At 68.7% G+C, this 57671-nt stretch carries 45 protein-coding genes and 1 tRNA gene (2 of these 46 cut by a window edge); 21 read left to right on the top strand and 25 right to left on the bottom strand.

The features are described from left to right. Window positions 1–1327 carry the 3' portion of a cytochrome c gene (locus OXG83_10465; protein MCY3965454.1) on the top strand. It extends 254 nt beyond the left edge of the window, so 1327 of the gene's 1581 nt are visible here — the last part of the coding sequence; the start codon falls outside the window, past its left edge; the stop codon is at window positions 1325–1327. A 12-nt stretch (window positions 1328–1339) separates the two neighbouring features. Here the strand turns inward: OXG83_10465 and OXG83_10470 are convergent, their stop codons facing one another. Beyond that, the gene (locus tag OXG83_10470) at window positions 1340–2206 is read right to left on the bottom strand and encodes an ABC transporter six-transmembrane domain-containing protein (protein MCY3965455.1); all 867 of its coding nucleotides are present in this window, start codon (window positions 2204–2206) and stop codon (window positions 1340–1342) included. A gap of 82 nt (window positions 2207–2288) precedes the next feature. Here OXG83_10470 and OXG83_10475 point away from each other — a divergent pair, with 82 nt between their 5' ends. Genes OXG83_10475 through OXG83_10490 form a run of 4 tightly spaced genes read left to right on the top strand, consistent with a single transcriptional unit; the run spans window position 2289 to window position 6997 of the window. Beyond that, the gene (locus OXG83_10475) at window positions 2289–3212 is read left to right on the top strand and encodes a pyridoxal-phosphate dependent enzyme (GenBank protein ID MCY3965456.1); all 924 of its coding nucleotides are present in this window, start codon (window positions 2289–2291) and stop codon (window positions 3210–3212) included. Continuing rightward, window positions 3199–4671, top strand: coding sequence for a serine hydrolase (locus tag OXG83_10480; GenBank protein MCY3965457.1), 1473 nt, complete (start codon window positions 3199–3201; stop codon window positions 4669–4671). The genes OXG83_10475 and OXG83_10480 overlap by 14 nt, the downstream gene beginning before the upstream one ends. Next, entirely contained in the window at window positions 4668–6203 is a 1536-nt protein-coding gene (locus OXG83_10485; GenBank protein ID MCY3965458.1) for a D-aminoacylase, read from the top strand. Before OXG83_10480 ends, OXG83_10485 begins: the two co-directional genes overlap by 4 nt. After that, the gene (locus tag OXG83_10490; GenBank protein MCY3965459.1) at window positions 6200–6997 is read left to right on the top strand and encodes a TIGR03084 family metal-binding protein; all 798 of its coding nucleotides are present in this window, start codon (window positions 6200–6202) and stop codon (window positions 6995–6997) included. Before OXG83_10485 ends, OXG83_10490 begins: the two co-directional genes overlap by 4 nt. 6 nt (window positions 6998–7003) lie before the next feature. Here the strand turns inward: OXG83_10490 and OXG83_10495 are convergent, their stop codons facing one another. From OXG83_10495 to OXG83_10520, 6 genes are all read right to left on the bottom strand, one after another. Continuing rightward, complete coding sequence (locus OXG83_10495; GenBank protein MCY3965460.1) at window positions 7004–8350, bottom strand: aspartate aminotransferase family protein; 1347 nt, start codon at window positions 8348–8350, stop codon at window positions 7004–7006. Window positions 8351–8359: 9 nt separating this feature from the next. Then, complete coding sequence (locus OXG83_10500; protein ID MCY3965461.1) at window positions 8360–9502, bottom strand: aminotransferase class III-fold pyridoxal phosphate-dependent enzyme; 1143 nt, start codon at window positions 9500–9502, stop codon at window positions 8360–8362. 82 nt (window positions 9503–9584) lie between these two features. Further along, window positions 9585–11792, bottom strand: a complete 2208-nt coding sequence (gene katG / locus OXG83_10505) for a catalase/peroxidase HPI (GenBank protein ID MCY3965462.1) — start codon at window positions 11790–11792, stop codon at window positions 9585–9587. Window positions 11793–11928: 136 nt separating this feature from the next. Then, window positions 11929–14469 carry a TonB-dependent receptor gene (locus OXG83_10510; protein ID MCY3965463.1) on the bottom strand — a complete coding sequence of 847 codons (2541 nt, stop codon included), beginning with the start codon at window positions 14467–14469 and terminating at the stop codon, window positions 11929–11931. A 101-nt stretch (window positions 14470–14570) separates the two neighbouring features. Then, window positions 14571–15347, bottom strand: a complete 777-nt coding sequence (locus OXG83_10515) for a VOC family protein (protein ID MCY3965464.1) — start codon at window positions 15345–15347, stop codon at window positions 14571–14573. 40 nt (window positions 15348–15387) lie between these two features. Continuing rightward, window positions 15388–17178, bottom strand: coding sequence for a PQQ-binding-like beta-propeller repeat protein (locus OXG83_10520; protein MCY3965465.1), 1791 nt, complete (start codon window positions 17176–17178; stop codon window positions 15388–15390). A gap of 105 nt (window positions 17179–17283) precedes the next feature. On the opposite strand from OXG83_10520, the gene OXG83_10525 reads away from it, so the two are divergent. Both OXG83_10525 and OXG83_10530 read left to right on the top strand, forming a co-directional pair. After that, window positions 17284–18186, top strand: a complete 903-nt coding sequence (locus OXG83_10525; protein ID MCY3965466.1) for an oxidoreductase — start codon at window positions 17284–17286, stop codon at window positions 18184–18186. A 16-nt stretch (window positions 18187–18202) separates the two neighbouring features. Then, the gene (locus OXG83_10530) at window positions 18203–19819 is read left to right on the top strand and encodes an FAD-dependent monooxygenase (GenBank protein ID MCY3965467.1); all 1617 of its coding nucleotides are present in this window, start codon (window positions 18203–18205) and stop codon (window positions 19817–19819) included. On the opposite strand, the gene OXG83_10535 is transcribed toward OXG83_10530, so the two are convergent. After that, complete coding sequence (locus tag OXG83_10535) at window positions 19776–21293, bottom strand: AMP-binding protein (protein ID MCY3965468.1); 1518 nt, start codon at window positions 21291–21293, stop codon at window positions 19776–19778. The genes OXG83_10530 and OXG83_10535 overlap by 44 nt on opposite strands. 67 nt (window positions 21294–21360) lie before the next feature. Between OXG83_10535 and OXG83_10540 the strand changes: the two genes are divergently transcribed. Together OXG83_10540 and OXG83_10545 are read left to right on the top strand one after the other, a co-directional pair. After that, window positions 21361–22374, top strand: coding sequence for an alpha/beta hydrolase-fold protein (locus OXG83_10540; protein MCY3965469.1), 1014 nt, complete (start codon window positions 21361–21363; stop codon window positions 22372–22374). Next, entirely contained in the window at window positions 22371–23522 is a 1152-nt protein-coding gene (locus OXG83_10545; protein MCY3965470.1) for a mandelate racemase/muconate lactonizing enzyme family protein, read from the top strand. The genes OXG83_10540 and OXG83_10545 overlap by 4 nt, the downstream gene beginning before the upstream one ends. 23 nt (window positions 23523–23545) lie before the next feature. Here the strand turns inward: OXG83_10545 and OXG83_10550 are convergent, their stop codons facing one another. Genes OXG83_10550 through OXG83_10585 form a run of 8 tightly spaced genes read right to left on the bottom strand, consistent with a single transcriptional unit; the run spans window position 23546 to window position 31564 of the window. Then, window positions 23546–25066, bottom strand: coding sequence for a VCBS repeat-containing protein (locus OXG83_10550; protein ID MCY3965471.1), 1521 nt, complete (start codon window positions 25064–25066; stop codon window positions 23546–23548). Next, entirely contained in the window at window positions 25017–26084 is a 1068-nt protein-coding gene (locus OXG83_10555) for a tocopherol cyclase family protein (protein ID MCY3965472.1), read from the bottom strand. Before OXG83_10555 ends, OXG83_10550 begins: the two co-directional genes overlap by 50 nt. 58 nt (window positions 26085–26142) lie before the next feature. After that, a complete protein-coding gene (locus OXG83_10560; GenBank protein MCY3965473.1) occupies window positions 26143–27615 on the bottom strand; it encodes a sulfatase-like hydrolase/transferase in 1473 nt (490 codons plus the stop codon). Further along, the gene (locus tag OXG83_10565; GenBank protein MCY3965474.1) at window positions 27608–28195 is read right to left on the bottom strand and encodes a 2-oxoacid:acceptor oxidoreductase family protein; all 588 of its coding nucleotides are present in this window, start codon (window positions 28193–28195) and stop codon (window positions 27608–27610) included. Before OXG83_10565 ends, OXG83_10560 begins: the two co-directional genes overlap by 8 nt. Beyond that, window positions 28192–29028, bottom strand: a complete 837-nt coding sequence (locus OXG83_10570; protein MCY3965475.1) for a thiamine pyrophosphate-dependent enzyme — start codon at window positions 29026–29028, stop codon at window positions 28192–28194. Before OXG83_10570 ends, OXG83_10565 begins: the two co-directional genes overlap by 4 nt. Continuing rightward, window positions 29021–30283, bottom strand: a complete 1263-nt coding sequence (locus OXG83_10575) for a 3-methyl-2-oxobutanoate dehydrogenase subunit beta (protein ID MCY3965476.1) — start codon at window positions 30281–30283, stop codon at window positions 29021–29023. The genes OXG83_10570 and OXG83_10575 overlap by 8 nt, the downstream gene beginning before the upstream one ends. Beyond that, on the bottom strand, window positions 30280–30588 hold the full coding sequence (locus OXG83_10580; GenBank protein ID MCY3965477.1) for a 4Fe-4S dicluster domain-containing protein: 309 nt from the start codon (window positions 30586–30588) through the stop codon (window positions 30280–30282). The genes OXG83_10575 and OXG83_10580 overlap by 4 nt, the downstream gene beginning before the upstream one ends. Then, a complete protein-coding gene (locus tag OXG83_10585; GenBank protein ID MCY3965478.1) occupies window positions 30578–31564 on the bottom strand; it encodes a phosphoglycerate dehydrogenase in 987 nt (328 codons plus the stop codon). Before OXG83_10585 ends, OXG83_10580 begins: the two co-directional genes overlap by 11 nt. Window positions 31565–31635: 71 nt before the next feature. Between OXG83_10585 and OXG83_10590 the strand changes: the two genes are divergently transcribed. The 5 genes from OXG83_10590 to OXG83_10610 are packed head-to-tail and all read left to right on the top strand — an operon-like array spanning window position 31636 to window position 37844. Beyond that, on the top strand, window positions 31636–33495 hold the full coding sequence (locus OXG83_10590) for a DUF3604 domain-containing protein (protein MCY3965479.1): 1860 nt from the start codon (window positions 31636–31638) through the stop codon (window positions 33493–33495). Continuing rightward, on the top strand, window positions 33492–34970 hold the full coding sequence (locus tag OXG83_10595) for a VCBS repeat-containing protein (GenBank protein ID MCY3965480.1): 1479 nt from the start codon (window positions 33492–33494) through the stop codon (window positions 34968–34970). The genes OXG83_10590 and OXG83_10595 overlap by 4 nt, the downstream gene beginning before the upstream one ends. 44 nt (window positions 34971–35014) lie before the next feature. Continuing rightward, window positions 35015–35968, top strand: a complete 954-nt coding sequence (locus OXG83_10600) for a hypothetical protein (GenBank protein ID MCY3965481.1) — start codon at window positions 35015–35017, stop codon at window positions 35966–35968. Beyond that, on the top strand, window positions 35965–36954 hold the full coding sequence (locus OXG83_10605; GenBank protein ID MCY3965482.1) for a hypothetical protein: 990 nt from the start codon (window positions 35965–35967) through the stop codon (window positions 36952–36954). The genes OXG83_10600 and OXG83_10605 overlap by 4 nt, the downstream gene beginning before the upstream one ends. Further along, complete coding sequence (locus OXG83_10610; protein ID MCY3965483.1) at window positions 36951–37844, top strand: hypothetical protein; 894 nt, start codon at window positions 36951–36953, stop codon at window positions 37842–37844. The genes OXG83_10605 and OXG83_10610 overlap by 4 nt, the downstream gene beginning before the upstream one ends. 37 nt (window positions 37845–37881) lie before the next feature. Here OXG83_10610 and OXG83_10615 read toward each other — a convergent pair whose 3' ends face one another. From OXG83_10615 to OXG83_10630, 4 genes are read right to left on the bottom strand one after another with little or no spacing between them, the layout of a single operon-like run. After that, complete coding sequence (locus OXG83_10615) at window positions 37882–38418, bottom strand: cytochrome c (protein ID MCY3965484.1); 537 nt, start codon at window positions 38416–38418, stop codon at window positions 37882–37884. After that, window positions 38405–39613, bottom strand: coding sequence for a sulfite dehydrogenase (soxC, locus tag OXG83_10620; GenBank protein ID MCY3965485.1), 1209 nt, complete (start codon window positions 39611–39613; stop codon window positions 38405–38407). Before soxC ends, OXG83_10615 begins: the two co-directional genes overlap by 14 nt. Before the next feature lie 28 nt (window positions 39614–39641). Next, window positions 39642–40697, bottom strand: a complete 1056-nt coding sequence (locus OXG83_10625) for a phosphotransferase family protein (protein ID MCY3965486.1) — start codon at window positions 40695–40697, stop codon at window positions 39642–39644. A gap of 56 nt (window positions 40698–40753) precedes the next feature. After that, window positions 40754–42613, bottom strand: coding sequence for a PQQ-binding-like beta-propeller repeat protein (locus OXG83_10630; GenBank protein ID MCY3965487.1), 1860 nt, complete (start codon window positions 42611–42613; stop codon window positions 40754–40756). Between the two features lie 124 nt (window positions 42614–42737). On the opposite strand from OXG83_10630, the gene OXG83_10635 reads away from it, so the two are divergent. After that, a complete protein-coding gene (locus OXG83_10635; GenBank protein ID MCY3965488.1) occupies window positions 42738–43178 on the top strand; it encodes a hypothetical protein in 441 nt (146 codons plus the stop codon). Next, a complete protein-coding gene (locus OXG83_10640) occupies window positions 43175–44464 on the top strand; it encodes a PQQ-dependent sugar dehydrogenase (protein ID MCY3965489.1) in 1290 nt (429 codons plus the stop codon). Before OXG83_10635 ends, OXG83_10640 begins: the two co-directional genes overlap by 4 nt. A gap of 13 nt (window positions 44465–44477) precedes the next feature. Here the strand turns inward: OXG83_10640 and OXG83_10645 are convergent, their stop codons facing one another. Both OXG83_10645 and OXG83_10650 read right to left on the bottom strand, forming a co-directional pair. Then, entirely contained in the window at window positions 44478–46349 is a 1872-nt protein-coding gene (locus tag OXG83_10645) for a DUF3604 domain-containing protein (GenBank protein ID MCY3965490.1), read from the bottom strand. 69 nt (window positions 46350–46418) lie between these two features. Continuing rightward, window positions 46419–47330, bottom strand: a complete 912-nt coding sequence (locus OXG83_10650; GenBank protein MCY3965491.1) for a PP2C family protein-serine/threonine phosphatase — start codon at window positions 47328–47330, stop codon at window positions 46419–46421. A gap of 134 nt (window positions 47331–47464) precedes the next feature. Between OXG83_10650 and OXG83_10655 the strand changes: the two genes are divergently transcribed. Further along, on the top strand, window positions 47465–49840 hold the full coding sequence (locus tag OXG83_10655; GenBank protein MCY3965492.1) for a response regulator: 2376 nt from the start codon (window positions 47465–47467) through the stop codon (window positions 49838–49840). 212 nt (window positions 49841–50052) lie between these two features. Here OXG83_10655 and OXG83_10660 read toward each other — a convergent pair whose 3' ends face one another. From OXG83_10660 to serS, 3 genes are all read right to left on the bottom strand, one after another. Continuing rightward, window positions 50053–50223, bottom strand: a complete 171-nt coding sequence (locus OXG83_10660; GenBank protein ID MCY3965493.1) for a hypothetical protein — start codon at window positions 50221–50223, stop codon at window positions 50053–50055. Window positions 50224–50345: 122 nt separating this feature from the next. After that, window positions 50346–50435: transfer RNA gene (locus tag OXG83_10665), tRNA-Ser, on the bottom strand. Between the two features lie 45 nt (window positions 50436–50480). Beyond that, the gene (gene serS / locus OXG83_10670) at window positions 50481–51773 is read right to left on the bottom strand and encodes a serine--tRNA ligase (protein ID MCY3965494.1); all 1293 of its coding nucleotides are present in this window, start codon (window positions 51771–51773) and stop codon (window positions 50481–50483) included. Window positions 51774–51822: 49 nt separating this feature from the next. On the opposite strand from serS, the gene OXG83_10675 reads away from it, so the two are divergent. The 4 genes in view from OXG83_10675 to OXG83_10690 are tightly spaced (each overlapping or abutting the next) and all read left to right on the top strand, a layout consistent with a single transcriptional unit that may run on beyond the window. Next, window positions 51823–53673: a hypothetical protein gene (locus OXG83_10675; GenBank protein MCY3965495.1), complete on the top strand. Its 1851-nt coding sequence runs from the start codon at window positions 51823–51825 to the stop codon at window positions 53671–53673. Then, the gene (locus OXG83_10680; protein MCY3965496.1) at window positions 53670–54779 is read left to right on the top strand and encodes a glycosyltransferase; all 1110 of its coding nucleotides are present in this window, start codon (window positions 53670–53672) and stop codon (window positions 54777–54779) included. Before OXG83_10675 ends, OXG83_10680 begins: the two co-directional genes overlap by 4 nt. Next, on the top strand, window positions 54776–55681 hold the full coding sequence (locus OXG83_10685) for a glycosyltransferase (protein ID MCY3965497.1): 906 nt from the start codon (window positions 54776–54778) through the stop codon (window positions 55679–55681). Before OXG83_10680 ends, OXG83_10685 begins: the two co-directional genes overlap by 4 nt. Beyond that, window positions 55678–57671, top strand: the 5' portion of a protein-coding gene (locus tag OXG83_10690) for a glycosyltransferase (protein MCY3965498.1). 154 nt of this gene lie beyond the right edge of the window; only the first 1994 of its 2148 coding nucleotides appear in the window; it begins with the start codon at window positions 55678–55680; its stop codon lies off the right edge, out of view. The genes OXG83_10685 and OXG83_10690 overlap by 4 nt, the downstream gene beginning before the upstream one ends.

The following is a 57671-nucleotide window of genomic DNA, read 5'->3' on the forward strand; positions in this document are numbered from 1 at the left end:
GCCGCCGTGGAGCGGCGAGTCCGACAAGCACGTCTGGTCGAACGACCTCTCGCTGACCGACAGCGAGATCGAGACGATCGTGACCTGGGCGAAGTCCGGCGCCCCGCAGGGCGACCCGGCCGACCTGCCCGAAGCGCCGACCTTCCCAAAGGGCTGGAAGCTCGGCGAGCCGGACTACGTGATCACGCTCGACAGCATCGAGGTGCCGGCCGAGGGCGACGACCTCTTCCCGCAGCAGGTCGTCGAGGTCGACCTCGGCGAGCCGCGCTGGATCCGCGCGATCGAGTTCCTGCCGGAAGACTCTCGGGTCACGCATCACTTCCTCACGACGTACGCGACCAGGGTGAGCGAGGACGGCCCGGCCGCCACCGGCGTTGTCGGCATCTGGACGGCCGGCATGCCACCCTACGTCTTCCCTGACGGCGTCGGCCGCCGCTTCGGCTCGAAGGTGCGGGTCGTCGTCGACCAGCACTACCACCCGATCGGCGAAGCGACCCGCGACGCCTCGAAGATCGGGCTCCACTTCGGCCAGGGCGAGCTCGAGAAGGAAGTCATCACGATTCCGGTGACCAACACCGGCTTGCGCATTCCGCCGGGCGCCGGCCACCACGCCGAGAACGCCCACTACCTGTTCGACAAGGACGTTCAAATTCTCGCCTTCAGCCCGCACATGCACGTTCGCGGCAAGGCAATGAGCTACGAGGTCACCTACCCCGATGGCAGCAAGGAGATGCTGCTCGACGTGCCGAAGTACGACTACAACTGGCAGTGGCTGTACTACCCGACGAAGCCGGTCGACATTCCGGCCGGCAGCCGCATCGACGTCACCGCCGTCTGGGACAACTCCGAGGACAACCCGGCCAACCCGGACCCGACGAAGGAGATCATCTATCGCGGAGACACCTTCAGCGAGATGTTCAACGGTTTCCTCGAGGTGGTCCAGAAGGACGGCGTCCTCTTCGAACGGCAGGACCCGGAGCAGCAGATCCGTGACCTTCTCGCCCTGCACCCGGAGGCCGACTCCTACGTCGCGGGGAGCTTCCTGGGCTTCCACGCGCCGCGCGAAGGCGAGGGCTGGCTCTACATGGGCGGCATTTACTCGATCGTCCTCGACGACTTCGAGTGGCAGGGCGACGCGCTGAAGATCACGACGCAGTTCCCCACTCTCAACGCGAGCGCCACAACGACGGTGATCGAGGCCAAGCTCAACGAGAAGGGCCAGCTACAGGGGACGGTCACGATCGGCGCGGATACCGACCAACAGCAACAGATGCCGTTGTTCGCTGCCCCGATCGCCCGCGCGGCCGCGGCCTCCGCGGGTCCCTAGCGGCGCAGCCTCCTAGGTGACTCCCTCGCCCACCTCCGTCGCCCGGTTCAGCCGATCGCGGATCTCTCCAAGCCGCGACCATTCCTGAAGCGCGATCGGCAGCGCGATGCTCGACTCCACGAACTCCCAGGAGTAGCTGAGAATCGCGAAGATCGCGCCCGCCGTGATCATCGGGATCGTGGCTGAGATCCACACGTTGCCGAGGACGAAGGCGAACATGGCGGCGAAGATCCCACCGTAGAGGACGGCCTCCGTGTCCGACAGACGGACTTCGCTCCGGCGCAGCTTCCTCAGGTGTCCCACGAGCGACTCCAGGCGGCGCTGCTCCAGGATGGAGACCTGGAGTTCGGTCTGCGCGTTCAGTTCGCCGTTCAGCCGGTAGAAGCGGCGGTGGAAGAGCGCGTAGACCAGGACGATCACGCCTAGCGCGCCGAGGGCGGCGAGACCCAGGCGGCGGTCGAAGCCGAAGAGGACGGCGATGCTCACCAGCAGTTGCACCACCCCGGTGAGCACCCCGGGTACGTGGCCTTCGAGGAAGTCGACCATCTCCCGACTCATGCCGAGGCGCGCGTTGAGCCGCGACACCGGCGCGTCCTGCGACCGGCGAACGAGCTCTCCTCCGAATCGAACCCGGATCGTTCCGTAGCAACGGGTGTCGTAGAAGCGCCGGACGGTGGCGACCACGATCAACGCCGACAAGATCGCGGCGACCTCCCAGAGAGCGCTCGGACGCCGCTCCAAAAGGGCGTCGATGGCGCGGCCGATGAACAGCGGAACCAGGGCCCAGAGAACGTTCTCGAGCAGGACGAGGAACCAGGTAACGAGAATGCGTCCCCTGAAGTTGCGGAACAGGAGACCAACGCTGAGAGCACCTTCCATCTGTTTTCCCCAGGCCGTGTCGAAATGGTCGAAACCGCTAGTGTCGCGAGGCTACCGGGCTTCCCCGGGGTCCGCGCCGGTCATGAAGCCGCTGCACATCGAGACGCCGCTCTTCGAATCGCGGCCGCTGTCCATCCACGCCGGCCGGAGCGTCTGGCTGAAGCTCGACGCTCTGCAGCCGCCCGGCTCGTTCAAGATCCGCGGCATCGGCCACGCCTGCCAGGAGTACGTCCGGCGAGGCGCCGGGCGCCTGATCTCCTCATCCGGCGGCAACGCGGGGATCGCGGTCGCCTACGCCGGGCGACATCTCTCGGTGCCCGTCCTCATCGTGGTGCCAGAGACCACATCCGAGCTGGCCAGGGGCCTGATCCGGCGCGAAGGCGCCGAAGTCGTCGTCCACGGCGATTCCTGGCAGGAGGCGAATGAACTGGCCGAGTCGACGGTCGAGGAGTCGGACATCCTGGTTCATCCGTTCGACGACCCGCTCGTCTGGCAGGGCCACTCCACACTGATCGACGAGGTCGCGGGAACGGGGGTCAAGCCCGGTGCCCTGGTCGTCTCCGTCGGAGGCGGCGGGTTGCTGTGCGGCCTCGTCGAGGGGATGAGACGGAACGGCTGGTCCGACGTCCCGGTGATTGCCGTCGAAACGGAAGGCGCCGACTCCCTGGCTCAGTCGGTGCAAGCGGGCCACCGGGTCGAGCTTCCCGCCATCACCAGCCTCGCCATCACGCTGGGGGCGAAGAAGATCTGCCAACGGGCCTTCGACTGCACGCGGGACCATCCCCTTCAGAGCGTCGTGGTGTCGGATCGGGCCGCCGTATCCGCCTGTCAGCGATTCCTCGCCGACCACCGGGTCGTCGTCGAGCCGGCGTGCGGCGCATCGCTCGCCGCGGTGTACGACGGCGCTCCGGAGCTTGACGACTTCGAGTCGGTCCTCGTCGTCGTCTGCGGCGGCGCGACGACGACTCTCGAACAGTTGGAAGAATGGGCGGATGGCGGTGCGTAATGTAGCGGGTGGAGTCCTCGTGCTCGCCGTCGCCTGCGCCGACCCCGCGGAGCAGCCTGCCGGCGTGGAGGCGGGCGCCGACAATCCAGCCATCGACACGATCTTCGCCGCGTGGGACAAGCCCGATTCACCGGGATGCGCGCTCGCCGTGGCGCGGGACGGCGAGTTCGTCTACACGCGCGGCTACGGCTACGCCAACCTGGACTACGACATTCCGGTCACACCGCAGACAGTCTTCGACGTCGCCTCGGTGACCAAGCAGTTCGTCGCAGCCGTCGCCAACCTGCTGGCTCTGGACGGAACGGTCTCGCTCGACGACGGGGTCCGCGAGTGGCTTCCAGAGCTGCCCAAGTACGCGTCGCCGGTCACGCTCCGGCACCTGATCCACCACACGGGCGGCCTGCGCGACTATCTGAACCTATTCCCGCTCGCCGGCGCCGGCGACTACTACTCGGTATCCCGCGAGCAGCTCCTGGCGATGATGTCGCGGCAGCGTGCTCCAGTGTTCGCGCCCGGCGAGCGCTACGAGTACAGCAACACCGGCTACATGCTGCTGGCCCACGCGCTCGAGCGCGCCGCCGGCAAGTCGGTGGGCGAACTGGCCCGCGAGCGGATCTTCGAGCCGCTCGGAATGGACGGCAGCCTGATGTACGAGAACCGCGAGCGGATCATCCCCCGGCGCGCCACCGGCTACCACCGCGACGACGATGGCAACCTGCGGATCGTGCACAACTACAACTTCGAGATCGCCGGCGACGGGCAGCTCTACACGACGGTGGAGGACCTGCTGCGCTGGGACGACTACCTGCACGGCGCCGACAAGCCCGCGATCCATGAGTCGATGCTGACCGAGGGGACGCTCAACGACGGAGACGCGATCCGCTACGCCCACGGCATCACTCCAGGCGAGTACCGCGGCCTGCGCACCGTGGGGCACAGCGGACACTCCTGGGGGTTCCTGACGGAGCTCAGGCGTTACGTGGAACCCGGCCTCTCGATCGCCGTCTCCTGCAACGCCGAGTACGGAGATCCCGGGGAGCTGGCGCGGCGGGTCGCCGATCACTACCTGGCGGATCAGCTCGGGCCCGAAGAGAGCGACGACGAGGAGGACGACACCGACAAGGAGGACGAGGACTCGCCTGCCGTTCCATCCCTGTCCCCCGCTGAGTTGGCACGGTTCGCGGGCAGCTTCTTCTCCTCCGAGCTGGACGCCACCTACCGGTTCGCTGTCGCGGACGGCGGCCTCGTGGTGCGCGTCGAGCAGCAACCCGCACTCGAGGTCAAGCCAGTTGCCGAGGACGAGTTCAGGGTCGAGTTCGAGAGCCGGGGGTGGGCGGCGTCACCGGCGCGACTGGAGTTCGAGCGGGCCGCTTCCGGCGCGGTCACCGGGTTCAGCCTGAGTTCGAGCTCGGAGCGGGGCCTAGTGTTCGAGAAGCTGCAAGCGCTGGAGGTTCGGTGAGGACGGGCCGGCGCACCCAGTGTACGGCGCTCCTGCTGGGCGGCAGCCTCGCATTGGCCGCCTGCGCCCCCGGCGACTCGACACCCACCACCGTGGTCATCGTCAACGCCCGCGTCATCGACGGCAGCGGGGATCAGTCCCGGGACGCGAACGTCCGCATCGAAGGCGACCGCATCGTCGCCGTCGGCGACTTCGAGCCGTCCGCCGGGGACACCGTCGTCGACGCGAACGGCCTGGTCCTGGCGCCCGGGTTCATCGACGTCCACAGTCACCACGACTCCAAGCTGTTCGAGTTGCCGGAGGCTCTGGCGGCGGTCAACCAGGGCATTACGACGATCGTGGCAGGGCAGGACGGAGGTCACCAGTACCCTCTCGGCGAGTTCTTCGCCCAACTCGACGGTTCGCCCGTCGCCGTCAACGTCGCGTCCTACGCCGGGTTCGGGACGCTGCGAGAGGAGGTCATGGGCGAGGACTACCAGCGGCACGCGACACCGGAAGAGATCGCCGAGATGACGGATCTGCTGCGCGGCGAACTGGACGCCGGCGCAATGGGACTTTCCTCCGGGCTGGAGTACGACCCCGGGTCCTTTTCGTCGACCGAGGAGGTGGTGGAACTCGCCCGCGTGGCGGCCGCCCACGGTGGCACTTACATCAGCCACATCCGCAGCGAGGACCGCTACTTCTGGGAAGCCATCGAGGAGATCATCCGGATCGGCCGGGAAGCCGACCTGCCCGTCCAGGTGACCCACATGAAGCTCGCCATGAACAACTGGTGGGGTCAGGCCGAGCGGCTCCTCACCAGACTGGACGAGGCCCGCGCCTCAGGCGTCGAGATCACGGCCGACATCTACCCCTACCGGGCCTGGGCCACGTCCTTCACCTGGCTCACGACCGTGTTCCCGGATCGGGATCTCGACCGGCGGGACGGCGCGGAGTACATCCTTCGCGACCTGCTATCGCCCGACGATGTCCTCCTCCCCGACTTCCTGCCGGAACCGGCGTACAGCGGCCTGACGCTGGCCGAGATCGCCGAAGTCCGCGGCACCGACGTGGAGTCGACCCTGATGGACCTGCTCAAGGCCGACACCGAGATGGGCAGCGCATCCCTGATGATTGGTTTCGCCATGGACGAACCCGACATCGAGGCCATCATGGCCTGGCCGCACACCGTCATCTGCAGCGACGGCGGCCTGGACGGTTCCCATCCTCGCGGCTTCGGCGCCTTCACCCGCTTCCTCGGCCATTACGTTCGCGACCGCAACGTGGTCAGCCTCGAGGAGGGCATCCGGAAGATGACCTCCCTCTCCGCCCAACACCTGGGCATCACCGAACGCGGCGCGATCCAGGAGGGGTACTACGCCGACCTGGTGCTGTTCGACCCCGAGACGGTCACTGACCGTTCGACCTACGAGGCTCCGCATGTACGCTCCGTCGGGATCGACAAGGTCTGGGTCAACGGCAAACTCGTGTTCGACGGCGGCGAGACCACGGGCAACCGACCCGGCAGACCGATCCGAAGGGAGACAAGTTGAGTAACTTCCAACAGATCGCCGACTTCCGGGCCGAATGCGACTGCCTCGCCGAGATTCTGGAGCCCCTTGCGGACAGCGACTTCGAACAGCCCACCCTCTTCAAGGAGTGGACCCTGCACGACGTGGTCGCGCACCTTCACATCTTCAACTACGCCGCCGACGCCTCGATTCACGATCACGCCGCCTTCGAGGAGTTCAAGCAGTTCATGGCCGCACGTCGCGGCCGGCTCACGCTCCGCGAGCAGACCGACGAGTGGTTCGAAGGAAAGCGCAACCGCGCCGTCTACGACGTCTGGCGGGCGTACTACCCGGAGATGTGCGATCGGCTCGACGGGGTCGATCCGAGGATGCGCGTGGAGTGGTTTGGACCACCGATGAGCGCGCGCAGCTCGATCACGGCCCGACAGATGGAGACCTGGGCCCACGGCCAGGAGGTCTTCGACGTGCTCGGGCTGGACCGCCGCGAGACGGACAGGATCAGGAACATCGTGTTCCTGGGACTGAACACCTTCGGTTGGACCTACGCGGTGCGCGGGCTCGACCGGCCAGACACCGTTCCTCACCTGCGTCTGACCGCTCCGTCCGGCGCGATCTGGACCTGGAACGAGGACGAGGCCAATCGGATCGCCGGCGAGGCGGTCGAGTTCGCTCAGGTCGTCACCCAGGTCCGCAACATCGCCGATACGTCGCTCCGGGTCATCGGGCCCATCGCCACCGAGTGGATGAGCATGGCGCAGTGTTTCGCCGGGCCGCCCGAAACGCCGCCCGCCCCGGGCACGCGGCACAAGGCCTAGCGCGTTTCAGGCGGCGAGCACGTACTCGGCAGCTCCGTCCGCTGCCTCCAGGAACCGGTCGATCTCCGCGTCTCCCATCGGAGTCGAGAGAGCGCCGAAGAGGCCGCGGGCACCCATCAGAACTCCCCGGTTGAACATCTCCCGGGCGATCCGCTGGAGTTGCGGCGCCGCGGAGCGCGCGGTGAAGACCGCCCGGAAGTCCCTGGGCGGCTCGTCCCCCGGCACGGTGGCGAACAGTGAACCGCGGCCCGTGGCCACGGCTTCGATGCCGTGTCTCCCGAGGACTTCCCCGAGCCCGCTGCGGGCACGGTCGCCGAGCCTCTCGAGCTCGTCAAACACCTCGGGCGTGAGGCGCCTCATCGTTTCGTAGCCTGCCACCATCGTCACCGGGTTGCCGTTGTAGGTGCCGCCGTGGTGGACGAGCTCCCCGTCGCGGTGATCGAAGACCTTCATCACCTCGGCCTTGCCGGCCACCGCGCCGACCGGGAAGCCGCCGCCGATGATCTTTCCGAGCGACACGAGATCCGGCTCCACGCCGAGCCGGTGGCACGCTCCGCGATAGTCGATCCGGAACGACAGCACCTCGTCCGCGATCAGCAGGGCGCCGCACTCCCTCGTCTTCGCGCGCAGTGCCGACACGAACTCGACATCGGGCGGGATCAGCCCGAGAGCGGCGGGCAGGGGATCGAAGAGCACGGCGGCCAGATCGTCGCGGTGCTCGTCGATCAGGGCGCTGCAAACCGCAATGTCGTTGAGCGGCAACGTGACGACTTCCGTCTCGAGGCTCTTCGCCATGCTCGGCTCGAGCGTCGTCGCCGGCCGTTCCGAGTCGCCCCAGTTCCTGGGGCGCGAACTGTCGCTGGCCTGCGCATAGTCGTAGATACCGTGGTAGCAGCCCTCGAACTTCGCGATCTTGCTGCGGCCCGTCGCCGCGCGCGCCGCGCGAACGGCCAGCAACACACCCTCGCTACCGGAGTTCGCGAACCGCACCTGATCGATGTACGGAATCCGATCGATGAGCAGCTCGGCGAGGCGGATATCGGCCTCGGTCGGAAGCGAGAAGGCCGTCCCGTTTCCGATCACCCGTGCGACCGCCTCCGTCACCCCGGGATGGGAATGCCCGAGGATCAGCGACGTGTAGTTGTTGACGAAGTCGATCCGCTCCTCGCCCTCGACGTCGGTGACCATGCAGCCCCGGCCCGAGGCCGCGTAGATCGGGTAAGGGTCCATGACCAGGGTGTGGCGGCTGTTGCCGCCCGGCATGACCTCCAGGGCCCGTTCGTAGAGAAACCGGGAGGCCGAGTCCTCACCGAGGTAGCGGTCGGTGCTGCGGCGGTGAGGCGTGGACTTCACGGGAACCGCTCAGCCGAGCGCCTGAAACGCCCTCGCGGTTCCGGCGAGCGCCTGCTCGATGTCGGATTCCGTGTGTGCGGCGGACAGGAACATGTTGTGCCAGGGGTGCAGGAACACACCGTGGTCGAGGGCGTGGCTGCAGAACGCGAAACCCTTCTCTCTCCTGTCGTCGTCCTCGAAGAGGACGGTCGGCATCTGGGGTGGTCCGGTCTGGCGGATCGCGTGGCCGTAGCGACGAGCCTGTTCGTCCAGGCCGTCCCGAAACTGCTGCCCCAACCGCTCCACGACGGCCGGCGCGTCGACTTCGGCCAGAAGGTCGAGCGTCTCGATCGCCGCCGCGAAGGGCGCTGCCTGGTACCAGAACGAGCCGGTGACGAAGATGCGCGTCGCGGCCTCGCGATACGCCTCGTTGCCGAGAATGGCCGCCACCGGTTCGCCGTTGCCGATCGCCTTGCCCCACGCCGACAGGTCGGGTTGGACGCCCAGTTCGGACCAACTGGCGTCGAGCGAGAGGCGCAGCCCGGCCCGCACGTCGTCCAGGATGAGAGCCGCCCCCTCGGCGTCACAGATCTCGCGGGCGCGGCGCGCGAAGGCGAGGTCGGGCAGCTCCTGGTCCTGGCCGGCGTCGTGCTTGAACGCGGAGACGACGATGCCGGCGAGGTCGCCGGCCACCGCCCGGGCGGCGGCGTTCAGGCTCTCAACCTCGTTGTAGCGGTACGTCGGGAAGTGGACGTGATCCTCCGCGGGTGTGCCCCTCGACATCCGGTTCGCCCAGGGCGCCGCGCCGTGGTACGCGCCCTCGGCCACGAGGATCTTTCGCTTCTTACTCCGAGCGCGAGCCACCATGTTGCAGACGGTCGTCGCGTCGTTGCCGTTCTTCGCGAAGATGGCCCACCCGGCGTGGCTGACTTGCCCCACCAGGCGCTCGGCAAGCTCGATGATGAGGGGCGGAGGCGCATTCGCGATGTCCAGCCGGTCGCGCTGCGCGTCCGCGGCGGCGCGAATGCGCGGATTGCCGTATCCGGCGATCATCGGACCGTATGAGCACATGAAGTCGATGTACTCGTTGCCGTCGACGTCCCAGAGCCGGCAACCTTCGGCCCGCTCGAAGTACTGCGGGTACCGCGGCGGCATGAGCCGGTATGTGGACATGTGCCCGTACATCCCGCCGGGGATCACGCGCTCGCCCCGGAGTTTGAGTGTCTGGTTCCGTTCGAGCTTCAACGGCGCCCCATCAGGCGAGGTCGAACCGATCCAGGTTCATCACCTTGTTCCAGGCAGCCACGAAGTCGCGCACGAACATCTCCTGCGAATCGTCGCAGGCGTAGACCTCCGCGATCGCCCGGAGTTGGGAATTCGAGCCGAAGACGAGGTCGACGGGGGTTCCGGTCCACCTGGCCTCCTTCGTTTCGCGGTCGCGGCCCTCGAAGACGCTCTCGTGCCAGGAGCACTGCTCCCACATGATCCCCATGTCGAGCAGGTTGACGAAGAAGTCGTTCGTCAGCGCCCCGGGCCGCTCGGTGAAGACGCCGTGCTCGGACCGACCGGCGTTCGCGTCCAGGACGCGCAGGCCGCCAACGAGAACCGTCATTTCGGGCGCCGTCAGCGTCAGCATCTGCGCCCGGTCCACGAGCAGCGCCTCCGCCGGGCGCTGGTGACCGTTCGCCATGTAGTTGCGAAAGCCGTCCGCGGTCGGTTCGAGCACCGCGAAGGACTCGACATCCGTCTGCTCCTGCAGCGCGTCCGTTCGACCCGGCGAGAAGGAAACCTCGATCTCGTGCCCGGCGTTCGACGCCGCCTGCTCAATGGCCGCGCACCCGCCCAGGACGATCAGGTCGGCGAGCGAGACCCGCTTGCCGCCGGATTGCGAGTCGTTGAAATCCGCCTGGATCGCCTCCAGCGTCCGCAGGACTTCGCCGAGCTGTTCCGGATCGTTGACTCCCCAGTCCTTCTGGGGCGTCAGTCGAATCCGCGCTCCGTTCGCCCCGCCGCGCTTGTCCGTGCCGCGGAACGTCGCGGCCGACGCCCAGGCGGTCGAGACCAACTGCGAGATGGACAGCCCGGATGCGAGAAGCCTGGCCTTGAGCGCCGCGACGTCCTGGCCATCGATCAGATCATGGTCGACGTCGGGGACGGGGTCCTGCCAGAGCTGGGGCTCCGCCGGAACCCACGAACCAACGCAGCGGCTGCGCGGTCCCATGTCGCGATGGGTCAGCTTGTACCACGCCTTGGCAAAGGCGTCCGCAAACTCGGCGGGGTTCTCGTAGAAGCGTCGCGCGATGGGCTCATAGATCGGGTCGACCTTCAGGGAAAGGTCCGTCGTCAACATCATCGGAGCGTGCCGCTTCGACACATCGTGGGCGTCCGGCACCGTACCGGCCGCCGCATCGTCCTTCGGGGTCCACTGGTACGCGCCGCCCGGGCCCTTCATGAGCTCCCAGTCGTAGCGGAACAGATTCTCGAAGAAGTTGTTGTCCCACTCCGCGGGTGCGGTGGTCCAGGCGCCTTCCAGGCCGCTCGTGATCGTGTCGCCGCCCTTGCCGGAGCCGAAGGTGTTCCTCCAGCCGAGACCCTGCTCCTCGAGGCCGGCGCCCTCGGGTTCGATGCCAACGTACCGGCCCGCATCGGCGGCGCCGTGAGCCTTGCCGAAGGTGTGTCCACCCGCGATCAGGGCCACCGTCTCTTCGTCGTTCATCGCCATGCGGCGGAACGTCTCGCGAATGTCCCGGGCCGCGGCCACCGGATCGGGAGTGGCGTTCGGGCCTTCCGGATTCACGTAGATCAGACCCATCTGCACCGCACCGAGCGGATTCTCGAGTTCCCGGTCGCCCGTGTAGCGCTCGTCACCGAGCCACGTCGTCTCGGATCCCCAGTAGATGTCCTCCTCGGGCTCCCAGACGTCCTCGCGACCGCCGGCGAAACCGAGCGTCCTGAACCCCATCGACTCCAGGGCGCAGTTGCCGGTGAAGATCATCAGGTCGGCCCACGACAGCTTGCGGCCGTACTTCTGCTTGACCGGCCAAAGGAGCCGCCGCGCCTTGTCCAGGCTGACGTTGTCCGGCCAACTGTTGAGCGGCGCGAAGCGGAGTGTCCCGGAGGCGCCGCCACCCCGGCCGTCGCCGATCCGGTACGTCCCGGCGGAATGCCACGCCATGCGGATGAAGAGCGGCCCGTAGTGGCCGTAGTCGGCCGGCCACCACTCCTGCGAGGTCGTCATCACCTCTTCGATGTCCTGCTTCAGTTCGTCCAGGTCGACCTTCGCGAACTCCTCGGCATAGTTGAAGTCCTCGCCCATCGGATCCGAGAGCGAGGAGTTCTGGTGGAGGACCTTCAGGTTCAACTGGTTCGGCCACCAGCGCTTGTTCGCGATCGTTCCCATCGCCGAGTGTCTGTCCGCTCCGGCCAGAACCGGGCACTTGCCTGCGCTCGTTGTGTCGTCCATGCGGTGCTCTCTCCCGTCGTGTTCGTTCCCTCTCGCTCCCCGTCCCCTGCTGTATACAGGGATCGGGAGCCGTTGAAAAGTCCTACGGCGCGAGCAGTCTCCGGGCCGGCAGACAGCGGCCCGGATTCACGCGCCCTCAGAAGGTGAGACGCAGGGTCGCGCCGGCGGTTCGCGGCGGCTCGAGGAACGTGCTGCGGCTGCCGACGCGCAGCGGCGTGTTGAACGTCACGTTCTTCGTCTGCTCATCCGTCACGTTGTTGCTCCACAGCTCCACCGCCCATCGGCCGGAGTAGCCGCCGAGTCCAACTCGCACGTTCGCCTTCATGTTCGCCTCCTGGATGTCGAGAGCGAGGTTGGGCTGAGTGCTGGTCCGCCGGTCGTCCTCCCAACGCCCGTTCACGGACGCGAAGACCAGGAACCGGTCGCCCACCGTGTCATCCCAGTTCGCGCCGAAGGACACGACGTTCTCCGGCGCGTTGGTCAGCCTGGCGCCGCACAGCGACTGGACCGAGGCTGCGGCGAGATCGCCTGCGCAGTCGTCCGGGTACTCCGAGTCCGCGAACGTGTAGCCGAAGTTCAGCGTAACGTGCTGCCCCGCGACCGCCGACAGCTCGAACTCGGCGCCCCGGCTCTGCGCCTTCGGCACGTTGAAGGTTCTGAACTGGACGCCCGTGAACTCGAGTACCTGGAAGTCCTCGATGTCGTAGTCGAACAGCGTGGCGTTCAGGCGCACCCGACGGTTCGCGAACTCCGACTTCACTCCCAGTTCGAGGGCGTCGATCTTCTCCGAGTCGAACCGGGGGTCGGCGCCGCCGACGGCTGCGGTCGAGTCCAGATTGAAGCCGCCGGACTTGAAGCCGTGGGTGTAGCTCGCGTAGCCCTTGACGGTGTCGCTGAACTCGTAGACGGCCTGCGAGGTGTAGACCAGCTCGTCGTCCTGGAACGTGTCCGCGAACGTCGCGGGGAGGATCGGCACGCCGGTATCCGCCGGCGTGGCAAAGGGGAAGCAGTTGAAGGCCGCGTTCAGGTTGCCGATCGTCGTCGCCACCGGCGCGAGCGGCGTTCCCGCGGCGCCTTCAGCCAGGGCCCGCGCGTTCAGCAGGGTCGCGAGGCAGCCGGGGTTGCTCGCGGCCGGCTGCCTGAAGCTGCCGTCCTTCGTCTCGTCGACGTACCGCAGCCCGGCGACCAGCGAGAAGCGATCCGTCAGGCGGAAGGTGTTGTGCGTGAAGATCGACCACGAGTCGCCTTCCTGACGGTAGATGTTGTTCGCGAAGGCCCCGCCGACCGGAACACCGCCGGAGAAGGCGAGCGCCTGGTTGTCGGCCGCCAGAACGTCTCCGAACGTCCCCCCGGTGGCCAGGGGCACTCCGCCGAGCAGTTGCGCCGGGGCGAGCGCCGGAGCGAGGGCGTAGTTCCACAGAACGGCATCGACGAAGGACGAGAAGTCCCCCATGAGGCCGAGGCCGATGTGCTCGAGAATGTCCTCGCCCGAGGCGAAGCCACCGACCAGCCAACTGACCCGCTCGGTGTCGCCGCTGAGCCGGAACTCCTGGGTCCAGGACTCGATGTCGTCGAACGTGCCGAAGCCGTTGGCGGCCTCCGGAGAGACACCGTACACGCCAATGCCGACGAAGTCGTCCTGGATCGACGAGGCGAAGAAGTCGCGCCACGAACCCAGGTAGGTCAAGGAGACGTTGCCGGTCAGGTTGTAGTTGAGCTCGGCCGACAGGCCCTTCTGATCGAAGGGGTTGACGAACGGTCCCGCGTTCGAGCGCCGGGCGTCGAAGGCCGACGGACCGACGACGGAGACGCCGCCGTCTGCCGGAAGTCCGGCCGCCGTGAACGAACCGAGTGCCGTGGCCGGCGTTTCGAGCAGGACGACGGCGTCGCAGCACTCCTCGTCCGCGTCCGAGTAGTCGCCGATGATCCGCAGCAACCCGCGGTCGCCGAGGCTCCAGAGCAACTGCCCGCGAACCAACGCCCGGTCGCGCGTGTAGCTCTCGGCTCCCGAAACGCTCTCGACGAAACCGTCCTGGTTTCGGACAGCAGCCGAGAGCCGGTAGCCGACCCGATCAGAAAGGGGGCCGCCCACCCCCGCCTGGAGATTGAAGGCGTTGAAGTTGCCCGCCGTCAGATTGAGGAAACCTGAGTGATCCGTCAGGCTCGGCTGCCGCGTGCGCAAGTTCAGGGCGCCCGCCGAAACGTTGCGGCCAAAGAGGGTGCCCTGCGGGCCGCGAAGCACCTCGATCGACTCGACATCGAGCTGATCGCCGAGCGCGATCCCCGGCCGACTCAGGTAGATCCCGTCGAGGAACACGCCGACCGAACTCTCGAGTCCGATGTTGTTGCCGGTCGTGCCGACGCCCCGGATGCGCAGGGTCGTTCCCTGCGACTCCGTCTGCGACGAGTTCATGTTGAAGCTCGACGCCAGCGTCGGCAGGTCGCGTATGTCCATCATGCCGGCGCGCTCGATCTGGAGGGGCGTGATCGCCGTCACCGCGATCGGTACGTCCTGCAGCGACTCCTCGCGCTTCGTCGCTGTAACCGTGATCTCCTCGACGAACAGGCCCTCGGCCACCGCCGGATCCTGAGCGGGTTCGTCCTCCTGCGCCCACGCCGAGCCTGCGGCCAGAACGAACGGAACGAACCCGGACAGAAACAGTCTTCTCAGCTTCAAGGTGGAGCCCCTTTGGAGTAGTCCGTTGCGGAGGGGGCGGCCGCAACGAGTGTCTTCCGGCCAACACCCGGCAGGGCACGGCTATTCCATCGAGGAGCCCCTCAGACGAGCCGGAGGCGCATGCCGCAGATCGTCACGAGGTCTTCGCCGGTGCGGCAACCCGCGGCCTCGGCGTTGGCCAGCGCCCTTGCCCGGTCCGTCACACGGATGTCCAGTCCGCCGAGCCCTTCGGGACGGCCGTCGCGCAGGGGGACGAAGCGGATCTCGGCATCCCGCAACGCGATCGTCGGAACGTCGCCGCCGCCGACCGGCTCGTCGAGAACCTCGCCCCAGCGGGCGGCCAGTGCCGCGGGATCGGCGGTCTGGATCTCGGCGGCGCGAATGCCGTCGACGATCTCCGTGTGCTTCGCCCGCTGCCAGTCCTCTCCGGCGGGCCACCAGGAGCCGTCCGGGCGCTCCTCGTCGACGTTCCAGCGCAGTTCCGGGATGGCGCCGGGAACGTCCTTGGGATGGAGCTGCATGCCCATGCCGCGCTCGCTCCGGCCCGGTTCCGAGACCAGACGGATGCCGAGGTCCGCGACCCGCTGCTGGTAACCGGCGTAGCTACCCTGAGGAACCTGCATGATCACCATGTAGCCGCCGTCGCCGCCGCGACGCTTGAGGTACCGGCCGCCGGGCGTGTCGTGCTCGCCCGGTTGCGGCGACACCGTCTCCAGGAACTGGTCGCCGAAGGGGATCAGGAAGTTGTGCAGACCGTACTTCCCCACGCCCGGGTCGCGGTAGCAGACCTCGACGCCGAAGACCGACTCGCACTGCTGCTGGATGCGATCGAGGTCATGGGCGACCAGACAGATCTGGCGCATGCGGATTTCGGACATGGACGGCTCCTTGTGCGGGCTGGGTTTGAGAGGGGCGACTCTACGGCAACGCGAACACGAACAGATTGCTGCCACGGCCGGGGCGGAGTTCGGGTGTCATGCGCGCGTTGGTCAGCCGGCCCGGACCGGTGTTGACGGCCACGTACTGGCGGCCCGAGACGGCGTACGTGACCGGGAAGCCCATGACCGGGGCACCGAGGTTGATCTCCCACAGCGCCTCGCCAGTCTCCTGGTCCAGGGCCCGGAAGCGTCCGCCCTGGTCGCCGCCGAACAGCAGGCCGCCGCCGGTCGCCAGCAGCGAGAAGGTCGCGGCCCGCGTCTCGTAGACCCACAGGGTCTCGCCGGTCTCCGCCGAGATCGCCCGCACCGTGCCCAGCTGGTCGGTGCCGGGCGCCACGACGTGGTTGGCGGCCAGGGCGTAGTGCGCGACGATCTGGTCCAGGGCCTTGACCTCCTCGCTCTTGAAGTCGGTCGTCACGAGCATCTCCGCGCACGCCTGCCGCAGCGGGAAGTACATGGTGCGCGTGACGGGGCTGTAGGCGCCTGCTTCCCAGTCCTTGCCGCCCGCCCACGAGGGGCAGATGAACATCACCTGCTCGAGTTCGCGGAAGATCACCTCTTCGTTGAGGCTCACCTCGCCGGTGGCGCCGTCGATGCCGGTGATCACGTTCTGCCGCACGGTCGGCGTCGCCCAGAGAAACTCGCCCGTGGCGCGGTCGAGGGTGTAGACCAGACCGGTCTTGCCGGGGATACCGGTGACGACCCTGCGCACCTCTCCCGCCTTCAGCCGCGGGTTGATCCACTCGACCGCTTCCGGGTCCGGCGCGACCGCCGTATCGACCAGGATGCGCTCGAAGACGTGGTCGAGGTCCCAGGAGTCGTTCAGGTGCTGGTAGTGCCAGCGGATCTCGCCGGTCGAGACGTCGAGCGCCAGGGTCGAGTTGTGGTACAGGTGCGTGAGATTCGTACCGCCGAGCATGAACCTGGGCGCCGGCGCCGTGACGCCCGTGCCGATGTAGACGAGTTCCAGTTCCGGGTCGTAGCTCGGCGGCATCCAGGTCCCGACGTGGCGGCGGTCCTCGTAGGGCACCGCGCCCCAGGTCTCGTTTCCCGGTTCGCCCGGCGCCGGCAGGGTGCGGCGCCGCCAGAGTTCCCGGCCTGTTTGCGCGTCATGGGCGAGGATGACGCACGCGTCCGGGCCGCCGAGGGGCCTGCAGCTCCGCCCGGAGATCAGCTTGCCGTCGGCGACGATCGGCCCGGCGCTGTGATGGGCCGGGTTGAACTTGTAGTCGAGGATCCGCGTCTCCCAGGCGAGTGCGCCCGTCACGGCATCGAGCGCGTAGGCGTAGTGGTCGGCGCTGGTGCCCAGGATGTACTCGCCCCAGATGGCGATGTTGCGCGTCTTGCGGGCTAGCGGTCCGGTGTAACCCCAGACGTCCTCCGGCAGGTCCCGCCGGTACTCCCAGATCAGCTCGCCGGTTTCGGCCGAGAGAGCCTGGATGACGTCCTCCCTGTTGGCGACGTACAGCACGCCGTCGTACGCCAGCGGCGTGGTCTCGGCGCTTCCATCGGCCATCGACCTCGTCCACTCCATCCGGATCCGCCCGACGTTCTCCCGCGTGATCTGGTCGAGCGGGCTGTAGCCCCAGGCGTCGAGGGTGCGGCGGAAGCTGAGCCAGTCTTCCGGCGCCGGGTTCTGCAGCATGGCGTCGGTGACCGGGACGAACTCGCTGCCCGAAGACTCCTGCGCGCCAGCGGTCGCGCCGGTCAAGGCCGGACACGCGACCAAGAGCGCCGCCGACAGGAGAACGCTGACCACACGTCCGTTCATCGCCTAACGATAGTCCTCCCCTGGGATGGCCGAGAAGTCTGGCGGCGCTTACCGTTGAGGGTCGACGGCCAGTATCGGTAGCCTCCTGGCCCGGAGACCACACTGATGGCACAGGGATTCACGGACCGCGACGTCCCCGACCAGTCGGGGCGGACGTTTCTCGTCACCGGGGCGAACACCGGCATCGGCTTCGAGACCGCGAGGGTGCTGGCGAGGCGCGGTGGGCGCGTACTGCTGGGGTGCCGCTCCGAGGAGCGAGCCGCCGGTGCGATCGCCAGGATCCACGCCGAATCCCCGGAGGCCGACCTCGAGTTCCTGGCCCTCGACCAGGCTGATCTGGCCAGCGTGCGAGCGGCCGCCGAGAGGGCCGCCGCCGAGCCCCGGCTCGACGTACTCGTCAACAACGCCGGCATCATGGGGGTGCCGCGCACCCTGACCGTCGACGGCTTCGAGGCGCAGTTCGGGGTCAATCACCTCGGCACGTTCGCGCTCACCGGGCGGCTCCTGCCGAAGCTGGAACGAACCGAAGGCAGCCGGATCGTGATTACCGCCAGCCTCGCCCATCGCGGCGGCCGGATCCACTGGGAGGACATCGACGGCGCGAAGCTCTATTCGCGCCAGACGCGCTACCGGCAGAGCAAGCTGGCCAATCTGATGTACATGTACGAGCTTCACCGGCGGCTCAAGGCCCGCGGTTCCCGGACGATCGCCGTCGCCTGTCATCCCGGCCTGGCGCAGACCGAGATCGGCCGCGACTTTCCCCTCATCCAGGCGGCTGCGCCCCTGATTCGCATCTTCTTCAATACCCAGGCAATGGGCGCCTGGCCGACTCTCATGGCGGCGACCGCACCCGGACTCACCGGAGGCGACTACTACGGGCCACGGAACTGGGAAGTAAGCGGTCCGGCCGGCGGGGCCTGGTCGTCGCCGGCCAGCCGCGATCCGGAGCTGGGCAGGCGGCTATGGGAACTTTCGGTGGAGATGACCGGAGTGGATCCTGGAATCTGAACGCATCGAGACGCAGGTGCTGATCATCGGCGGCGGTCCGATCGGCCTGATGGGATCGCTGCTCCTGTCCCGGCTGGGCGTCAAGTCGCTGGTCGTCGACCTGCGGGGACGTACGAGCACCCACCCTCGATCCCGGCTGCTGGACGCACCCTCGGTCGAGTTGATGCGCGAGGTCGGCGTGGAGCAGCAGGTGATCGACACCGGCCTCGGCCCCGACTGGACCGAGTACAACCGCTGGTTCGACTCTCTGGCGGGCAAGGAGATCTGCCGGGTCCCCACGCCGTCCTTCCACTCGGTGCGGACCGACCGCAGTTCGTCCATGCCGGTGATGACGGCGCAGGACTACGTCGAGGCGATCCTCTTCGACCAGGCGGCGTCGGACCCGAACGTCGACCTCCGCTTCGACACCACCGCGAACGGACTGACTCAGAACGACACCTGCGTCTCCTGCACGATCCGCGACAACCGCACCGGCCGCGCGACCCCCGTCTCCGCCGGGTTCGCGATCGGCGCCGACGGTCTCCGGAGTTCGACGCGCACCGCCATCGGCACGACGCTGGAGGCGGACTTCATGGACGTCTTCTTCCAGGACGTCATCTTCGAAGCGGACTTCTCTGGACACACCAGCGACCGGCAGGGCGGCCTGCTCTTCATCGCCCACCCGATGGGGGCCGCCGTCTTCCAGCCACTCGACGGCGTGCGGCGCTGGCGCTGCCAGATCGGCGGCTTCGACCGCACGCAGCAGATGACCGCTGAGTTCGCCGAGAACTGGATCCGGTCGGCGCTCGGCGCCGACGACCCGGTCCCGATCGAAGTGCGAACGATGACGGAGTGGCAGTTCCAGCCGGGCCGCGCCGGCCGTCTCGGCAGCGGCCGCATCTTCCTGGCCGGCGACGCCGCGCACGTGTTCATCCCGACCGGGGGCCTCGGCAACAACACGGGGTTCGTCGGCATCCGCAACCTCGCCTGGAAGATCGCCTTCGTGCTTCGCGGCGCCTCGCCCGCTTCCCTGCTAGAGACGTACGACACCGAGCACCAGCCGGTCGCCGAGCAGCGCGTCGCGGCCGGACGGCGCAACGCGCAACTGTCCGGAGGGATCTTCCGGGCGTTCCACGAGGGCGGCGATACGCAAGCGGCCGCCCGGAACTGCCGTCAGTACGGGGAGTACGAGGGGTTGATCTACGGCTACGAGTTGACATCGAGGCTCTGCGCACGCGACGAGGAGCCCGCGCCCGCGGTGGAGAATCCCGTCTGCGACTACGTGCCGGTCGTTCGGTCCGGCCGCCGGGCGCCGAACCTGTGGCTGGACGGGAGTTGGAACCGTTCCCTCCTCGACTGGAACGGCTTGGGCTACACCACCGTTCTGGGCGCGCACGTGGATCCCGAGCCGTGGCGGGCCGCGGCCGGCGCGCTCGCCGAGAGCGGGTTCCCCATCCGGACCGCACGGCTGCCGGAAGTCGAGGCCGAATCGCCGTACGACAACGGGGAGATCGTCCTCATGCGCCCCGACGGCATCGTCGCCGACCATTGGGACGCCGCCAGCGTGGACTCCGGCGACGAGCCGGCGCGCCTGACGCGCATCCTGCCCATCAAGGGTCGCGGCGCAGGCTCTCCGCCACCTCCCTCTTCATGATCTTCCCCACTGCGTTCTTCGGCAGTTCTGCCTGAACCACGAAGCGGCTCGGGATCTTGAACCGGGTCACGAAGCCCGCGGTGTGGGCGCGGAGTTCCTCCTCGCTGGCGTCGGCGCCGGGCTTGAAGACCACGGCGGCCCAGATGTCGTCGCCCCAGGTCTTGTGCGGCACGGGGACGACGGCGACTTCGGAGATCGCCGGGTGCTCGTAGAGCGCCTCCTCGATCTCGCGCGGTGAGATGTTCTCGCCGCCCTTGATGATCAGGTCCTTCTTGCGATCTGTGATCCGCAGGAAGCCATCCGCGTCCAACACGCCAATGTCGCCGGAGTGCAGCCAGCCGTCGCAGACGGCTTCGGCGGTGGCCTCCGGCTTGCCCCAGTAGCCCTTCATCACGTTGCGACCGCAGATGCAGACCTCGCCCGGCGTCCCGGCCGGCATCCGGTTGTGGTCGTCGTCCATCACCGCGACCTCCACGCCGTCGACGGCACGGCCGCAGGAACCCGCGCGGTAGTCGTCGCTGTCCGAGTAGGCGGTGGCGACCGCGGTCGACTCGGTCAGGCCGTAGCCGTCGCGAACGGTGCAGTCGAACTCCCGCTCGAAGTCGACGCGGACCTCGTTGGCGAGCGCGGCGCCGCCCGACCACACCCAGTTCAGAGAACCGATGTCGAAGCGTTCCCGCTCCGGGAAATCGAGCAGGTAGGTGAGCATCGTCGGCACCATGCCCATGCGCTCGATCCGGTCCCGCTCGATGTTCTCGAACACCTGCCGGGTGTCCCAGCGCACCATGACCGTCGCCCTGAAGCCCTTGACGAAGCCGACGCACATCATCAGGACGCCGAAGGAGTGGGCCATCGGCATCACGTGCAGGATCGGCATCCCCTCCGGCATCTCGGCCATGCCGCCGATCTGCTGAGACGACCACAAGATGTTGTCGTGGGTGAGCATCACTCCCTTCGGCCGGCCGGTGGTGCCCGACGTATAGAGCAGCAAGGCCAGATCGTCGCCGGCCCGGTCGACCAGGTAGTCGACGGGCTCCGCCGCCGCGATCTCGTGCGTAATGTCGGTTGCGCCGGCGACTTCGGTTGGACCGAGGCTGAGGAGCGCCTCGCAGTTCGAGGCTGCGCCCCGGGCCGCGTCGACGACAGGCGCGAGTACCGGCGCCACCAAGGCGACCTTTGCCCCCGAGTCCTCGAGCAGGTAGCCGACTTCGCGCGGACCGAGCTGCGGCATCACGGGGAGGATCACGGCGCCGATCTTCCACACCGCCTGGAAGGCGCAGAAGATCTCAGGGCAGTTCGGCATCATGACGACGACGCGGTCGCCGGGGCCGACGCCGCGCGCCCGGAGCACGGCGGCCAGTTTGCGGGCCAGGAGTTCCTGCTCCTCGTTCGTCCTGGTGCTGCCCTCGAAGCGCACGGCGTCATAGACGCCGAAACGCGCGAGACTGTCGATGGCGAGTTGTGCTGCGTTCATCCGGGACGGGCCTTCTCGTGGAATCGAGGCGTAGACTGGAGAGCCTACGTCCAAAGGAGGTCTGGTCATGCACCGAGTTCCGGGAGCCACAGCTCTTCCCCTGCTCGCCGTCTTCCTGCTTGCCACGGCGAGCCACGCCCAGGAATCCAGCCTGACGAACCACCCGCTCGCCAGCGAGCTGGTGCCAGGCGAGCCGCGGTTCGACCTCCTGCTACCGCCGGCCTATGACCCGGAGCGCTCCGAGCCCTACCCGCTCCTGCTCTGGCTTCACGGCGGCTCCAGCGGCGAGGGCAACCTGGAACGTCGTCTTCGCCCCCATCTCGAACGTGCCTGGGACGAGGGAACGATCGAGCACATCGTGGTCGTCACTCCGATCACGGGCGGCTCCTACTACATCGACTGGAAGGGCGGAGGGAAGAGCTGGGAGACCTTCATCCTCCAGGAGCTGCTGCCCCATGTCCGAAGCCACTACAACGTGGCGCAGGACCGGGCCGGCACCGTGCTCGGCGGCGGCTCCGCGGGAGGTCAGGGCACGCTCCGGATCGGCCTCCGGAACCCCGAGATGTTCGCGGCCGCGGCGGCCCTCGAACCGGGATTCCCACCCGTGGCCTCCTTCGCCGACCTCGACCTCACGCCCTACGGTCCCGGCGCGATGCGGTTCCTGAACGAGCGTTTCGGCGATCCCTTCGACGTCGAGTATTGGCGAGCCCGTCACCCGCCGACGATCGTCATCGACAACGCCGACCGGCTCCGCGCCTCCGGACTGAAGCTCCTGGTCGAGGCCGGCGACGAGGACGCGAACCTGACGTACCTCAGCGCCGAACTCGTCCACCGGCTGCTCTTCGACGCAGCGATTCCGCACGAGTACCACCTGATCCAGGGGGCCGCCCACACCGGGCGCTCGGTCCCACGGCGGATCACGAACGTGCTCGCGTTCTTCCAGCGCGCGCTGCGTCCCCAGGGGCCCGACCCGCAGGCCGAACGGCACTTGGCCAACGCCAAGCAGAGCGGCCGCTACGCGCCGCGGGTTCCCAACCAGCTCGACTTCGAGACCGTCGACTTCCGCAGCCCGCCGCCGTGAGGATCGATCGCCTCGAGCTGTACCACGTCAGGTCGCCGCTGCCGGCGCCGCTCCACGTTGCCGCGCAGCCCGGCCACGGGCAGACGCACAACGAGCTGACGTTCGTCCGCATGACGACGGACGAAGGCGTCGTCGGCGAGTCGGCGGGAATGACCCTGGGCCGCTTTCACGCCGGCCTCGGCGACGCTCTGGGGCCCTTCATTCTCGGCCGCGACCCCCTCGACATCGAGGGCTTCGGCAGCGTGCTCGACGCCGGCGAGGCCCTCGGCATCCGCCTGGCCTGGCTCGAACCGGCGCTGTGGGACATCGCCGGCAAGGTCAAGGGAAAGCCCGTGTACGAGCTGCTGGGCGGCGGCAGGGACAGGCTCAGGGCCTACGCATCGACCTCCGAGCTTCGATCGCCCGAGGAGCGCACCGAGAACCTGCTCGAACTGAAGGAGATGGGCTTTGCCGCCGTCAAACTCCGCGCCCACTACCCGGACTGGCGCGACGACGTCGCGGTCATTGAGCGGGCCCGCGAGGCGGTCGGGACCGACCTGGCGCTGATGGTCGACGCGAACCAGGGCTTCCACTTCTCGCTCCTGCCCGGCGCGCCGCCTAAATGGGATGTCGACATCGCGGCCGCGTTCGCGAGCGCCATCGAGCCCTGCGACATGACCTGGATCGAGGAGCCGCTCGACCGCAACGACTACGCGGCGCTCGCCGAACTCCGCCAGCGGACCTCGATCCCCCTCGCCGGCGGCGAGTTGAACTGGCGGCTCAACGAGTACGGACTCCTGGTCGAGAAGCAGTGCCTCGACATCCTCCAGGCCGATGCCATGTTCTTCGGCGGCATCGCGGGATGCCGGAAGGTGGCCGCTCTCGCCGGCGCGAACGGCCTGGCCTTCGTCGCTCACACCTGGAACAACGGCTTCGCCCTGCTCGCCAACCTGCATCTCATGGCCGCCAGCCCCAACTGCGAGTGGTGCGAGTTCCCCTACGAACCGCCGGGCTGGACCACCGAGGGCCGCGACGCGCTGCTGGCCGAGACGACGGAGATCGACGACGACGGCTATGTCCACCTGCCCCACCGCCCCGGCCTCGGCATCGTCATCGACGAGGACAAGCTGGAGAGCTTCGGAGAACGGTTCTACGACGGGCGGGCGTAAGCCGGCGCGAGGCGAAGCCGGAGTCAGTCGCCAGGCGGCAGCGACAGGTGCCGGCTCTCGGAGTCGCGGGCCGGAAAGAAGGCGCGCCGCGGCTCGGCGGTGCGGACCTGCTCGAGCCAGAAGACGCCGTCGTAGCGGCCGCTGTTGCCGCGCGTCGCGACCAGGTCTTCGTCTCCGTCCTGGTCCATGTCGAGCACGACGAACTCGTCGAACATGCCGCGCACGCGGCGGGAAACGTCGTGCCGGGTCCACTTGGCGGCCGGGTCGCCGGGGTTCTCGAACCAGCCCAGGCGGCCCGCGACGCTGGCGGCGGTCTTGTCCTCGCCGTCGCGGTCGCGCGGGCGGGAGCTGTAGCCGCCGCTCCAGAGGTCGAGGTCGCCGTCGTCGTCGATGTCGAACAGCGCGAGGCCGGTTGGATTGTCCGGCGCCGTGTCGCCGATCGGATGAATCGTCCACGGTTGTGCGACCGGATCCGCCGGCTGCTCGAGCCACACGTTCAGCACCGGCGTCTCCTGGAGGACCATGTCGAGCCGGCCGTCCCGGTACAGGTCGGCGAACTCGACGTTCATGCCGGTAAGCCGGCGCGGGCCGCGCTCCCACGGCGCCGTCCTGCCCGTGACCTCGATCGGATGTTCCTCGAACGCCAGTTCCGAGCCGGCTTCGAGCAGGTTCTCCAGCCAGAAGATCCTCGCTTCCGACCGGCTGCCGGCGAGGATGTCCAGGTCGCCGTCGCCGTCCAGGTCGACCGGCCGTGAGTTCATCGGCACCGTGACGGTGGTCAGAACCGTCTCGGTCCAGTTCGAATCGACCAGCGGATCCCCTTCGATCTCGAACACGGAGACCTCCTCGAGCGGGAAGGTGTCCGGCACCGGCTCGCCTTCCGGCTGCTGCGCACCCTTGTTCGGCGCGACCGCCTCGAGCCGGCCATCCTGGTCGAGATCGGCCAGGTAGACGCGGATCCATGATCCCCGCCCCGCCGTCACCGACGGGATGAGCCGCGGCCAACGACCGTCCCGAACCTCGGAGCCCGGATTCTGGAAGTAGGTCAGGTGGTCGAGTTCGCACGCGACCAGCACGTCGAGCAGGCCGTCGCCGTTCACGTCGCCGATGGCTATGTCCTCGGCCGCGGCAGCCTCCCTGCCTTCCGCCAGGGTGACGCTGGTCCAGCGGTTCGGATCGCCGCTACCGAAGTGGAGCCGGACGTGGTCGCTGTCCTCGTGGACGGTCACGATGTCCAGGTGACCATCGCCGTCGAGGTCGGCCAGCTTCAGGCCGTCGGCGCCGCGCATCGGGACGCCGCCGGAGAGTTCCTCGTCGTCGATCCGGTGCTCGCGCCAGGAGATGAACTCGCCGCCTGCGGACTGCGCCGAAGAGGGGGTCTCGGCGACCGTGAGCGGCATGTCGGTCGCGGCCGGGTCCGCGGGCGTGCAGGCGACGAGAACCGCCAGTGCCGGCGCCAGGGCGCCGGCGGCGAGTCGCGCGACCGGCTTGCGCTCAACCCGGCCCGACACGCTCGATCCGTCCGTCGACCTCGGGATGCTCATGCCAGTCTCCCCACTCCACGTGGCACCAACCCTCGCTGCTCAGTTCGCCGGCATTCTCCCACTCCGGCTCGGAGTCGTCGCCGCTACGCCCCACCCGTTCCAGCAGCCGCAGCCGGCAACTCGCCAGATCGCTGTGCAGGCAGAAGCAACTCGATCCGTCCGGGTCGATGTAGGGCGCTTCGAGGATCAGCTTCAGGGGACAGTTCACCTCCAGCTCGACCCGTTCGCGTTCCGATTCGGCCGCGAAGGACCACCGTCCGGGAACCGATCCGCTCGTTGCCGCGGAACCGTCAAGCGGCGCGATCAACCGCACCTCACGGCCACGGACGCGCGCGATCAGCATGTGGACCGGCGGCGGCCCGTCCGCGGAGGCCGGGATGCAGGAAACCTCCAGGTAGCCGTCCGGATCGTCGTCGAACCGGTTGCAATGAGCCCAGAGCCAGTGCGGCGGGTGCTTCCGGCCCCAGATGTGGCTTTGCTCGCCCGGCGCGCCCTCGATCACGAGTCGGCGGTCCCCGATCTCGATCGTCCCGGCGAACTCCGTCCCTGGGTACGGGTAGATCATCGCTCCGGGGAGATCACCCGAGCTGTAGAGCCCTTCGGGGAACGGCAGGATGAGTTCCGACTCCGCCGGCCACTCAAGATGCCACCGGACTCGCCGGCCGCCTTGACCGATCCCGCCCCGGGCCAGTCCGTTGCCCAACTCCGCCGGCGCGAAGTTGTGTCCGTCGAGGGGGCCGCCGCCAAAGCCAAGACGAAACGGGGTCGCCTGGGACTCGAGCGTCGCCAGGGGACGGCGCTCGAACACCCCGAAACTGCGCTCGGGATTCCGGCGATCGAAGAACGCGAACCAGAGTCCCAGCTCGGCGCAGCGCTCTGTAGTCTCGGGCGCCTGGAGGACGTATCGAATCCAGTAGCCCGTCTCGCTCGCCAGGTCGTTGAGGGTCAGGTAGTAGACCTCGTAACTGCCGCGGGCGGCGGCAGTCCACCGGAGGGCGTTGGCCTGGTCGAGGTTCATGCGCGGTCCGTAGGGCCGTGTCGACTACACGAACCCCTTCGGCCTGGTCGCCGTCCGTTCAGAAGATGAGTTCGATCACCTCGTCGTCGACCGTGCCGGCGGTGCCCCGGTTGCTCCACCACCGCGGCTCGACGAGTTCGCTCTCCCAGGCGTCGAGGGCGCGCTTGAGTTCTTCGAGTACCGCCTGCTCGTCGTCGGCTAGCGGGGACCGCTCGCCGAGGTCGTTCTCCAGGTCGTGCAGCCGGTTCAACTGGCCGAGCGGCGACCCGTGGGGCGCTTCCCAGTCCGGGAAGAGAGCGCCGAGGAGCGGAAGCGAGGCGACCTGCTCCTCGGAGGCGCGGTTGACCTGCCACAGCTTCCAGTCGCCGCGGCGGACGGCGCGGTTCGGGCCGGCCCGCCAGAACAGGGTCTCGTGGGGAACGCCGTCGACCTCGCCACGGAGGTAGGGAAGGAGATCGACGCCGTCGAGCGGCTTCTCGGGAAGTGAAGCGCCTGCGGCCGCCGCCAGCGTGGGCAACAGGTCGAGCGACGACACGGCCGGCCGGTAGACCAGGCCCGGCTCCACCCTGGCCGGCCAGTTCAGCAGGAAGGGCACGCGGATGCCGCCTTCGAAGAACCAGCGCTTGCCACCGCTGAGCGGACCGTTGGTGCACCCGCCCTGGAGGTAGAAGGCGCAACCGTTGTCGGAGAGGAAGACGATCAGGGTGTCGTCCTCGACGCCGTGCTCCCGCAGCCGGGCCCTGACCTCGCCGACGCTGTCGTCGACCGCCGAGACCATGGCGGCGAAGATGCGCACCCTCGGATCCTCGATGTGCCGGTACCGGTCCAGGTACTTCGCGGTCGCCTGCAGCGGGGTGTGCGGCGCGTAGTGGGCGAGGTAGAGAAAGAAGGGCCGGTCGTGGTGACGGTCGATGAAATCGAGCGCCTCGCGGGTGAGGACCTCCGTGAGGTACTCGGTCTCCTCGACGACCTCCCGGCCCCGGAAGATGGGTCGCTCCCGCACCTCGGCGAGCGGCAGCGGGCTCCAGTTCTCGACCCCTTCGGCGGACGGCTCGATGTAGATCGTGCCGCTCTGCATGCCGAAGAACTCGTCGAAGCCGCGGTCGAGGGGGTGTTTGCCGTCGCCCCAGCCAAGCTGCCACTTGCCGACGGCGCCGGTCGCGTAACCGGCGGAGCTCATGACCTCGGCCAGCGTCGGGTCGTCCGGGTTCAGACCGTAGTCCCGGCCCGACGGGTTGAACTCGTAGCCCTGCCGCTGCGGGTAGCGGCCGGTCATCAGACCGGCGCGCGACGGGCTGCAGACGGCCGCGGTGACGTAGCCGGCCTCGAAGCGGACGCCGCCGCGGGCCAGTTCGTCGATGTTCGGGGTGTCGATGATCTCGCTGCCGTAGATGCCGACGTCGCCGTAGCCGAGGTCGTCGGCCAGGATGAAGACGACGTTGGGCGGGCGGCTTGCCTGTTCGGTGGCCTGCTCCGCGGCGCATCCGAGTGCGGCGACGAGGGCGACCGTCAACACGATCTGTTCACGCAACACGGTATTCCTCCGGATCGATCTGCGAAACGGCCTCGAGCACCGCCCGGTTGCCCGGCAGCAGCTTGTGGCGCCACACCGGCAGGTAGTCCTCCATGCCGGCGAGCAGTTCGTCGATCGTGAAGTGGCCGGCGATCAGGTTGTAGACGCCGAGCATGCCCATGTTGGCGAGGCCCGGCGCGCCGCCGTCGCGGGCCAGCTGGAACACCGGCACGCCGTAGGAACGGACGCCTTCCAGGGCCGGCGGGTTTCTCACCCGCGAGCTGTCCCACAGAATGAGCCCGTCGGGCTCGACGCCCGGGCCGTACGACAGGTAGCCGGCGTGGTCGAAGGCAAGGACGGCCGTGTACGACTCGATCACCGGGTTGTCGATCGGCTCATGGCTCGACAGGACGACCGTGCCCTCGACCAGACCGCCCCGGGTCTCAGGGTTGTAGTCGGAGGTGTAGGCCATGTGCCAGCCCTTGGCGGCCGCCGCGTAGCCGAGCGTCTTGAGGCAGGTGAGGAGCCCGGCGCCGCCCGTGCCGGCACCGCCGACCCGCTCGACCACATTGCCGTTCACGCCAGCGCCCGCGCTCATCGCACCCGGATCGGCGGGTAGCCCTCGGGCACCGTCGCCTCGCCCATCTCGAAGTACTTCATGATCTGGTCTTCGATGAACTGGTTCGAGCTCTCCGGCGTGAACGTGACGCCGCCGCCCTTCCAGTTCACGTTGCAGTTGCCGAGGCAGTCGATGACCTTCATCCCCTTGATCCCGGCGAGGTGGATCTCGAACGCGCGCCGGATCATCCGGCTCGCCTCGCGGTAGCGCACACCCGAGGTCAGGGCGCAGCGCCCCGCGTAGACGACGCCGGGGAAGTGGGCCAGCGTCTTGATGATGTCCATGGGATAGCCCATGACCTCCTCGTCGCGGCCGCCCTGGAAGGTGGTCGTCGGCACTTCCTTCGTCGTCGTCGGGCCCATCTGGCCGCCGGTCATGCCGTAGGCGTTGTTGTTGTAGATGACGACGATGAAGTTCTCGCGCCGGTTGCAGGCGTGCATCAGGCCGGCCAGGCCGATGCCGCAGGCGTCGCCGTCGCCGGAGTACTGGACGACGATCTGCTCGGGCGCCATGCGGGAAACGCCGGTCGCCGTGTCGCTGGCGCGGCCGTGCGGCGAGAGCACGGTGTTCACCTCCATCTGCGCCGCGATCGTCGAGCCGCAGCCCACGCCCAGGGCGAGGATCGTCTTCTCCGCCAGGTCGAGTTCGGTGACCAGGTCGCAGAGGATCTGGCTTACCGAGCCATGCCCGCAACCGGGACACCAGGACGAAGGCAGTCCGGTGTGGACATCGAGCTGAGGCGAGATCTTGCGCGCTTCGACGCCCTCGGGAGGCGTGTAGCGCGCCGGCGCGCGGGCGGCTGGTTCAGTCACGTCCGACCTCCGGGATCACTGTGTTCTTGCGGATGCCGAGCAGGTTGTCGAGCATGGCCTGGGCCCCCTCCTGTCCCCGCCGGGCGGCGAGCTGGTCGAGCATCTGTTTTCGCGCCGGCGGATGGGTGTCGGCGAGGTGGAAGGCTGTGGGATGGACATCGTGGAAGCCGCGTGGCTCCACCGGCTGCCCGGCGGCCATCTGGCGGATCGCTTCGAGCACGGCCCGCGCCGGGATCGCGAGGGCCGGCTGTCCGAAGAACTGGACGGGGCAGCGGCCCCCGACCGCCAGGCGCACGTCGGTCAGGGCCTGGCCGAAGTTGATCTCGACCGTCAGCACCTCACGGGCGCTCGAGGCAAGCTCCCCGAGCGGCGCCTCCGGGAACGGGAAGAGGGTGATCGGCCGGAACAGCCCGACCTTGATCCCCTCCTCGCGCGCGTTCCTGACCGCCTCCTTCGCGATCCGGGCCATGATCCCGTACGCGACAACGACGAACTCCGCGTCGTCGCACAGGAAGCTGTCCCAGCGGGTCTCATCCGCGCGCATGCGCTCCAGCTTGTGCTGGATCTCGTAGCAGACCATCGTGTCTAGTTCGGGCGTGCGGGCGGCGCCGACCACCCGGCGTTTCTCGCGCAGCGAGCGGTCGAGCGCCCAGGTCTTGTCCGGCAGATCGCGTTCCGGCACCTCGAAGGGCTGCAGCGTCTCGATCATGTTCGCCATCTTGCCGTCGATGCAGACGACGGCAGGGATGCTGTAGAGGTCGGCGACGTCGAAGGCCTCGGCGGTGAGCTGGACCGTCTCGGTGATCGTCGACGGCGCGAACAGCGGCAACTGGTAGTCGCCGTTGCCGAGGCCGCGGAGCATGCGGATGTCCGACTGCGCCGGATAGAGACCGCCCGAGACGCCGACGTGGGCGCGGGTGAGCGCCCCCAGCACCATCGGCGTCTCGGCGCCGGCGGCGTTGGTCAAGCCGTCGATCATCAGGGTCAGCCCCGGGCCGACCGACGCGGTCATCGCCCGCTTGCCGCACGCCGCGGCCCCGAACACCGCCATGACGCTCGAGATCTCGTCGCCGAGCTGCTGGAAAACGCCTCCATGCTCGGGCAGGGCCTCGGCGACGTACTCGAGCAGCTCGGTCTGCGGGGTGATCGGATAGCCGGCGAAATAGTCGAGGCCAGCGACCATCGCGCCGATTCCCATTGCGTGGGCGCCCATCGTCGGCTTGCCGACCGGCGGCACGAAGGGCTGCTCGCTCATGGCAGCTCCTCGTGCGGGACCGGCTCGTCAAAGCGGAAGACCTCGATCGCCTGGTCGGGACAGACCATCGCGCAGAGGTTGCAGCCGATGCAGTACTTCATCAGGTCCGCCTCGACGACGACCGGCCGCCAGCCCATCATGTTGGCGCCCCGTCCCGGTTCGATGATGCGCACCGGGCACGCCGGGATGCAGAGATCGCAGCCCTTGCAGAGCTGCTCGAAGATCTCGATGTAGCCGCGTTGGACGTCCGGGCGCGGGACCTCCTTCGCCTCGATCAGGTGGCCCGATGCGCCGTCAGCAGACACGATGGTGCGGCTCCTCTCCGCGCAGGACGCGGTCGACGTTGGCGATGCTCTCCCTGATGGCGTCTATCACGCATTCGTTCGTGCTGCCGCCGCTGTGGGGAGAGAGAAAGGCGTTCGGCGCGCCGAGCAGCGGGTTGTCGGCCCGGATCGGCTCGACGCTGAACACGTCGATGGCGGCGCCCGCGATCCGGCCCTTTGCCAGCGCGTCTGCGAGATCGTCTTCCTTCACGATGCCACCGCGCGAGGTGTTGACCAGGAACGCCGACGGCTTCAACAGACCGAGTTCCCGAGCCGCGATCAGATCCCGCGTCGTCCCGGTGAGCGGCACATGCAGGCTGACCACGTCGGACTCCCGCAGCAACTGTTCGAAGGGGAGCCGCACGACACCGAGTTCGCGTTCGGCGGCGCTCGGCACCAGTCCGCGCTCGCGTTCGCGCTCCGGCGTGCTTGCCGAAAGAAGCTCCATCTCCATGCCCTGAGCCCGCTTCGCCACTTCGTGGGCAATCGCCCCGTAGCCGACCAGCCCGAGCTTCTTTCCACGTACCTCGTGGCTGCCCCTGGCGAACAGCGCCGGATACGGGTTCTCCAGCCGGCGCAGCGCCGCCGTCGCATCCTCCATCCGGCGCAGCAGGAAGATGCACGCCATGATCACGTACTCGGCGACCGACACGGCGTTGGCCTGCGGCACGTTGCACACCGGGACCCCGAGTTCCCGGGCCGCGCCCACGTCGATGTTGTCGACGCCGACCCCGACCTGCTGCACGAGTTCCACGCCGTTCAGGAGTTCCAGTTCGGCCCGTCCCACCAGGTACGGGTGGGTGGTCAGCAGGGCGCGCGCGCCCTCTGTCAGTTCGGCGGTCAGGTCCTCGTTGCGGTGGACGAAGCAGGCCTCCCAGTGCGCCGGGAAACGGGCGATCCGGTCGCGCGGACCCGGCGGCACCAGACAGATCACCTTGCTGCTTCGCGTATCGCTCACTCTCCTACCGACCAGCTTCGCTATCGCTACACTCAACATCCTACTCCCAACCACGTTCGAGGGATCACTCAATGAGATGGAAAGGTCTTGCGGCTAGCGCGCTTCTCGCTCCGGCCCTGGTCGCTGGCTGCGGGTCGCCGGCCGGCGACCCCGGCGACGACCCGGGCGCGCCCGACCAGGCGACCGCGCCGCAGCCGAATCCGCTGCGCAACGCCTACTACGGCGACCTGCACGTCCACACCCGCTTCTCGATGGACGCCTACATCTTCGACGTCCGGGCCACGCCGGACGACGCCTACCGCTTCGCCCGCGGCGCGCCGCTCGTTCACCCCGCCGGCCACACGATGCAGCTCCGGCGGCCTCTCGATTTCCAGGCGGTCACCGACCACGGCATCCTGCTCGGCGTCCTGCCGGCGATGGACGACCCGGAGGATCCGCTGTATCAGGTCCCGCTCGCCAGGGAACTGCGCGAGCTGGGGCCCTCCGAGGGCTTCCAGCGCGGGCTCCAAGCCTACCGAGCCGGCGAGTTCCACAAGATCGACGGCAGCGAGGCCAACCGCGACGCCTGGCAGCGCATCGTCGAGTCCGCCGAGCGCCACAACGACCCGGGCGCCTTCACCACCTTCATCGGCTACGAGTACACGACCACCGCCGCCGACACCGGCAACCTCCACCGCAACGTGATCTTCCGCGGCAGCGAGGCACCGGAGGTGCCCTTCACGGCAATGGACTCGGACAATCCCGAGGACCTGTGGGCCTGGCTCGATGGGCTCCGCGACAACGGCGTCGAGGCGCTCGCCATCCCCCACAACTCGAACGGCAGCAACGGCAACATGTTCAGTCCGTTGACCTTCGGCGGCGATCCGCTGGACGCCGAGTACGCCGAGACGCGGATGCGCAACGAGCCGATCGTCGAAGTGACCCAGGTCAAGGGCACGTCGGAGGTCCATCCGCTGCTGTCGCCGAACGACGAGTGGGCCGACTTCGAGATCATGCCCTACCGGGTCAGCAGCACCCTGCCGAGCGAACCCCAGGGAAGCTACGTGCGCACCGCCTATCTTGACGGCCTGCTGCTCGAAGAGACCCAGGGCTTCAATCCCTTCCGTTTCGGTCTCGTCGCCGCCACCGACACTCACAACGCCGGCGGCACCCCGGACGAGGACGACTACCACAGCAAGGTCGGCAGGCGCGACGGGACGCCCCAGCTTCGCGGCTCCGTGCCGCTGGACGAACCGAGTCCGGACGGCTCCCCCGCCTACGCACAGACGTACTTCCAGATGTGGGGCGCTTCCGGCCTGACCGGCGTCTGGGCCGAGGAGAACACGCGCGACTCGATCTACGACGCGTTCCGGCGCAAGGAGACGTTCGCCACGACCGGGCCGCGGATCCAGGTCCGGTTCTTCGGCGGTTACGACTTCGACGCGAATCTCGCGGACGACCCCGAGATGATCGCGAAGGCCTACGAGCAGGGCGTGGCCATGGGCGGCGACCTGCTCGCGGACGGCGAGCGCGCGCCGAAACTGCTGCTCTGGGCGTCGGGCGACCCGGAGAGCGCGGGTCTGCAGCGACTCCAGGTCATCAAGGGCTGGGTCGACGGCGACGAGGCGCACGAGGCCGTCATCGACGTCGCCTGCTCCGACGGCGGCACGCCCGCGGGCGACCCGCCGCGCTGCCCCGACAACGGCGCGACGGTCGACCTGTCGGACTGCAGTATCTCCGAGGACCTGGGCGCGGCTGAACTCCGCGCCGTGTTCGAGGACCCCGGGTTCGACCCGGGCCAGAGGGCGGTCTACTACCTGCGGGTGCTCGAGAACCCGACCTGCCGCTGGTCGACCTGGGACGCGATCCGCGCCGGCGTCGACCCGCGACCCGGCGTGCCGACGACGATCCAGGAACGCGCCTGGTCGTCGCCGATCTGGTACCGGCCGTGAGAGCGGCCTTTCTCGCCGCCGTTGCCGTGGCACTCCCGGCCTGCCAGACCACCGAGACTCCCGCCTCGAACCTCGTCGCCGACATGCCCACCCGCGCCCAGTCCCAGGACGGCCAGTGGATCTCCTGGCGCGAGCACATCATCGATGACGTCGCCACCTCTGGGGTGGCGATCCGCGGCGGCGACGGACTCGAAATGGCCGACCTCGACGGCGATGGCTACCTCGATGTCGTCTCGGTCCACGAATCGGACACCGAGTACGGCAACGTCGGCCAGGGCCACGTCCGGCTCGCCTTCGGCGGCCCCGATCCCACGGTGTGGCACCTGGCCACTCTCGCCGAAGGGAACGAGGCCGCTGCCGCCGAGGACGTCGCCATCTCCGACTTCGACGGCGACGGCGATCTCGACGTCGTGGCCGCCTGCGAACTGGCCCATCTCATCTACTTCGAGAACCCCGGCACCGGCACCGAAGAGGCGGCCGCCGCGTTGCGCAGCGGCGCGTGGCCGCGCGTGATTCCGTCCGTCACGAAGGACCGCGGCTCCTACATCCGGGTGTTCGCCGGCGACCTCGACGGCGACGGCCGGCCCGAGGTCGTCGCCCCGAACAAGGGCGCGCAGAACCCGGATCGCCAGACCACCGAGAAGCACGCGATCTCCTGGTTCGACACGACGGCCGATCCGCTCTCCGGCGACTGGGCCGAACACGAGATCGTCCGTGTGATCTGGCCGATCAACTCCCAGACCGTCGACCTCGACGGCGACGGCGACACCGACGTCGTCGGCGGCTCAACAGGCGAGGGACGCATCTTCTGGTTCGAGAACCGGAGCGCGGACGACGGAGACGTGGCGCTCGTGGAGCACCTGATCAGCATCGAAGGCACGACGACCACCGCCGACACCGTCCGGCCGCCGAACGCCCCGCCGACCGGCGCGCTGCTCAACGGCTTCAACATGGCTTTCGTCGACCTCTCGGGCGACGGCCGGCTGGACCTCGCAACGGTCGAGTTCGGCGGCGTCCTGGTGTGGCTGGAACAGCCGGCCGATCCGGCGGGCACGTGGCAGTTGCGGCCGATCGGCCGCCTGACCCCGGACAACCTGGTCGGCTTCGCCTTCGCCGACATCGACGGCGACGGGGATCTCGACGCCATGTCGGGCGCCTACAGCCGCAGCGGACGGGCCGCCGACCAGGAAGTCCAGCCCCATACGCCGCTCGGCCGCCTCGCCTGGTTCGAGAACCCCGGGGACATCGACGGCGAGTGGACCCGGCACGACATCTCGCGCCGCAAGCGCGGCATGTTCGACAGCTTCGTCGCCCGCGACATGGACGGCGACGGCAACGTCGACTTCGTCGGCACCCGCGGCAACAGCGCCGAGTTCGACGGCGTCTTCTGGCTCGAACAGGTACGCACCGACGAACCGGTCACCGCCTTCGACCAGGCCCGCGAGGTCGAAAGCGAGCAGATGCCGCTGCCGTGACGACTGCTGACCGACGGCGCGCGCTCGAGTCCGTCATTCGGTCGATGGCACGGGACCTTGCGATCGACCTCGTCGGATTCGCCTCGACTGCCGACCTGGAACAGCGCCTCGGCGAGCGCCACCGCCCCTCCACCCTCAGCGCCGAGTCCCGCACACTCATCGTGCTCGGCAAGCGCACGCTGCGCGGGGTGCTGTGGGCAAGACACCTGCCCAGCAAGCAGCTGGCCGGCGGGCGGACCCTGCGGGCCCTCGAGTTCGCCGCCGAACGGATTGCGTTCGACCTCGAACGCCGTGGCGCGCTCGCACTGCCCGTGTCCCCGGCATCGCTCGACTTCGAGAAGAGGACGCCGGGTGACCTGCTTCCAGCCGGCCAGGGCTCGCCGCTGCTACGCGAGGGTGCCGCACTCGCCGGCCTCGGCACGCTCGGCCTGAACCGGATGGTGCTGACGCCGGAGTACGGGCCGCGCGTCTTCCTCGCCGGCGTTCTGACCTCGGCGGAGATCGAGCCGGGCACCGAGCTTCCGGAAGAGCTCTGCCTCGGCCTCGAGGAGTGCGGCCGCTGCGCCGCGATCTGCCCGGCCGACGCGATCCCGCGGCGAGCGCACCGGGGCGCCCGGCTCCCGGCGATCCGCGGTCTCGACGAGCGGGCCTGCGCCCGGAGCTGCCAGCCCTTCGGTTTCGAGGCCTTCAGCGACCACCTCGCCTCGATCTTCGAGGCACGCACCGGCGACGACATGTGGCAACGGATGCGCGGCCGCAAGTCCGGCGAGATCTGGTCCGAGATGGCGATGATGAAGGAGGCGGCGCTCACCGGCTGCAGCGAGTGCGTCCAGGTGTGTCCCGTGGGACGCGACTACGAGCGGCTCCGCTCGTCCGTCCATCGCCGCCACGACCTGCCCGACCGGCTGCCGCGCAGCGAGGCGGACGGTTTCGTCGAGATCGAGAACCTCGGGCCGCAGATCCGCCGCCGCACCACCTGGGAGCAGGAGCGCCGGTGAGCCTGAAGCAGGATCTCGCCCGGTACGCCTTCGAGCGGGGGGCCGACTCGGTCGGCGTCGCCGACGTCGCGGCCTACACCGCCGTCACCGAGAGCGGCCAGGTGCCCAACTACCTGTGCGAGGGAATGAAGAGCATCGTCGTCGTCACCAAGCACCTGCTGACCGGCGCGATGGCGCTCCAGGACGTGGCGACCCAGTCGACGAACTCGCACCTGGCGCTCGATTCGGCCGAAGAGACGACCTGGGAGATCGCCGAGTGGCTCGAGGCCCGCGGCCACTGCGCGCTGCCGGTCTCCGGCGAGTACGCCGACCTGGACCTCAAGTGGACCGGGGCGGGATTGCTAGACCTCAAGTGGACGGCCGAGTTCGCCGGCCTCGGCCACGTCGGCCTCAACCTGAACTTCCTGACCCCCGAGTACGGCTCGCGCGTCTACCTCGGGGCGCTGATCACCGACGCCGAACTCGAGCCGGACGAACCGCTCGACCGCGACCTCTGCCCGGGGCTTCGCTGCGGCCGCTGCGCCGTGATCTGCCCGCCGAAGGCGATTCCCCTCAAGGCGTCGAAGGAAGAGAGCGTCAATGACATCCGCGACCTCGACCAGCGGGGCTGCTCGCAGGCGGCGATGCGGATCAGTATCCGCTCGCTCTACGTCGTGCTGCGCAAGCTGCTGAACGCCGAGGTCGACCTCGACGTCTCGCAGGTACTCGACAACCGCTACTGGCGCGACTTCTTCCTGGCCACGAACAGCAAGCGCGGCGCGTTCGCCGCCTGCTTCGAGTGCATGTACATCTGCCCGGTCGGGTCGCAGGACATCCGCAAGATCATGCGCATCCCCTACCGCCGACAGGACCTGCCGCCTGGCAGCGTCGTGCACATCCGCGGCGAGCAGGAACACGAACTCGTCTTCCGCGGCCCGCCGGGCGAGCGCGACCCGGAGTACATCCGCGACCGCGACTTCGACCATCTCGTCCACATCGGCGGATGAGCGCGCCGGCGAGCGGCAACGGCGCTGGCCCGGCGATCGACGCCGAGGCGATCAGAGGGCAGGCCAAGACCCTGGGGATCGACCTGGTCGGCTTCTGCTCCTGGCAGGACCTCGAGGCGGAAGCCCCGGACTACGACAAGCCGTCGCAGCTCTCGACCTACCTGACGCGCCTGATCGTTCTCGCCAAACGCTATCCCACCGGCGTCGCCCGCTCGCCCGACGCCGCGTTCCGCCAGTACGCCAACGGTCGCGTGGCGCGCCATCTCGAGGAGGCCGCGGGCGGACTCGCATACTGGCTGGAGCAGCGCGACGCGATCGCCTGTATCCTCTCGGCGGCGATCCCCGACCTGCGGCGCCAGCCGATGGCCTATGCCGGGCCGGGCGGGCAGGGCTCGCTGCTCCTGAGACAGGCAGCGGCCGCGTCAGGACTGGGCACGCTCGGCCTCAATGAGATGATCCTGACGCCCGAGTACGGCCCGCGGGTCTTTCTCGCCGGCGTCCTGACCGACGCGGAGGTCGAGTGTGGACGGCCGCTAGCCGAGGAACTCTGCCCCGGCCTCGAGGACTGCGGCCGTTGCGCCGAAGTCTGCCCCGTCGCGGCGATCCCGAACGCCGCGCCACCGGGCGCCCGACTGGCCGAGGTCCGCGGCCTCGACGCCGAGGCGTGCGCCCGGGCCTGCCAACCGTTCGGACCCGATCGCATGGTCGACCACCTCGCCGACCTGTTCGCCTCGAAGTCCGCCGCCGAGGCGGTCGAGATTGCCCGTAGCTCGGCCACGCAGCAGATCTTCTACAACCTGACCGTGCAACGGCAGGGCGCCTACACCGGCTGCCAGAGCTGCCAGTTGGTGTGCCCGGTCGGCGAGGACTACGCAACCATCGACTGCTAGACCACTGGTTGCCGGCCCACCCAGTGTGGAGCCTCGTCTAGCGCGTGTCCGGCCGGTCGTCCGGGACGAAGCCGCCCCGGTTCGGCATCTCGACCTTGGGCAGGCTTTCCCGGTCGAGCACCGCGTCCTCAGTGACGAGTCCCATCAGGTTCAGCAGATGGGCGACGACAGCGTAGATCTCGTCGTTGGTGAGTGAACCCGGCGCCTCGTATGGCATGGAGCGCCGGACATAGTCCCAGAGCGTGGTCGCATAGGGCCAGTAGCTCTCGACCGTCTTCCGCGGACGCTCCGAAGTCAGGCTGTCGCGCCCACCGACAAGCGCCGCGGCGTCCTCTCCCTGGGCGTTTCGACCGTGGCAGGCGGCACAGAACTGCTGGTAAACGGCCCTGCCTTCCCCGGCGGTTCCGCGGCCTCCGGGCAGGCCCTTGCCGTCGGGGAACACGGTGTAGCCGGCGGCGCTCAGTTCCTCGGCGGTGACTTCGTGGCCGAGGCCGGTGCGCTCCGACTCGGCAGCGAGCGCAGCGCCCGCGACGACGCTGAGGGCGGCAGCCAGCAAGCCGCTACGCCTCGACATTCGTGACCTCCCCCGACTCATGGACTTCCCACGCCTTGATCCGGTTGTTGTGGTAGATCGTCGACCGCCCCCGCGCCTCGAGAAGGGCCGCCAGGGTCGGCTGAACGTATCCCGTGTCATCGGTCGCCCGCGACATCAGGACGTGGCGGCCGCCGTCCCATCGCCACGGAGACCGGAACCGCGTGAAGGACTTCGTGTAGCTGGGTCCCTCGATCTCGGCGTTGGCCCACGAAGCACCCGCGTCCGTGGAGACCTCGACGCGGCGAATCGCGCCCCGCCCCGACCAGGCCAGACCACGGATCTCGCAGAAGCCGGGCCGATCCAGCTTCTGCTCGCCCGAGGGCCGGGTGATCACCGACTTCGCGTCCATGACCAGCGTGAACTGGCGCGCCTTGCCGTCCGGCAGCAGATCCGTGTACTTCGAGGTTTCGTCCCGGGCCATCGACGGCATGTGCGCGACTTCCAGCCGGCGCAACCACTTGACGCTGATGCTCCCCTCGCAACCGGGTACCAGCAGCCGCAGCGGATAGCCCTGCTCGGGCCGGACGGCCTCGCCGTTCTGGCCGTAGGCGATCATCACGTCGTCGAGCGCCCGTTCGAGCGGCACGCTGCGGCTCATCAGCCCGGCGTCGGCGCCTTCCGCGACGACCCAGCTCGCCTCCAGCTTCACGCCGACTTCGTCCAGCAGGTCGGCGAGGAGCACTCCCGTCCACTCGCTGCAGCTTGCGAGCCCGTGGCTGAGCTGCACGTTCGCCGCACCGGCTGGCGACCACTCCCGGGCGCTGTTGCCCGAGCACTCGATGAAGTGGAATCGGGAGACGGACGGCATACGGACCAGGTCGTCCATCGAGAAAACGAGCGGTCTGTCGACCATCCCGTGGATCGTCAGCCGGTGGGTCTCCGGGTCGATGGCCGGCACGCCCGTGTGATGGCGCTCGAAGTGGAGCCCGGACGGGGTGACAATGCCCTCCAGATCCGCGAGCGGCGTGTTCGAGGACGACGCCGTCGCGTCGGGAGCGCGGCTCCATCGCCTGGAGTTCTCGAACGACGACGGCCGCCCGTACTCGCTCGGGGTCTCGCCGAGATCCCGGATAGGGCCGGTCGTTTGCGCCCCGGCTGCGGGATGGAGCGAGCTCGCGGCGGCGGCGCCGGCGAGTCCGAGGAAGGCGCGGCGGCTTGGTCTTCGCTTGCTCATGCCACTCTCCTCCTGAGGTTGAGTTCGGTCAGAGGCGGCTCACCGCCTCCTCGGCCAGATCAAGGGTCCGCACGATGCGCTCCCGCATCTCGTCCATGTCGACGCCCTTCGTGCTCTTCTTGCCTTCCATGTAGCGGGCGTACACGCCGTGCACGATCGCCGCCGACTTCCAGCGGTTGAAACCGACGTAGTAGTCGAGATGGGACAGGTCACGGCCGGTGCGCTCCGCATAGCGTTCGAGCAACTCCTCGCGGGCCGGGAAGCCCGGCGCCGAGGTGGCACCCCCGGAGCCGGTCGGCATCGTGTCCGCCGCCGGTCGCCACTGGTTCATCGCATAGGCCAGATCGGCCAGGGGATCGCCGAGGGTCGAGATCTCCCAGTCGACCACCGCGGCGATGGTCGAGTCCCGCCCCACGAGGCAGTTGTGCAGTCCGTAGTCGCCGTGGACGACGCGCGCCGGACCCTGGTCCGGCAGGTGATCCAGGAAGTAGCGCTGCAGTTCGTGCGCCCGCGGGTCGTCGAGCTGCGCCGGTTCGACGGACGCGGTCCAGGACCGGTACCAGGTCCGGAGCTGCCGTCCGACGTAGCTGTCCCGTTTGCCGAGCGTGCCCAGCCCCACCTCGTCCGGGTCGACGGCGTGGAGGTTGGCAAGCACGTCGATGAACGAGTGAGCCAGCTTCACACGCCGGCCTTCGGGGACCCACTCCTCCGTATGGGCGGAGCTGTAGAGCGGGCGACCGTCGACCAGACCCATGACATAGAACCATGCGCCGGTGATGTCCGGGCTCTCGCAGAAAGCGATCGCCTGAGGAACCGGCACCGCCGTCGGCCCAAGCGCCGAGATCAGCGCCCACTCCCGACTCATGTCGTGGGCCTTCGGCAGCAGCTTGCCCTGGGGCGGACGCCGGATGACCGCCGTGCGGCCTTCCCTGTCGTCGAGCCGGTAGGTCAGGTTCGAGTGGCCGCCCTCGAGCCGCGTCCACGTGAGCGGTGGCGTCAGGCAATCGACGTGCTCAGCGATCCAGGCTTCTACGGCGGGCTGATCGTAGCCCTCGGGGCCCTTGCTCTCGTCGTGCGTCGACATCGGTTGTCCCAGCGGTACCGGCGAACTGTAGCAATCAGCGCCGCCCGGCGTCCCGACTACGGCAGGCCGAAGGCGACGACCTCCTCCGTCGCCACGATCGCCACGTACTGGCGGCCGTCAGCACCCAGGTAGGTCATCGGATTCGCGTTGCCCTGGCCCGGCAACTCGGCGGACCACAGTTCTGCGCCGGTCGCCACATCGAGCGCCCGGAAGCGGTGGTCGTCGGTGGCGGCGATGAAGGCGAGGCCGCCGGCGGTGACGATCGCCGAAGCGCGGCCCGGGCGGCCGGTCTCCTGCTTCCCGGGCGGCAGTCCCTCGGTGACGCCGACCGGCCGCTGCCACGCGATCTCGCCGGTGTCCGCATCCACCGCGGTCAGGCGACCCCAGGGCGGCTTCTGGCACGGCCAGGACTGCCCGTCGATGCGGACCGCGAAGGAGAACGGCCGGGCCACCCGCAGAACGTAGGTACCGGCTTCCACCTCCGGATCCTCCTCCAGCCAGCCCATCGTGCCGACATCCTGGCTGAAGGCGAGCAGTCGCCGGGTCGCCGGATCGAACGCCACACCGCCCCAGTTCGGGCCGCCGGCCAGGCCCGGAAACAGAAGGGTCGCTCCACTCTCGCCCTCGCCCCTGTGCATCCAGGGCGTGTACGGACCCTGGTTGTCAAGCGGTCCCACGCTCTCGACCAGCTCCGCGCACGCCGCCGCATGCTCCGGGGTCGTGTCCTCGGCGGTCACCAGGTCGCTTGGCTCGAAGCCGACCCGCCCCAGCGCCGGCGTCGTCGGAATCGGCTGGGTCGCATGGGTCTGCTCACCGGGCACTTCACTCGGCGGCATCGGCCGCTCCTCGACGCCGAAGACGGGTTCGCCGGTCTCCCGGTTCAGGATGAAGAGATAGCCCGACTTCGTCGTCACGGCGAGCGCGTCGATCGTCTCGCCGCCGCGTTCGACCTCGAACAGAACCGGCGGCGCCGGCGGATCGTGGTCCCAGATGTCGTGGTGGATCGTCTGGAAGTGCCACCGGTACTCGCCCGTCCGGAGTTCGACGGCGACGACGGAGTTGGCGAAGAGGTTCGAGCCGTGCCGGTCACCGCCGTAGGCGAAGGGGATCGGCGACGCGAGCGGCAGGAAGACGAGTTCCCGTTCCTCGTCGACCGTGAAGTAGAACGGCCAGGCGTTCGCTCCCAGGCGGCCGCGCCAACTGTCGCCCGCCCAGGTGTCGTGGCCGACGTGGCCCGGCTGCGGCACCGAGCTGAACTCCCACAGCTTCTCGCCCGTGACCACGCTGAAGGCCCGAGCGTTGCCGATGCCGCCCGGCGCGCCGGGCGGCGTGTTCGCGCCGACGACGATGATGTCCTCCCAGACCAGAGGCACGGAGTTGTAGGGAACGCCGATGTCGACGATGCCGCCGTTGCCGAACTCCATGACCAGGGCGCCGGTGGCGGCGTCCAGCGCGATCAGTCGAGCGCCAGCGGTGAACAGGATGCGCGGACTCCGACCCTCCGTGCCGCCCCCCGCCCAGTAGGCGACGCCGCGGCGCGAGGGCGGAGCCCCCGGGAGAGCAGAACTCCAGCGCGGGTTTCCGATGGCGGAATCGAGCGCCATCACCGAGTCGCCCGTGGGCAGGTACATCAAGCCGTCGACCACGATCGGCGTCGCCTGCGAACGAGCCGGCCGAGTCTCAACAGCGCCTCCGTCGACGGATCCCGTAAGCGATGCCAGCGAGTAGCTCCAGGCCGGCTCGAGGCGCCCCACGTTGGCGGTCGTGATCTCGGCCAGCGGCGAGTAGCCGGTACCGGCCGGGTCACCGCGGTACATCGGCCAGTCGCCGACTCCCGCCCCGTTCGGCGTCGCTGCGCAGGCAAGTAGAACCGCTCCGGCTACCGCCACCGTCGCGATCCCTGCCTGCTGCTTCATCGCTTCATGCTCCGCGCTGAGCCACCGCCCAGAAAACGGCTACACTGTAGCCGAGACCCGCTGCGAGCAGTCGAACCGCTGACCCGCCGCGGGTCTCATGGCTTGGAGGGGAAGAGGAAGGGGTATGCAAGCGCGCCGTCCGCTCACCATTCCGTTGGCGCTGCTGGTCGTCGGCTCGATCGGAACCCCACCGGCAAACAGCCAGGACGACGACAAGGTCGACTACCTCTCCCAGGTGAAGCCGATCCTCGAGATCTTCTGCTACGAGTGCCACGGCGAGGACCGTTCGCGCCGGGAGGCCGACCTGCGGCTCGACATCAAGGAAGACGCCTTTGCCGACCTCGGCGGCTACCCCAACATCGCGCCGGGCGACCCCGACGACAGCGAGCTATACATCCGCGTCAGTTCCGAGTTCGCCGAAATGCGGATGCCGCCGTATGAGGCCGGCACGCAGTTGACCGAAGAGCAGATCGAGACGATCCGGCTGTGGATCGAGCAGGGGGCGGAGTGGCCTGAAGACGAAGCGGAAACGGGCGGAGAACAACCAGACGGAGACTCACGATGAAGCGAAACACCGAAACCCGGATGACGCGGATCGCCCTGTTCCTCCTCGCCGCCTTCATCGCCGGCCAGGCCGTCGCGCAGACCGGATACGGCCGTGGCCGCAGCGGCATCCCCCGGGTCGAACTGCCGGACGAGCCGTGGATCATGAACACCCACCTGATCCCCGAGGTGAAGGTCTCCGTCGTCACCCGCGGCATCAACCGCCCGTGGTCCCTCGCCTTCCTGCCGAAGGGCGACATGCTGATCACCGAGCGCGGAGGCGCCCTGCGCCTGGTCCGCGACGGCGTGCTGGTCGACGAGCCGATCGCCGGCGTGCCCGAGGACGTGCTCGCCCGCAGCCTCGCCGGCATGATGGAGGTCGCGGTTCATCCGCACTTCGCCGAGAACGGGTACGTCTATCTCACCTACACCCGGCAGGTCTCCGGTCGCGAGGGAACCGTCGCCCTGGTTCGCGGCCGGCTCGACGGCACCTCGCTCGTCGACGTCGAGGATGTGTTCGTCGCCGAGCCCTGGGGCGGCTCGATCGCTGCCGCGCGGCTCGCCTTCGTACCCGGCGAGGACGTCATGTTCATGACGATGGGCGGGGCCTTCGGCGCCGACCTCATCGACGGCACGCAGAGCTTCTTCGGCCACGCGAAGCTGGCCCAGGACCCGAACAGCCACGCCGGCAAGACGCTGCGGCTGCGGCTCGACGGCAGCGTGCCGGACGACAATCCCTTCGTCGGCATGGAGGGGCACAAGCCCGAGATCTACTCGATGGGCCACCGCAACCAGATGGGGCTGGCGCTCCACCCAGAGACGAACCAGCCCTGGACCACGGAGCACGCTCCGCAGGGCGGCGACGAGCTGAACGCTCTCGAAGCAGGCAAGAACTACGGCTGGCCGGTCGTCTCCTACGGCCGCCACTACAACGGGGTCCGCATCTCCGAGCGCTTCTGGGCCGAAGGGATGGAGGAACCGGCCATCTTCTGGTTGCCGTCCATCGCCCCCTCCGGCCTCGCGTTCTACACCGGCGACGCCTTCCCCGAGTGGAAAGGCAACCTGTTCGCGGGCGCGCTGATGACCGGCCGCATGCCGAACACCGGGCACCTCGAACGGCTCATCTTCAGCCCGCAGGGCCATGAACTCGGCCGCGAGTGGCTGCTCAAGGAGATCGGAAAGCGCATCCGCGACGTCCGCCAGGGCCCCGACGACTTCATCTACGTCATCACCGACGAAACCGACGGCGCACTGCTGAAGCTGGAGCCGGTCGAGAAGGCGGCAGAAGAAGAGACGACCGCGGGATAAGGAGCGTGGCTGGCTACGGCGTGTACCAGATGGGCGAGCTCCACGCCCGTTCCTGGTGGGTCGCGTGGAGGTCGGGATTCGGCTCGATGCCGAGGCTGAGGGCGTCCCACGTCGACCAGCGGCAGGTCGGGTTCTCGAGCACGCGGACGTAGTAGAACGAACGGGCGCCCCGGTCGAAGTCGGGATCGGTCCAGGTGGTCCGGAGTTCGACGGCGCCCTTGTCCCGGCTGATCGAGCAGTCGTCCAGGTTCACCTGCGCGCCGTTGTCGGCGCAACGGTGAGTTTCAGGGTCCGGCTCCAGGCCGTCCGAGCAGACGACGTCGTAGACCTGCTCCCTCGTTTCGCCATCCTCCAGCCAGCCCTTGATGACCTGGGCCCGTTGCAGCCAGGCGTTCTCCGGGTCGCGGAGGGCCCAGACGAGGAAGCTGGGGGCACCAGCGCCGCCTTCCAGGTCTCCGCCCATCGGCACGCCGTGCTCGTACGCGGCGGCGACTGGGTTCGCGGCACCGCCGATCGCCTCATCGAGCCCGAAGCCCCCGAAGAAGCGCACGCGGATGCGGGTGCCCGACGTCGCGAACGACTCGCGACGCTTCAGCGCGTCGAAGATCGCGGCGCGGGTGTTCGACTCCGCCCACACCCCGGCCAGGCCGCCCGTGCCGTGGGTGGCCTGGCGCGGCGTCCAGAAGTTCTCCCAGCCGCCGTCCTCCTCGCGGTAGGCGGAGCCGCGGGCCTGGGGCGTGTTCGTCCTCGACGTGAAGCGGTTGTCCTCCTCGTAGGAGCCGGCGGAGACGTGGCTGTCGCTCGAGCCGACCGCGCCGAGCGCGTAGGGGTTCACGCCCAGGCGCTCCTCCATCTGGAGCCCCGTCAGCAGCGCGTCCCGCCAGTAGCCGCCCTTGAAGACCGAGATCGGGTCCGTGTTGTTCACCCGGTCCAGGTAGTACTGGACGATCTGGAAGTCGGCCCACTCGTCGTTCGGCGACAGTGACGGATGCACCTCCGACGTGCCCTTCTGCTGGCTGATCTCCGCCACCGGCTCATTCCGAATCCGCTTGGCCGCGAACTCCGCGTCGATCTCCGCCCCCTTCCAGGTCTCCCGGTCGGGAAAGGCCAGGCCGTCGCTCTGGTTCATGTTGTGCGGCATCGCCAGCGCCTCGATGCCCTCCTCGCGCAGGCCGTCGAGCCAGTTCCAGAGGTCCTCGGGATCGCCGTCGAGCGAACTGAAGGGCAGCTCCGGCGCCTCGCTGCCGCGGAAGATGACGTTCCGGTGCACGTGACGGCCGCCCACCCCCATCGTGTACTCGTAGCCGATCAGGGCGGTGAACCGGCCCGGATCGTTGTGCCTCTCGGCGGCCTCGATGACCCGCTGCCAGGCGCTCCCCCGCACCTCCGGGCCGTTGATCGGATCGCCGGCGCGGCCCAGTTCCCGCAACCGGCTCAGCGCTCCCAGCCGCGCCCGGGCGTCCCGGCCCTCGCCGCTGAACAGATCCTCGGTCAACGGATGCCCGTAGGTCGGGCTCGAGGGGTCGATCAGCGCCGCCAGGGCGCCAAGGTACTCCGCGTGGTCCGTCACCGCGAGGAAGTCGAGCGGGGCACCCGAGAGGCGGATCGACTCACCCGAAGGATGAGGGATCGCCTCCCCCCTGGCGTACCGGTAGGCGTCGTCCGGCGTCGTGCGCACCGTGCCCATGAACGCGTCGTGCGAGTACATCGTGTGGATGTGCATGTCGCCGAACAGGGCGACGCGGTAGGCGGGGGACGCCGGTGGAACGTCTGCGCTGCCAGGGTACGGAACGCCACCGGTGTCCCGGGCCGACGGGGCCGCACAGGAAAGGGAACTCACGGCGAAGGCCAGCAAAGCGAACCGCGCGGGGTTGGGCAGGAGCATTGGGCGTCCTCCAAGCGTAGGTGCAGGGCTCCTACGATAGCGGGGCGACACGTTCGATGCGCCGGCGTGCTACTGGGTCTTCTTGATCACGACGAAGCTGACGTCGTCCTCGGGCGGAGCGAAGGCGACCAGGTCATCCCGCAGGCGCTTGCAGATCTCACTCGCGCGCAAGCCGCGCACGGCTTCCAGGAGCGACTCGGCCCGCTCCGCGACGTAGCGTTCCTCGCCGTGCTCGGCGAAGCCGTCGGTGTAGAGGAGGAGCAGGTCCCCCGCCTCGAGCAGGTCGACCTCGCTGACCTCGTACGGACGCTTGTAGCCGAGCGGGCCCGGGTCGACGAGTTCGTCCATGTAGGCGTTCGAGGCGAACATGCCCACCGGCGGGAAGCGAACCAGTTGATCCTCGCGGAGATGCTCGATGCGGCCCGGGCGGCCGGCAAAGAGCAACGGCGCGGGGTGACCCGCCGAGAAGAAGCGGAACCTGCCTTGCTCCGAGACTTCGCCGTAGAGCATGGTCAGGTACTTGTTCAGCGTGGTCGACTTGTAGAAGCGCTGGTTGATGTGCTCGAAGAGACGGGTCGTGATCTCGCCGAACAGGTCGAGTTCGTAGTACGCGCCGAGCAGGAACGCCTGATGCAGCATCGCCGCCACCAGGGCGTCCGTCGCCTTGTGGCCGGACACGTCGGCAACCAGGACGCCGGCGCGCTGCTGCGATTGGCGCAGTCCGGCTACGACCCGTTCATTGCCGGCCGCTTCCGCCTCCCGGATGCGGCGCTCCAGGTCGTACCGCTGCTTGAAGTCGAGGTAGATCAGGTGGTCGCCGCCGATCGCCTGCCGCAGTGGCATCGAGATGCCGTCGATGTCCACGCCACGCAAATCGGGAAGATCGCCGGACGCGGGCTTGGTCGCCAGGGCGATCTCCTCCAGGTTGGCGAACTCCGCCCGGATCTCCGCCTGCCATGAATCGGACGCTTCTTGGTTCACGGCTGCACCTGCTCCCAAGCGTAGCGCTCCTCGGAGCCACAGGCGACCCTGATCAAGTGCCCTTCCTCGTCTGGACTTGACATGGACTACGATCGTTCTGCGACAAGATGAGTCCGACACGAGACAAGTGAGCGATGCCCCAGTCGAACGAGAATCACGCCGAGCTACGCCACCGAGTCGCGGTTCTGGAGGACCGCATCTCTGGGCTGTGCGCGTCCGTCCTGCGCGTCAGCGCCAGCCTCGACCTCGACACCGTCCTGCAGGAGGTCGTCGACAACGCCCGCGCGCTGACCGGCGCACGCTACGGCGTGATCGGAACCGAGGGTGACGCCGGGATGATTCAGGACTTCGTCACGTCCGGCTTTACGCCCGAGGAGCGAGAGGAGATGGCCGCGTGGTCCGACGGGCCGCGGCTGTTCGCCCACTTCCGGGATCTTCAGGCCCCGTTGAGACTGGCCAACCTTCCGGAGTACGTCCGGAAACTCGGCTTCTCTACGTCCCTGATGCGGTCGCAGACGCTGCAATGCACGCCGCTGCGTCACCGAAACGAGTACGTCGGCAACTTCTTTCTTGCCGAGAAGGAGGGTGGACGGGAGTTCACGGACGGCGACGAGGAGGTGCTGGTGCTGTTCGCCTCCCAGGCGGCGTCGGCCATTGCCAATGCACGCGCCCACCGGGACGAGAGGCGCGCAAGGGCGGATCTGGAGGCCCTGGTGGAAACGTCGCCGGTAGGTGTCGTCGTGTTCGAGGGAGGAACCGGCAAGCCTGTGTCGTTGAACCAGGAGGCGCGGCGGATCGCCGAGGGCCTGGGCCTGCCGGGGCAATCGCTGGAGGAGCTGCTGGCCGTCGTCACCTGCCGGTGGGCCGACGGGAGGGAGGTCACGCTGGCGGAGTTTCCGATGGCGCAGCAGGTGAAGAACGCTTCAGAGGCCGTCCGGACCGAAGAACTCACGCTCTCGGTCCCGGACGGCCGGAGCGTCACGGTGCTGGTCAACGCGACGCCGATCCGTTCCGAGAGTGGTGCGGTCGAGTCGATGGTGGTCACCCTTCAGGATCTGGCGCCCCTGGAGGAACTCGAGCGGCTGCGAGCCGAGTTCCTGAGCATGGTGAGCCACGAGCTGAGGATGCCGCTGATCTCGATCAAGGGCTCCACCGCCACGGTCCTCGGTACCTCACCGGCCCCGGACCCTGCCGAGATGCTGCAGTTCTTCCGGGTCATCGACCAGCAGGCCGATCAGATGCGCGGCCTGATCGCCGATTTGCTGGACCAGGGACGAATCGAAGCAGGCAGGTTGTCGGTTTCAACCGAGCCGGCGGATGTGGCTGGTCTGGTCGATCTGGCCAGGCGTACGTTCCTGACCTCGCACACGAGGCACACTCTGGAAATCGACCTGCCGGAGAACCTGCCGCGGGTGATGGCCGACCGCGAGCGCATCGTCCAGGTCCTGAACAACCTCTTCGCGAACGCGGCGCGGCACTCCCCTGAGTCGTCTCCGATACGGGTCGGCGCCACGCGGGACGGCGTGCACGTTGCGATCTCCGTTTCCGACCAGGGCCCCGGCGTGGCGCCGGAGCGGCTGCCGCACCTGTTCAGCAAGCACGCGGGCGCGGCCGGAGGCGATCGGGAGCGTGGCGTGGAGTACGGGCTCGGTCTCGCTATCTGCAAGGGGCTGGTCGAGGCTCACGGCGGGCGCATCTGGGCGGAAAGCGGCGGAGTCGGCCGCGGCACGCGGTTCACGTTCACGGTGCCCATAGACGAGGAACGCGTGGATGCCGCCCCCGAAGCCGCGCCGAGCCCCACTGGCCCGCGTCGGCAAGGCAGGGCCCGGCAACCGATCCTCGTCGTCGACGACGACCCGCAGACACTGCGGTACGTCCGGGACGCGCTCACCCAGGCAGGCTACGCCCCGCTCCTTACGGGCGACCCCGACGAGCTGCCCCGCCTCATCAGAACCCACAGGCCTCGGCTGGTCCTGCTGGACCTCCTGCTGCCGGACGCCGACGGCATCGAACTGATGCAGAGAACTCCTGAACTGGAGGACATGCCGGTCATCTTCATCTCCGTGTACGGCCGGGACGAGACGATCGTCAGGGCTCTGGATGCGGGCGCAGCCGACTACATCGTCAAACCGTTCTCGCCGTCGGAACTCACGGCGCGAGTGCGGGCGGCCCTGCGCCAGCGGGCGGAGCCGGAGCCCTTTGCGCTGGGGGAACTCTCCATCCTCTACGAGGAACGCCGGGTCATGGTGGGCGACCGTCCCGTGGCCTTGACGGCCACCGAGTTCGAAGTGCTCCGCGTGCTGTCGAGCAACGCCGGGCGCGTCGTGACCTATGAGTCGCTACTTCGCCAGGCCTGGAAGAGGCGGGATCGGACCACCGACGACCCAAAGCTCGTGCGCGCCATGGTGAAGAGTCTCCGTCGCAAGCTGGGCGACGACGCGGTCAATCCGGCCTACGTACTCAACGAGCGCGGCGTCGGCTACCGCATGCCTCGCCCGAACGGCCCATAGGGCCGCCGGACGCCGGAAGCCTCAGGCCAAGTGACAGCACTGGGAAGATTCGGGCCGGTGGACACCGGAACAACAAAGGTCGGCTGTTGCTGGCAAGTTGCCAGGCGACGACGTCCATAGCCGTCACTCCCTCCCGTCCACCGGCCCGAACCAGGTAAGGGAGGGCAAGGTCCCCTCAATCACCTGACCACGGAACCTGTCCCCGTTCCGCACTACATACCCTCCAATCCCCGTAGCACCTCGGCGAAGCTGCCGACGGCCACCGAGCACATCCAGACGAACAGGGTGGAGCACACCACGAGACACACGGCCAGAATGCCGGTGAACAGGGCAATCCACCGCAGCAGCCGCACGACCTGCTCCTCAGGAGTGAGGTATCTCATCGCCGTCGGCGAAGAATCATAGGCACGGCCGATAGCGGAAGCGTGATCTCTCGGACCTGAATTGTGATTTCTGCGCGAAACTCGCCGGGAATTCCGGCGGAGGGGGTGGGAATCGAGAGCGCTGGCGGAGGGGGTGGGATTCGAACCCACGGTGGACTCTCATCCACGCCGGTTTTCAAGACCGGTGCTTTCGACCACTCAGCCACCCCTCCGAACGAACCGGTTACCATCGCGCACCGAAGCGACGATGTCAGAGGCTATCCGGCCGGGATCTCCTCGACGCCTCCGACATAAGGCCGGAGCGCCTCGGGAATGCGCACGGAGCCCGACGCCGTCTGGTAGTTCTCCAGCAACGCGACCAGCGTGCGGCCGACCGCCAGGCCGGAGCCGTTCAGCGTATGGACGTGGCGCAGGCCGCCCCCACCCAGGGGTCGGTAGCGCGTGTGCACCCGCCGCGCCTGGAACGCCTCGGCGTTGCTGCACGACGAGATCTCCCGGTATGTCGCCTGGCCCGGCAGCCAGACCTCCAGGTCGTAAGTCTTGGCCATGGCGAAGCCCATATCCCCAGTGCTCAGGCAGACGACCCGGTAGGGCAGTTCGAGCCGCTGGAGCACTTTCTCGGCTTGAGCCGTCAGTTGCTCCAACGCCTCGTAGCTGGCCTCGGGCGTCGTCAACTGAACGAGTTCCACCTTCTGGAACTGGTGCAGGCGGATGAGCCCGCGGACATCACGGCCGTACGAGCCTGCCTCGGCCCGGAAGCAGGGCGTGAGCGCGGCGTACCTGAGGGGCAACTCGTCCTCCTCGAGCACTTCGCCGGCGTGCAGGTTGACCAGGGGCACCTCGCCCGTCGGGATGAGGTAGCGCGCGTCCGGCTGCACGTGGAAGAGGTCTTCCTCGAACTTGGGGAGCTGACCGCTGCCAAGGAGGCAGTCCCGTTTCACCAGGAACGGCGGTAGCACCTCGGTGTAGCCGTGCTCCTCGGTATGAAGGTCGAGCATGAAGGCAGCGAGCGCACGTTCCAGGCGGGCGCCCAATCCCACATACGTCACGAAACGGGCGCCGGCCAGTTTGGCGCCGCGCTCGAAGTCGAGAATCCCGAGTTCGGGCCCGATGTCCCAGTGGTTCCTGGGCTCGAAGTCGAACCGCGGCGGTTCGCCGACCAACCGCTCGACGCGGTTCGCCGTTTCGTCGCTGCCGACCGGTACCGTGTCGTGGGCGATGTTCGGCACCTTGAGTTCCGTTTCCCGGAGTTGCTCCTCCGCCTGCGCCACGACGTCTTCCAGGCCCTCGATGCGGGCCTTGAGCTCCGTCATCTCTAGAATGCGTCCGGCGGCATCTTCTTCCTTCGCCTTGCCCTGAGCCTTGAGCTTGCCAATCTCGCGACCAGCCAACCGACGACGGTGACGGAGTTCCTCGAGTTCCGTCAGTGCTTCACGGCGGCGTCGATCGCTGGCCGTCCACTGGTCGACCAGCGCAGCGTCCACGCCGCGCGCTTCGATGGCGGCGGCAACTCGCCGAGGCTCGCTTCTGAGCAGTTCCCGGGGCAACATGGCGGTGGCAGTCTTCCAACGTTTGCCCTCGACGGCAAGGACGCCACTCTTGACGACTGAATCCGCTTTCGCGCCGGCCCGTCCCGGGTCGCCGTCACCGCCCTGGCTCGCCGCACTGCCGCCTCTGCTGGCCGGGCTGGCCATGAATTCCCTGGCGTCGCTCGAGCGCGATGCGCAGGTGGCGGCCGAAGGACGCTACATCGCCTTCGCCGCGACCGCGGTCCTGCTCGCCGCCGCGGGCGCCGCCCGTCGGCCGCTGAGCGCTGCGGCCTTGGCGTTGCCCGTGCTGACCGTGGTGACCTTCGCGGCCGTACCGCCGGGCGGTCCGGGCCGCGCGGCCGCGGCGGGGGCCCTGCTCTGTCTCGGGCCCGCGGTGCTTCTCGTGGACAGTCTGCTCGCCCACCGAGTCGATCTGCTATCGCCGCCCGGTTCCCTGGAACCGGCACGTCTCCTGCGCCTGGGCGGCACCCTGCTGTCGGCGCTGATCGGACTCAACCTGCTCCTGCGGCAGGGGGAAATGCTGGACGGTGGGACGCTCCGACTGCTGGTCGTGCTCGTCGGCATTCCGGCCGTAGCGGCAGTCGTTCTGACGGCCCTGTTCGCCCGCTTGGGCGCCCCGGCTCTCGCGGGAACTGCCGCCCTCATCCTGGCCGCGGGCGGCCTCCGTTCGAATGTCGTCCTCGTGCTTGCCGCAGCAGCGCTGGCCGACGCGGCCGCGCGCGCGCTCAAGGAGCGATGGTCCGTCGCGGCAGCAGCGCTCGGGCTCGGCCTGACACTGGTTCTGGGACTCGTTCTCTTCCGTGAACCCGCCTTCGGAGTCCTGCTGGCAGCCATGGCGGCCGCTGTCGTCTGGCGCCGGTTCGCCTTCGCCATCGTCCTCGTGCTCGCCGGCGCCCTGGCCCTCGCCCTGCCGCCCACCGCAGTGGAGCCCTGGCCACTGGCGCTCGCCGGAGTGCCCTTGATCCTTCTCGCGGCGCCCAACCTGGTCGGTCGGGGCGACCTGCACACCGTGGCCACCGCCGCACTGCTGACGGTCGCCGGCCTGCGCTTCCTGCCGCCCCAGCAGTCCCTCCTGGCAGCTATCGCGCTATGGACCATGTTGAGCGCGGCGCGACCGCGCGGCGCATCCGCCGACGATCCTCCCCCTACGGGACCCTGGCAAGGTATCGGCCTGCGCGGCGACGCGGCTGTGTTCGGGTTCTGCTGGCAGGGCAGCCTGCTCGTGTTCGCCACGCTCTCGGCTACCTATCCGTGGCTCAGGGACGGGCATATCGACGATCGACTCAGTGCGCTTGGCCTCGATACCGCGTTCGATCGCTGGCTCGGATTGGCCGTTCTGATCCTGATCGGGCGCGGCATCGGCGCGATCGTCAAGAGAGCACCGACGCCCCGGCCCCTCGTGCTGGCAGTAGGCGCCGTGGTGCTGACGTCGGCAGCGCTTGGCTCCTGGAGCGCATTCCTGCCCCGGCAGACGCTGCTCAGTTCGCCGAGGCAGGTGCTGACCGCGGATCAGCCGCTATGGGCGGCAGACGCGGGCGGCTGCGACACCCTCGTGCTCGATACGGCCGTGGCCCACGGCGGCGGCGTGGCTGTGGGTCAAACGGTTGCCCGCATCGGCGCGGAAGGGACCCGGCACACCCTCGACCTCAACCACGGCGATCACACGGGCGAGTGGTCGGCCCGCCAAAGCGGCACGGCGGCTGGAACCGGACCCTGGCTCCATTGGGTCACGACCGGCCCCGACGGGCCTTTCTTCGGGACCCGCTACCGCACGGAGGTCGACATCGCTCCACTCTGCGGACTCGGCAATCTGGTCCTCGTCCGCGATTCCGACCTCCCGACGGAGGTCGAGGTGATCCTCTTCCACGCACTGCACGTCGGCCGGGCCACCGGACCTTGACCGCCGGCTCGCCGGAGACAGCGGTACTCTCCTACGTCGTTCCGACGGTGGGCGGGCCGCCCCACCTCGCGGAGTGTCTCGAGTCGATCTACCGCGACGCGTCGGAGACAGCCGTCCCGGCCGAACTGATCGTCGTCTGGCAGCAGCCGGCCGCGCCCGCCACCGGCGCGGTGAACGACCCGTTTCGCGACCTCGCAGGGCGGCTCGCCGCCGATCACACCGCCGCCTTCCGGCAAGCGCCGCGGATTGTGCAGTTCCCTCGACCGGCGGGATTCGCCCGGGCGGCCAATGCCGGCATCGCGGCCAGTCGGGGCCTCTGGATCGCGCTGGTGAACGACGACGCCGTGCTCGAAACCGGTTGGACGAGAGCGCTACTGGAGGCACTCGGGGCCTCCGCCGGGGCCGACCCGAAGGCCTCCTCCCACTTCCGGGTCGCGGCGGCCCAGGGGATCAATCTGTTTCCGGCCGAGTCCAGCGATGTAGCGCGGATCGACGGTGCCGGCCTGGCCTGGAACAGCCGCTGGCAGGCGGTCCAGGTCGACCGCGGCGCATCCGCGCCGCCGCCCGGCGGGGCACCGACACCCGTGTACGGCGTGTCCGCGACCGCTACTCTCTATCGCCGCGACGCTCTCGCCGCCGTCAGCCCGGGAAGCGGACAGCTCCGGCCCTTCAACGAGCGGCTCGACAGCTACTACGAGGACGTCGAACTCGCCGATCGGCTGCGCCGGGCTTCGTATGGCGCGATGCTGGTGCCGGCGGCCCGCACTGAACACGCCGGCGCGTTGTCGAGCCGAGGGCGCCGCGCCGCCCGGCGGCGCGTTCGCCGCATCTACTGCAACCGGCTCCTGGTGCTGGCAGCCCGGCTCGGCAGGAGCTTCTGGCTTCGGCTGCCCCTGTTTCTCCTCCGGGACGCGGTCGACGTCTTCGGGGGACGGAAGGGCGAGCTGCCGGGCGATCCCCGACGGCCCGGCCCCCTCGACCTTCTGTTCGCGTGGTGCCGCGCGGTCCGGCTCCTGCCCCGCTTCGCGGGTTTCGGGCGCCCCCAGTCGACCTGGGCTCCCGCAGTCGACCCGGGTCCCGGAAACGACGGCGGAACCCTGCAATGAGCTGCTCTCCCATCCTGACCGCGGTGGCCCCGCACTGGCACGACGAGGACAACGTCGCGCTCCTCGCCCAGAGCTGGCCTCGCGACGAACGGTTCGAGCTGATCGTGATCGACAACGGATCGGCTGAGAACCTGAGCGTTGTTCAGGCCGATCGGACAAACGTCAAAGTCCTCGATGTTGACCGGAACCTGGGCTTCGCCGCCGCGGTCAATCTCGGTGCGGCCAAGTCCGCGGGACCTCTTCTGCTGATTCTGAACACGGACGCCCGACCCGAGTTCGGGGCACTCGAGTCCCTGGTTCGGGGCATGGAGGAGCACCGGGAAGCAGCCGGCCTGGCGCCCCGGCTAGTGGACCAAGACGGTGTTTCGCAGGCCGGCTGGCAGTTGCGCAGGCTCCCCGACCTGGGCATGCTGCTCGGCTATTGCTGCTTCGTGGAAGCCAGGGCGTTGCCCGAGCCTCCAGCCGGAACGCCGGTCGAGCAGCCCGCGGCCTGCGCCCTGCTGCTTCGACGCAACGCCTTCGACGCCGCCGGGCGGATGGATGAGGCGTTCTGGCCCGCCTGGTTCGAGGACGTCGACCTCGCACGGCGCCTCCAAGCAAGGGGCGCGACGATCCGCTACTGGCCCGACGCTCTCTTCCGGCATGGCCTCGGCGCCTCCGTACCGCGTCTCGGTTACGGCCCCTTCCTGCTCGCCTACTACGGCAACCTGGACCGGTACGCCCGCAAGCACCACGGCCGGGGCGCCGCTCTGCTGCTGCGCGCCGTGCTGGCTGGTGCGGCGCTGCTCCGCGTTCTGCTGCTGCCGCTTCGCTGTCCGCGGCGAGCCCGCAACCGCCGGGACGCCTGCGCCGGACTCGGTCACCTCGCGGTCGCGGCCGCTTCGGGTTGGAGAAGCCGGTGAGCAGCCGAGCGACTCACACCCACGCGGTTCTTGCGATCTGCACCGTCACCTGGAACGACGCAGAAAACCTGCCGCGGTTCTTCGAGGCGCTCGCAGGGCTCCAGGGGCCCCCGTTCCGGCTGGTCGCCGTTGACAACGCGAGCACGGACAGCACGGTGGAGTCGCTGCGCGAGCACGCCGCAACGGCCAGCTTCCCGGTAGAGATGATCGTTCTCGACGAGAACACCGGCTTCGCCGGCGGCCTGAACCGGGCGCTCGACAGCGCCTTCGAGAGCGACCCCCGCCCCGACTGGGTGCTCAGCCTGAACGCGGACGCCTGGCCCGCGCCCGACTACGCGATGCGCCTGATCGAGAGTCTCCACCGGTTCACGAACGAGAAGCGCCCCGTCGGTGCAGCAACAGGACGGCTGTTGAGGGCAGATACGGAGGAGACGATCGACGCCTGCGGCATGGCGATCACACGAAGCTGGCGCCACGTCGATCGCGGCTCGGACCAGATCGACCGCGGCCAGTATCCGGCGACGGAGCGGGTGTTCGGGGGCACCGGCGCCGCCACCCTGTTCCTGAGCGCCGCGCTGCGCGACGCCGCTGTCGCGGGCCGGATCCTCGACGACGACTTCCACTCCTATCGGGAGGACGCGGAACTCTGCTTCCGACTACGGGAACGGGGCTGGGAGGTGCTCTACGAACCCCGGGCCCGCGCTCTCCACGGTCGCGTCAACCTCCCCCATCGGCGCCGTCAGATGTCGAGAGAGGTCAACTTCCACTCACTGAAGAACCGGTACCTGCTGCAGCTCTACCATCGGGGCCTGGCCGATCTCCCACGCACGCTTCTTGCGACTTCGGTCCGGGAACTCGGCATCCTCGCCTACGTGCTGCTGCGCGAGCCCTCGTCATTGGCCGCCTATCCCTGGCTCTGGCGCAACCGTCGTCGCCTCCTCGAGCGGCGCCGCATGATCCGCTCCCGCCGCCGGGTGCCGCCACGCACGACGGCGCGCTGGTTCGGACGGACCTCCCTTCCGATGGCCCCGGAGCGGCCACGAATCCTGATCATCGGCAGCCGCGGCATTCCCGCTGCCTACAGCGGCTACGAGACGATGATCGAGGCATTGGCGCCCCGTCTGGCGGAGCGCGGCTGGCCGGTCACCGTCTACTGTCGGAGCCACTATGTCGACCGCCGGCTCCGCTCGCATCGCGGCGTCGATCTGGTCGTGCTGCCGACGCTGCGCACGAAGTACGGAGACACTCCCGTCCACACCCTGTTGTCCTGCCTCCACGCCGCCCTGTGGGCCCGCGGCGCTCGCGCCGCGCTGGTCGTCAACGGCGCGAACGCGATCTTTCTGCCTCTGCTCTGGCCAAGGCGCCTCAGAACCGCCCTGCACGTAGACGGAATCGAGAAGCGCAGGGCCAAGTGGGGCTGGCCGGGACGCCTCGTGTACTCCGTCTCCGAACGTCTGGCCTGCCTGCTGCCGGGCACGACGGTCAGTGACGCGGAAGTCATCGCCGATCACTACCGCGAACTCTACGGCCGCGAGACGACAATGATCCGCTACGGCGTCGAGCCGCGACCCATCGTCTCTCACCCTGTCCTGAAGGAGCTGGGACTCGAACCCCGGCGCTACTTTCTCTACGTCAGCCGCTTCGAACCGGAGAACAACCCGCATCGCGTCGTCGCGGCCTACGCCCGGGCAGGCGGCCACCTGCCCCTGGTCATGGTCGGCGACGCGCCCTACGCGTCGACCTTCATCGCGAAGATGAAGAGGAACGCCGACCCGCGCGTGCGCTTTCCCGGCGCCGTGTACGGCGACCGCTACCGAGGGCTCCTGTCCTCCGCGCTAGCGACCGTGCACGCCACCGAAGTCGGTGGCACCCATCCCGCCCTGGTCGAGGCGATGGGCTACGGCAACTGCGTGCTGGTCAACGACGAGCCGGCCAACCGGGAAACCGCCGGCGAGGCCGCCATCTACTTCGATGTGCGGGATCAGCCCTC

The sequence above is a fragment of the Acidobacteriota bacterium genome (assembly GCA_026707545.1).
Lineage (GTDB): Bacteria > Acidobacteriota > Thermoanaerobaculia > Multivoradales > Multivoraceae > Multivorans.

What these genes read in the sequence shown, in the direction of transcription:
- OXG83_10470 (MCY3965455.1), bottom strand. Translation starts at nt 2,206, where the DNA reads ATGGAAGGTGCTCTCAGCGTTGGTCTCCTGTTCCGCAACTTCAGGGGA.
- OXG83_10475 (MCY3965456.1), top strand. Translation starts at nt 2,289, where the DNA reads ATGAAGCCGCTGCACATCGAGACGCCGCTCTTCGAATCGCGGCCGCTG.
- OXG83_10480 (MCY3965457.1), top strand. Translation starts at nt 3,199, where the DNA reads ATGGCGGTGCGTAATGTAGCGGGTGGAGTCCTCGTGCTCGCCGTCGCC.
- OXG83_10500 (MCY3965461.1), bottom strand. Translation starts at nt 9,502, where the DNA reads ATGTCCACATACCGGCTCATGCCGCCGCGGTACCCGCAGTACTTCGAG.
- katG (MCY3965462.1), bottom strand. Translation starts at nt 11,792, where the DNA reads ATGGACGACACAACGAGCGCAGGCAAGTGCCCGGTTCTGGCCGGAGCG.
- OXG83_10515 (MCY3965464.1), bottom strand. Translation starts at nt 15,347, where the DNA reads ATGTCCGAAATCCGCATGCGCCAGATCTGTCTGGTCGCCCATGACCTC.
- OXG83_10520 (MCY3965465.1), bottom strand. Translation starts at nt 17,178, where the DNA reads ATGAACGGACGTGTGGTCAGCGTTCTCCTGTCGGCGGCGCTCTTGGTC.
- OXG83_10525 (MCY3965466.1), top strand. Translation starts at nt 17,284, where the DNA reads ATGGCACAGGGATTCACGGACCGCGACGTCCCCGACCAGTCGGGGCGG.
- OXG83_10535 (MCY3965468.1), bottom strand. Translation starts at nt 21,293, where the DNA reads ATGAACGCAGCACAACTCGCCATCGACAGTCTCGCGCGTTTCGGCGTC.
- OXG83_10540 (MCY3965469.1), top strand. Translation starts at nt 21,361, where the DNA reads ATGCACCGAGTTCCGGGAGCCACAGCTCTTCCCCTGCTCGCCGTCTTC.
- OXG83_10550 (MCY3965471.1), bottom strand. Translation starts at nt 25,066, where the DNA reads ATGAGCATCCCGAGGTCGACGGACGGATCGAGCGTGTCGGGCCGGGTT.
- OXG83_10555 (MCY3965472.1), bottom strand. Translation starts at nt 26,084, where the DNA reads ATGAACCTCGACCAGGCCAACGCCCTCCGGTGGACTGCCGCCGCCCGC.
- OXG83_10565 (MCY3965474.1), bottom strand. Translation starts at nt 28,195, where the DNA reads ATGAGCGCGGGCGCTGGCGTGAACGGCAATGTGGTCGAGCGGGTCGGC.
- OXG83_10575 (MCY3965476.1), bottom strand. Translation starts at nt 30,283, where the DNA reads ATGAGCGAGCAGCCCTTCGTGCCGCCGGTCGGCAAGCCGACGATGGGC.
- OXG83_10590 (MCY3965479.1), top strand. Translation starts at nt 31,636, where the DNA reads ATGAGATGGAAAGGTCTTGCGGCTAGCGCGCTTCTCGCTCCGGCCCTG.
- OXG83_10600 (MCY3965481.1), top strand. Translation starts at nt 35,015, where the DNA reads ATGGCACGGGACCTTGCGATCGACCTCGTCGGATTCGCCTCGACTGCC.
- OXG83_10610 (MCY3965483.1), top strand. Translation starts at nt 36,951, where the DNA reads ATGAGCGCGCCGGCGAGCGGCAACGGCGCTGGCCCGGCGATCGACGCC.
- OXG83_10615 (MCY3965484.1), bottom strand. Translation starts at nt 38,418, where the DNA reads ATGTCGAGGCGTAGCGGCTTGCTGGCTGCCGCCCTCAGCGTCGTCGCG.
- soxC (MCY3965485.1), bottom strand. Translation starts at nt 39,613, where the DNA reads ATGAGCAAGCGAAGACCAAGCCGCCGCGCCTTCCTCGGACTCGCCGGC.
- OXG83_10625 (MCY3965486.1), bottom strand. Translation starts at nt 40,697, where the DNA reads ATGTCGACGCACGACGAGAGCAAGGGCCCCGAGGGCTACGATCAGCCC.
- OXG83_10630 (MCY3965487.1), bottom strand. Translation starts at nt 42,613, where the DNA reads ATGAAGCAGCAGGCAGGGATCGCGACGGTGGCGGTAGCCGGAGCGGTT.
- OXG83_10635 (MCY3965488.1), top strand. Translation starts at nt 42,738, where the DNA reads ATGCAAGCGCGCCGTCCGCTCACCATTCCGTTGGCGCTGCTGGTCGTC.
- OXG83_10640 (MCY3965489.1), top strand. Translation starts at nt 43,175, where the DNA reads ATGAAGCGAAACACCGAAACCCGGATGACGCGGATCGCCCTGTTCCTC.
- OXG83_10645 (MCY3965490.1), bottom strand. Translation starts at nt 46,349, where the DNA reads ATGCTCCTGCCCAACCCCGCGCGGTTCGCTTTGCTGGCCTTCGCCGTG.
- OXG83_10655 (MCY3965492.1), top strand. Translation starts at nt 47,465, where the DNA reads ATGCCCCAGTCGAACGAGAATCACGCCGAGCTACGCCACCGAGTCGCG.
- OXG83_10660 (MCY3965493.1), bottom strand. Translation starts at nt 50,223, where the DNA reads ATGAGATACCTCACTCCTGAGGAGCAGGTCGTGCGGCTGCTGCGGTGG.
- serS (MCY3965494.1), bottom strand. Translation starts at nt 51,773, where the DNA reads ATGTTGCCCCGGGAACTGCTCAGAAGCGAGCCTCGGCGAGTTGCCGCC.
- OXG83_10685 (MCY3965497.1), top strand. Translation starts at nt 54,776, where the DNA reads ATGAGCTGCTCTCCCATCCTGACCGCGGTGGCCCCGCACTGGCACGAC.